General features: G+C 69.0%; 58 protein-coding genes and 2 pseudogenes (2 of these 60 only partly in view). 32 read left to right on the forward strand and 28 right to left on the reverse strand.

The features are described 5' to 3' along the window. The 6 genes from kdpF to DT073_RS03170 all read right to left on the reverse strand — a co-directional run. On the reverse strand, window positions 1-6 hold the 5' portion of the coding sequence (kdpF, locus tag DT073_RS03145; protein WP_124292073.1) for a K(+)-transporting ATPase subunit F. Its footprint begins 84 nt before the window's first position; only the first 6 of its 90 coding nucleotides appear in the window; the start codon lies at window positions 4-6; the stop codon falls past the left edge of the window. Between the two features lie 334 nt (window positions 7-340). Next, on the reverse strand, window positions 341-1,720 hold the full coding sequence (locus tag DT073_RS03150; RefSeq protein WP_124292074.1) for an MFS transporter: 1,380 nt from the start codon (window positions 1,718-1,720) through the stop codon (window positions 341-343). A gap of 216 nt (window positions 1,721-1,936) precedes the next feature. Further along, entirely contained in the window at window positions 1,937-4,036 is a 2,100-nt protein-coding gene (locus tag DT073_RS03155; RefSeq protein ID WP_124292075.1) for an APC family permease, read from the reverse strand. A 67-nt stretch (window positions 4,037-4,103) separates the two neighbouring features. Then, window positions 4,104-5,345, reverse strand: a complete 1,242-nt coding sequence (locus tag DT073_RS03160) for an amidohydrolase (RefSeq protein WP_124292076.1) — start codon at window positions 5,343-5,345, stop codon at window positions 4,104-4,106. 64 nt (window positions 5,346-5,409) lie between these two features. Beyond that, window positions 5,410-6,426: a LacI family DNA-binding transcriptional regulator gene (locus tag DT073_RS03165; protein WP_124292077.1), complete on the reverse strand. Its 1,017-nt coding sequence runs from the start codon at window positions 6,424-6,426 to the stop codon at window positions 5,410-5,412. A 38-nt stretch (window positions 6,427-6,464) separates the two neighbouring features. After that, complete coding sequence (locus DT073_RS03170) at window positions 6,465-8,147, reverse strand: glycoside hydrolase family 13 protein (protein ID WP_124292078.1); 1,683 nt, start codon at window positions 8,145-8,147, stop codon at window positions 6,465-6,467. 66 nt (window positions 8,148-8,213) lie between these two features. Here DT073_RS03170 and DT073_RS03175 point away from each other — a divergent pair, with 66 nt between their 5' ends. The 3 genes from DT073_RS03175 (at window position 8,214) to DT073_RS03185 (ending at window position 9,994) form a co-directional block, all read left to right on the forward strand. After that, window positions 8,214-8,747: an adenine phosphoribosyltransferase gene (locus DT073_RS03175; RefSeq protein WP_124292079.1), complete on the forward strand. Its 534-nt coding sequence runs from the start codon at window positions 8,214-8,216 to the stop codon at window positions 8,745-8,747. A gap of 64 nt (window positions 8,748-8,811) precedes the next feature. Continuing rightward, window positions 8,812-9,615 (forward strand): MerR family transcriptional regulator, encoded by an 804-nt coding sequence (locus DT073_RS03180; RefSeq protein ID WP_124292080.1) that lies wholly within the window; start codon window positions 8,812-8,814, stop codon window positions 9,613-9,615. Window positions 9,616-9,775: 160 nt separating this feature from the next. Beyond that, the gene (locus tag DT073_RS03185; RefSeq protein ID WP_124292081.1) at window positions 9,776-9,994 is read left to right on the forward strand and encodes an SCO4848 family membrane protein; all 219 of its coding nucleotides are present in this window, start codon (window positions 9,776-9,778) and stop codon (window positions 9,992-9,994) included. Window positions 9,995-10,016: 22 nt separating this feature from the next. Here DT073_RS03185 and hpxO read toward each other — a convergent pair whose 3' ends face one another. The 3 genes from hpxO to uraD are packed head-to-tail and all read right to left on the reverse strand — an operon-like array spanning window position 10,017 to window position 12,105. Then, window positions 10,017-11,201: an FAD-dependent urate hydroxylase HpxO gene (gene hpxO, locus DT073_RS03190; RefSeq protein ID WP_240638708.1), complete on the reverse strand. Its 1,185-nt coding sequence runs from the start codon at window positions 11,199-11,201 to the stop codon at window positions 10,017-10,019. Window positions 11,202-11,213: 12 nt separating this feature from the next. Further along, window positions 11,214-11,549 (reverse strand): hydroxyisourate hydrolase, encoded by a 336-nt coding sequence (gene uraH, locus DT073_RS03195; protein ID WP_124292083.1) that lies wholly within the window; start codon window positions 11,547-11,549, stop codon window positions 11,214-11,216. A gap of 4 nt (window positions 11,550-11,553) precedes the next feature. Next, window positions 11,554-12,105, reverse strand: coding sequence for a 2-oxo-4-hydroxy-4-carboxy-5-ureidoimidazoline decarboxylase (uraD, locus tag DT073_RS03200; RefSeq protein ID WP_240638709.1), 552 nt, complete (start codon window positions 12,103-12,105; stop codon window positions 11,554-11,556). Window positions 12,106-12,240: 135 nt separating this feature from the next. On the opposite strand from uraD, the gene allB reads away from it, so the two are divergent. The 5 genes and pseudogenes from allB (at window position 12,241) to DT073_RS03220 (ending at window position 18,546) form a co-directional block, all read left to right on the forward strand. Continuing rightward, complete coding sequence (allB, locus tag DT073_RS03205; protein ID WP_124292084.1) at window positions 12,241-13,617, forward strand: allantoinase AllB; 1,377 nt, start codon at window positions 12,241-12,243, stop codon at window positions 13,615-13,617. A gap of 35 nt (window positions 13,618-13,652) precedes the next feature. Beyond that, window positions 13,653-14,729: pseudogene (locus DT073_RS16025) on the forward strand (acetamidase/formamidase family protein); the annotation flags it as partial. Further along, window positions 14,718-16,004, forward strand: coding sequence for an amidase family protein (locus DT073_RS03210; protein ID WP_276310453.1), 1,287 nt, complete (start codon window positions 14,718-14,720; stop codon window positions 16,002-16,004). The pseudogene DT073_RS16025 and the gene DT073_RS03210, both read left to right, overlap by 12 nt. Window positions 16,005-16,048: 44 nt before the next feature. Further along, window positions 16,049-17,302, forward strand: coding sequence for a pyridoxal-phosphate-dependent aminotransferase family protein (locus DT073_RS03215; protein WP_124292085.1), 1,254 nt, complete (start codon window positions 16,049-16,051; stop codon window positions 17,300-17,302). Then, entirely contained in the window at window positions 17,284-18,546 is a 1,263-nt protein-coding gene (locus DT073_RS03220) for an allantoate amidohydrolase (protein WP_240638710.1), read from the forward strand. The genes DT073_RS03215 and DT073_RS03220 overlap by 19 nt, the downstream gene beginning before the upstream one ends. A gap of 277 nt (window positions 18,547-18,823) precedes the next feature. Here the strand turns inward: DT073_RS03220 and DT073_RS03225 are convergent, their stop codons facing one another. After that, window positions 18,824-19,225, reverse strand: coding sequence for a hypothetical protein (locus DT073_RS03225; protein WP_240638711.1), 402 nt, complete (start codon window positions 19,223-19,225; stop codon window positions 18,824-18,826). Between the two features lie 94 nt (window positions 19,226-19,319). Between DT073_RS03225 and DT073_RS03230 the strand changes: the two genes are divergently transcribed. From DT073_RS03230 to DT073_RS03240, 3 genes are all read left to right on the forward strand, one after another. Then, window positions 19,320-19,922 carry a class I SAM-dependent methyltransferase gene (locus tag DT073_RS03230; protein WP_240638712.1) on the forward strand — a complete coding sequence of 201 codons (603 nt, stop codon included), beginning with the start codon at window positions 19,320-19,322 and terminating at the stop codon, window positions 19,920-19,922. Between the two features lie 117 nt (window positions 19,923-20,039). Next, the gene (locus DT073_RS03235) at window positions 20,040-20,504 is read left to right on the forward strand and encodes a hypothetical protein (protein WP_124292086.1); all 465 of its coding nucleotides are present in this window, start codon (window positions 20,040-20,042) and stop codon (window positions 20,502-20,504) included. Window positions 20,505-21,584: 1,080 nt separating this feature from the next. Continuing rightward, complete coding sequence (locus DT073_RS03240) at window positions 21,585-22,838, forward strand: hypothetical protein (RefSeq protein ID WP_124292087.1); 1,254 nt, start codon at window positions 21,585-21,587, stop codon at window positions 22,836-22,838. A gap of 112 nt (window positions 22,839-22,950) precedes the next feature. On the opposite strand, the gene DT073_RS03245 is transcribed toward DT073_RS03240, so the two are convergent. The 3 genes from DT073_RS03245 to DT073_RS03255 form a co-directional block, all read right to left on the reverse strand. Then, entirely contained in the window at window positions 22,951-23,658 is a 708-nt protein-coding gene (locus DT073_RS03245) for a hypothetical protein (RefSeq protein ID WP_124292088.1), read from the reverse strand. A gap of 17 nt (window positions 23,659-23,675) precedes the next feature. Then, window positions 23,676-23,861 (reverse strand): hypothetical protein, encoded by a 186-nt coding sequence (locus DT073_RS03250; RefSeq protein ID WP_124292089.1) that lies wholly within the window; start codon window positions 23,859-23,861, stop codon window positions 23,676-23,678. Window positions 23,862-24,090: 229 nt separating this feature from the next. Next, window positions 24,091-25,677 carry an exonuclease domain-containing protein gene (locus DT073_RS03255; RefSeq protein WP_124292090.1) on the reverse strand — a complete coding sequence of 529 codons (1,587 nt, stop codon included), beginning with the start codon at window positions 25,675-25,677 and terminating at the stop codon, window positions 24,091-24,093. A gap of 645 nt (window positions 25,678-26,322) precedes the next feature. Here DT073_RS03255 and DT073_RS03260 point away from each other — a divergent pair. Beyond that, a pseudogene (locus DT073_RS03260) lies at window positions 26,323-26,764 on the forward strand (recombinase family protein); the annotation flags it as partial. 34 nt (window positions 26,765-26,798) lie between these two features. On the opposite strand, the gene DT073_RS03265 reads toward DT073_RS03260, so the two are convergent. From DT073_RS03265 to DT073_RS03275, 3 genes are all read right to left on the reverse strand, one after another. Next, entirely contained in the window at window positions 26,799-27,215 is a 417-nt protein-coding gene (locus DT073_RS03265; RefSeq protein ID WP_124292091.1) for an MmcQ/YjbR family DNA-binding protein, read from the reverse strand. 91 nt (window positions 27,216-27,306) lie between these two features. Next, the gene (locus tag DT073_RS03270) at window positions 27,307-28,473 is read right to left on the reverse strand and encodes an RNA polymerase sigma factor (RefSeq protein WP_240638713.1); all 1,167 of its coding nucleotides are present in this window, start codon (window positions 28,471-28,473) and stop codon (window positions 27,307-27,309) included. Next, window positions 28,470-28,877, reverse strand: a complete 408-nt coding sequence (locus DT073_RS03275) for a YciI family protein (RefSeq protein WP_124292092.1) — start codon at window positions 28,875-28,877, stop codon at window positions 28,470-28,472. Before DT073_RS03275 ends, DT073_RS03270 begins: the two co-directional genes overlap by 4 nt. Before the next feature lie 169 nt (window positions 28,878-29,046). On the opposite strand from DT073_RS03275, the gene DT073_RS03280 reads away from it, so the two are divergent. Genes DT073_RS03280 through DT073_RS03290 form a run of 3 tightly spaced genes read left to right on the forward strand, consistent with a single transcriptional unit; the run spans window position 29,047 to window position 31,897 of the window. Beyond that, entirely contained in the window at window positions 29,047-30,489 is a 1,443-nt protein-coding gene (locus DT073_RS03280; RefSeq protein ID WP_124292093.1) for a ferredoxin reductase family protein, read from the forward strand. A 20-nt stretch (window positions 30,490-30,509) separates the two neighbouring features. After that, window positions 30,510-31,082, forward strand: coding sequence for an FMN-binding protein (locus DT073_RS03285; protein ID WP_124292094.1), 573 nt, complete (start codon window positions 30,510-30,512; stop codon window positions 31,080-31,082). Further along, on the forward strand, window positions 31,082-31,897 hold the full coding sequence (locus DT073_RS03290) for an FAD:protein FMN transferase (protein ID WP_124292095.1): 816 nt from the start codon (window positions 31,082-31,084) through the stop codon (window positions 31,895-31,897). The genes DT073_RS03285 and DT073_RS03290 overlap by 1 nt, the downstream gene beginning before the upstream one ends. A gap of 4 nt (window positions 31,898-31,901) precedes the next feature. On the opposite strand, the gene DT073_RS03295 is transcribed toward DT073_RS03290, so the two are convergent. Together DT073_RS03295 and DT073_RS03300 are read right to left on the reverse strand one after the other, a co-directional pair. Then, window positions 31,902-32,876, reverse strand: coding sequence for a sensor histidine kinase (locus tag DT073_RS03295; protein ID WP_124292096.1), 975 nt, complete (start codon window positions 32,874-32,876; stop codon window positions 31,902-31,904). Further along, entirely contained in the window at window positions 32,873-33,553 is a 681-nt protein-coding gene (locus DT073_RS03300; protein WP_124292097.1) for a response regulator transcription factor, read from the reverse strand. The genes DT073_RS03295 and DT073_RS03300 overlap by 4 nt, the downstream gene beginning before the upstream one ends. A 487-nt stretch (window positions 33,554-34,040) precedes the next feature. On the opposite strand from DT073_RS03300, the gene DT073_RS15795 reads away from it, so the two are divergent. Both DT073_RS15795 and DT073_RS03305 read left to right on the forward strand, forming a co-directional pair. Then, a complete protein-coding gene (locus DT073_RS15795) occupies window positions 34,041-34,217 on the forward strand; it encodes a hypothetical protein (protein ID WP_164478134.1) in 177 nt (58 codons plus the stop codon). Window positions 34,218-34,241: 24 nt separating this feature from the next. Next, entirely contained in the window at window positions 34,242-34,829 is a 588-nt protein-coding gene (locus tag DT073_RS03305) for a 1-acyl-sn-glycerol-3-phosphate acyltransferase (protein WP_124292098.1), read from the forward strand. Between the two features lie 64 nt (window positions 34,830-34,893). Here DT073_RS03305 and DT073_RS03310 read toward each other — a convergent pair whose 3' ends face one another. Then, window positions 34,894-35,673, reverse strand: coding sequence for an alpha/beta fold hydrolase (locus tag DT073_RS03310; RefSeq protein WP_124292099.1), 780 nt, complete (start codon window positions 35,671-35,673; stop codon window positions 34,894-34,896). 178 nt (window positions 35,674-35,851) lie between these two features. Between DT073_RS03310 and DT073_RS03315 the strand changes: the two genes are divergently transcribed. Next, window positions 35,852-36,544: an alpha/beta hydrolase gene (locus DT073_RS03315; RefSeq protein WP_124292100.1), complete on the forward strand. Its 693-nt coding sequence runs from the start codon at window positions 35,852-35,854 to the stop codon at window positions 36,542-36,544. Window positions 36,545-36,742: 198 nt separating this feature from the next. Further along, window positions 36,743-37,123, forward strand: a complete 381-nt coding sequence (locus DT073_RS03320; protein WP_164478135.1) for a nitroreductase family deazaflavin-dependent oxidoreductase — start codon at window positions 36,743-36,745, stop codon at window positions 37,121-37,123. A gap of 199 nt (window positions 37,124-37,322) precedes the next feature. Here DT073_RS03320 and DT073_RS03325 read toward each other — a convergent pair whose 3' ends face one another. Together DT073_RS03325 and soxR are read right to left on the reverse strand one after the other, a co-directional pair. Next, entirely contained in the window at window positions 37,323-37,739 is a 417-nt protein-coding gene (locus tag DT073_RS03325) for a VOC family protein (RefSeq protein ID WP_124292102.1), read from the reverse strand. Between the two features lie 102 nt (window positions 37,740-37,841). Further along, window positions 37,842-38,342, reverse strand: a complete 501-nt coding sequence (gene soxR, locus DT073_RS03330; RefSeq protein ID WP_205783004.1) for a redox-sensitive transcriptional activator SoxR — start codon at window positions 38,340-38,342, stop codon at window positions 37,842-37,844. 349 nt (window positions 38,343-38,691) lie between these two features. Between soxR and DT073_RS03335 the strand changes: the two genes are divergently transcribed. Together DT073_RS03335 and DT073_RS03340 are read left to right on the forward strand one after the other, a co-directional pair. Continuing rightward, on the forward strand, window positions 38,692-39,135 hold the full coding sequence (locus DT073_RS03335) for a hypothetical protein (RefSeq protein ID WP_124292104.1): 444 nt from the start codon (window positions 38,692-38,694) through the stop codon (window positions 39,133-39,135). A 77-nt stretch (window positions 39,136-39,212) separates the two neighbouring features. Continuing rightward, window positions 39,213-39,491 carry a hypothetical protein gene (locus DT073_RS03340; RefSeq protein ID WP_124292105.1) on the forward strand — a complete coding sequence of 93 codons (279 nt, stop codon included), beginning with the start codon at window positions 39,213-39,215 and terminating at the stop codon, window positions 39,489-39,491. Window positions 39,492-39,708: 217 nt separating this feature from the next. Here the strand turns inward: DT073_RS03340 and DT073_RS03345 are convergent, their stop codons facing one another. The 3 genes from DT073_RS03345 to DT073_RS03355 are packed head-to-tail and all read right to left on the reverse strand — an operon-like array spanning window position 39,709 to window position 41,786. Beyond that, window positions 39,709-40,236 carry a hypothetical protein gene (locus DT073_RS03345; RefSeq protein WP_124292106.1) on the reverse strand — a complete coding sequence of 176 codons (528 nt, stop codon included), beginning with the start codon at window positions 40,234-40,236 and terminating at the stop codon, window positions 39,709-39,711. Window positions 40,237-40,293: 57 nt separating this feature from the next. After that, window positions 40,294-40,863, reverse strand: coding sequence for a DapH/DapD/GlmU-related protein (locus DT073_RS03350; protein WP_124292107.1), 570 nt, complete (start codon window positions 40,861-40,863; stop codon window positions 40,294-40,296). A 38-nt stretch (window positions 40,864-40,901) separates the two neighbouring features. Continuing rightward, entirely contained in the window at window positions 40,902-41,786 is an 885-nt protein-coding gene (locus DT073_RS03355; protein WP_124292108.1) for a helix-turn-helix domain-containing protein, read from the reverse strand. A gap of 157 nt (window positions 41,787-41,943) precedes the next feature. On the opposite strand from DT073_RS03355, the gene DT073_RS03360 reads away from it, so the two are divergent. The 9 genes from DT073_RS03360 to DT073_RS03400 all read left to right on the forward strand — a co-directional run bounded on the left by DT073_RS03360 (window position 41,944) and on the right by DT073_RS03400 (window position 48,464). Beyond that, entirely contained in the window at window positions 41,944-42,969 is a 1,026-nt protein-coding gene (locus DT073_RS03360; protein ID WP_124292109.1) for a zinc-dependent alcohol dehydrogenase family protein, read from the forward strand. Window positions 42,970-43,001: 32 nt separating this feature from the next. Continuing rightward, window positions 43,002-43,397: a (R)-mandelonitrile lyase gene (locus DT073_RS03365; RefSeq protein WP_124292110.1), complete on the forward strand. Its 396-nt coding sequence runs from the start codon at window positions 43,002-43,004 to the stop codon at window positions 43,395-43,397. Between the two features lie 132 nt (window positions 43,398-43,529). Then, on the forward strand, window positions 43,530-43,991 hold the full coding sequence (locus tag DT073_RS03370) for an RNA-binding protein (RefSeq protein WP_124292111.1): 462 nt from the start codon (window positions 43,530-43,532) through the stop codon (window positions 43,989-43,991). Window positions 43,992-44,176: 185 nt separating this feature from the next. Then, window positions 44,177-45,166: an intradiol ring-cleavage dioxygenase gene (locus tag DT073_RS03375; RefSeq protein WP_124292112.1), complete on the forward strand. Its 990-nt coding sequence runs from the start codon at window positions 44,177-44,179 to the stop codon at window positions 45,164-45,166. A 28-nt stretch (window positions 45,167-45,194) separates the two neighbouring features. Beyond that, complete coding sequence (gene tatA / locus DT073_RS03380) at window positions 45,195-45,455, forward strand: twin-arginine translocase TatA/TatE family subunit (RefSeq protein WP_124292113.1); 261 nt, start codon at window positions 45,195-45,197, stop codon at window positions 45,453-45,455. Continuing rightward, window positions 45,452-46,246 carry a twin-arginine translocase subunit TatC gene (tatC, locus tag DT073_RS03385; RefSeq protein ID WP_124292114.1) on the forward strand — a complete coding sequence of 265 codons (795 nt, stop codon included), beginning with the start codon at window positions 45,452-45,454 and terminating at the stop codon, window positions 46,244-46,246. Before tatA ends, tatC begins: the two co-directional genes overlap by 4 nt. Window positions 46,247-46,269: 23 nt before the next feature. Further along, window positions 46,270-46,824, forward strand: coding sequence for a twin-arginine translocase TatA/TatE family subunit (locus tag DT073_RS03390; RefSeq protein WP_164478136.1), 555 nt, complete (start codon window positions 46,270-46,272; stop codon window positions 46,822-46,824). Between the two features lie 198 nt (window positions 46,825-47,022). After that, the gene (locus DT073_RS03395; RefSeq protein WP_124292116.1) at window positions 47,023-47,406 is read left to right on the forward strand and encodes a YciI family protein; all 384 of its coding nucleotides are present in this window, start codon (window positions 47,023-47,025) and stop codon (window positions 47,404-47,406) included. Further along, window positions 47,403-48,464, forward strand: a complete 1,062-nt coding sequence (locus DT073_RS03400; protein ID WP_124292117.1) for an RNA polymerase sigma factor — start codon at window positions 47,403-47,405, stop codon at window positions 48,462-48,464. The genes DT073_RS03395 and DT073_RS03400 overlap by 4 nt, the downstream gene beginning before the upstream one ends. 255 nt (window positions 48,465-48,719) lie before the next feature. Here DT073_RS03400 and DT073_RS03405 read toward each other — a convergent pair whose 3' ends face one another. From DT073_RS03405 to DT073_RS03420, 4 genes are read right to left on the reverse strand one after another with little or no spacing between them, the layout of a single operon-like run. After that, window positions 48,720-49,520 (reverse strand): ABC transporter permease, encoded by an 801-nt coding sequence (locus tag DT073_RS03405; RefSeq protein WP_124292118.1) that lies wholly within the window; start codon window positions 49,518-49,520, stop codon window positions 48,720-48,722. After that, a complete protein-coding gene (locus DT073_RS03410; protein ID WP_240638714.1) occupies window positions 49,517-50,326 on the reverse strand; it encodes an ABC transporter permease in 810 nt (269 codons plus the stop codon). The genes DT073_RS03405 and DT073_RS03410 overlap by 4 nt, the downstream gene beginning before the upstream one ends. Next, window positions 50,326-51,183, reverse strand: coding sequence for an ABC transporter ATP-binding protein (locus DT073_RS03415; RefSeq protein ID WP_124292119.1), 858 nt, complete (start codon window positions 51,181-51,183; stop codon window positions 50,326-50,328). The genes DT073_RS03410 and DT073_RS03415 overlap by 1 nt, the downstream gene beginning before the upstream one ends. A gap of 18 nt (window positions 51,184-51,201) precedes the next feature. Continuing rightward, window positions 51,202-52,323 (reverse strand): ABC transporter substrate-binding protein, encoded by a 1,122-nt coding sequence (locus DT073_RS03420; RefSeq protein WP_124292120.1) that lies wholly within the window; start codon window positions 52,321-52,323, stop codon window positions 51,202-51,204. Window positions 52,324-52,536: 213 nt separating this feature from the next. Here DT073_RS03420 and DT073_RS03425 point away from each other — a divergent pair, with 213 nt between their 5' ends. Then, on the forward strand, window positions 52,537-54,039 hold the full coding sequence (locus DT073_RS03425; RefSeq protein ID WP_205783005.1) for a xanthine dehydrogenase small subunit: 1,503 nt from the start codon (window positions 52,537-52,539) through the stop codon (window positions 54,037-54,039). Then, window positions 54,036-55,451, forward strand: the 5' portion of a protein-coding gene (gene xdhB / locus DT073_RS03430; protein WP_124292121.1) for a xanthine dehydrogenase molybdopterin binding subunit. It continues 924 nt past the right edge of the window; 1,416 of the gene's 2,340 nt are visible here — the first part of the coding sequence; the start codon lies at window positions 54,036-54,038; its stop codon lies beyond the right edge, outside the window. Before DT073_RS03425 ends, xdhB begins: the two co-directional genes overlap by 4 nt.

Genomic DNA, 55,451 nt, shown 5'->3' on the forward strand with positions numbered 1-55,451 from the left:
GGTCACAGCCGCTCCACCCCCTTCACGGCGAGGCCGACGAGGGCGAACAGGGCGAGGGTCGCCAGCAGATAGATGAGATCGAGCACGAGATGCGATGCAACACCCCCGGATGCCGGTGCTCCGGCATCCTCACGGAATCCCTACGGCCCCGCGGCTGCTCCTCACGGGTTGCTCACGGTCGCGTTGCGGGTCTCGCGCGCCTCGCTCCCCTCCCCTCTTCTCTCTCCTCGCGCCTCTCCCCTTTCCTCTCTCCCGACACGAGGATCATCGGCCCGGGCGCGTACGTTCTGCCGCGAAACGTCCGCGTCTCGGCCGATTGCGCTCGCGCCGCGCGGTCAGGTCACGGTCGCCACAGCCGACTGCGGCCGGCCATGACCCACGCGACGACCAGGAGCACGGCGAATGCCGCCGCGAGCCCTGCGACCCACCCCGTCCCCATTCCGATGACGACCGCACCGATGCCGGCGAGCAGCGTGGTGCCTGTCGCGGTGCCGACGTCCTCCCCGACCCCGAGGACCACTCCGCCGTGCGCGCGATTTGTGCCGTCGAAGCCCCGGAATCGTTCGAACGCCAGCGTCATCACCTTCGGATAGACCACACCCATCGCCATCCCGATCAGTGCCGAGACCAGGCCCAGCCCGATCGCCCCGATCGCCACGCTTTTCGTGAGGCCCACGGCGAACATCGCCACTCCGAGGGCTGCGAGGGGGAAGGCGACGGCGGCCAACAGGTACGAGCCTCTCGCTGACACGCGCGCCCCCAGGCCGCCAGCACTGAACAGCGCCCACGCGAGGGGACCGATCGACACCAGCACCGTCCCGATGACTCCGGAGGCGTCGAGATACGTCGCCGAAAGGAGCGGGACGAGCGCGTTGATGCCGAAATAGCTCCCACAGACGAGCGCCAGAATCCATCCGCCCGCCTGGGCCTGACGCTCGCCCGGGACGGTCAGCCGACGGGCGCGACGGAAGGGCACGGCGGGAGTCAGGGCGAGGGCCGCCACAGCGATCGCGACGCCGAGCGGTGTCTCCGATGCGATTCCGAATTGGGCGACGAGCACGCCGGCGGCGATCGACAGGAACGCCCATGGTGCGCGAATCTTCGCCGGATCAGGGGGTCGTTGCCATCCGACGACCCGCAGGTATCGGGACATCAGGGCTCGCGCGATCACGATGAGCACGGCCGGCCAGGCCATCGATGCCCGCCAGCCGACGGTGACGAGGAGGACGCCGTTGACCGCAGGGCCGGCAAGGGCGGGTGCCACCCACATGAGCGCGTAGAGACCGAACGCGCGCTCGCGCTCCTTCGCGTCGGGAAAGACGTCGGAGAGCACACCCATCCCGAGCCCGCCCATGATGCCGGCCGCGACGCCTCGCACTGCGAGGCCCGCGATGAGTACCTCCATCGACGGGGCGCCGGCGGAGAGGGCCACGCCGACGATGAGCATGGCCGTGGAGATCCCCAGCTGTGCCTGCGCGCCGATACGGCCGTAGAGGTAGGCACCGAACGCCATGAACGCGATGCTGACCACACCGGTGATGGTGACGGCCGGTCCGTACAGCGCGAGTCCGTCCAATTCGGCCGCTGCTACGGGGAGGACGGCGGCGTAGCTCAGGCCGGTCACGCTCGCCGCGAACTCGGCCAGCAGAAGCGCGGCCAGCAGCCGACCCCGCGGCCCTCGGAACAGAAGGCGGAGTGCGGGGCGATCGGCGGCGGTCATCGCCGACAGCCTAGACAGTCCGGTCCGCTCAGGGTCCGGCCGCAACGATCATTGCGCTGAGACGAGGACGATCGGCCCGGGCGCGTACGTTCCGCCACGAAACGTCCGCGTCTCGGCCGATCGTGCGCGCGCCGGCAGAGGGGCCCGAAGCACGCGCGCCGGCCGAGGGCGCGAAGGCGCCGAAGGGGGAGAAGAGGGGATGCCGCGGGGCGCGCGTCACTCGTCGGGGCGGGCCTCCAGGCTCGACCGTTCGGCGATCGGGGGGGCCTCGATGGCCGGGTCGAACGGCCGGCCGGCGCGGTCCTGGCCGGGAAGGGGGCGCGAGCGGCGCCCGTAGATGAGCTCGGACGAGTCGAGCAGCCACGGCACGAGGGTGATCGTCACGCCGTGGATGAGCATCAGCTGCTGGGCGATGCGGCGCGCGCGGCGGTTGTGGAGGAAGGTCTCCCACCAGTGCCCGACGATGTACTGCGGCAGGTACACCGTCACCACGGCGGACCCGTGCTTCTGCCGGTACTGACGGATGAACTCCGCGACGGGCTGGGCGTAGTAGCGGTACGGCGACTCGAGGATCACGAGGGGCACCGGCATCCGCTGGTCCTGCCAGGCCTGCTGCAGGGCGTCGGCGTCTTCGTTCGTCACCGCCACGTGCAGGGCGATCGTCTTGTCGTGCTTGGCGGCGAGGGCGTAGTCGAGGGCCTTGGCGACCGGCTTCTGGAGCTTGCTGACGAGGATGAGGGCGATGTCGCCCGACGACCCGTATCGCACGGGCTCGTCGATGCGGATCTCGTGGTCGACGTCGCGGTAGTAGCGATTCACCCCGATCATGAGGACCGCGAGTACGGGGATGGCGAGGAAGACCAGCCACGCCCCGTAGATGAACTTCGTGGCCGTGACGATGATCAGCACGGCCACCGTCATCGCCGCTCCGGTCGAGTTGATCGCGAGACCGGTCAGCACCGAACGGCGCTCCGCAGCCGCCCGCGGATCGCGCCGCGCCTCGACGCGCGTGGTCTGGCGCAGCTCTCGTCGCCAGTGCCGCACCATGCCGATCTGACCGAGGGAGAACGACACGAAGACGCCGATGATGTACAGCTGGATGAGCGTCGTGAGGTTCGCCTGGTACACGATCAGGACCACGATGGCCGCGAGTCCGAGGATGATCATGCCGTTGGAGAACACCAGGCGGTCGCCTCGCGTGTTGAGCGCCTTCGGCGCGTAGCCGTCGCGGGCGAGCACCGAACCGAGCAGCGGGAAGCCGTTGAACGCCGTGTTGGCGGCGAGCAGCAGCACGCAGGCGGTCGCCGCCTGCACGATGAAGAACGGGATCGAGCCCATGCCGAAGGTGGCCGCGGCGATCTGGGCCATGAGGCTCGGCTGCGGAGTGGTCTCGCACGCGAAGCCGACGAGGTTGCACGGGTCTTCGGCGTAGTGGATGCCCGAGATGAGCCCCACCGCGGTGAGTCCCGAGAAGAGCACGATCGCCACGCCGCCCATCAGCACGAGCGTCCACTGGGCGTTCTTCACCTTCGGGCGACGGAAGGCCGGCACGCCGTTGGAGACGGCTTCGACACCGGTGAGGGCGGAGCATCCGCTCGAGAACGCACGCAGAATGAGGAGGATGGTCGCGGCCTGCGTCAGCTCCTCGGCCTGGACGGCGTACTCGGCGCTCGAGGCGATCGGCGGATCGCCGAGTGCGGTGCGGATGAGGGCGACGACCACCATCACGCCGACCGAGCCGATGAAGACGTAGGTGGGGATCGCGAAGGCGAACGAGGCCTCGCGGACGCCGCGGAGGTTCACGAGGACGAGCAGGATGACGAATCCGACCGCGAACTCGATGCGGAAGGGTGCGAGCTCGGGGATCGCCGAGATGATGTTGTCGACGCCCGAGGCGATCGACACGGCCACGGTCAGCACGTAGTCGACGAGGAGCGCCGAGGCGACGACCACGCCCGGCACCTCGCCGAGGTTCGTGTGCGCCACCTCGTAGTCGCCGCCGCCCGAGGGGTAGGCCTTGATCAGCTGGCGGTAGCTCAGCACAACGACGACGAGCAGCACGACGACGGCGACCGCGACGCCGGGGCTGAAGGCGAGGAACGCCGTGCCCCCGATGAGCAGGATCATCAGAAGCTCCTGCGGCGCGTACGCCACCGAGCTCAGCGCATCGGAGGCGAAGATCGGCAGCGCGCGGCGCTTGGGCAGCAGCTGATCGTCGAGCTTCTCGGAGGTGAGGGGGTCTCCCAGCAGGAGGCGTTTCGCGCGAGGGGATTCCTCCACCGGCTCGCGACCATCAGTCGTCACGGCCGATGACATTACGCCTGTCTCGGCGAGTGCGCATCATGGCGCGACGGAATCGCCGTGTTGTCGGGACGCCGCCGGATCAGCGCGTGGCGAGGAACTCCCGCGCTGCGGTGACGAGGTTCGCCACGCCGTTGTCGAGGGTGGGCTGCAGGAGCGGAGCGAAGAACGGCGAATGGTTGGTGGGGATGTTGCGTTCGATGCTCCCGGATGCCGCGGCCTCGGCGTACACCTGAGGGTCGACCCCTCCCCAGAACCAGAACACCAGCGGCACTCCTGCTTCGCGGGCGAACCAGGAGACATCCTCGCTGCCGGTGAACATGCCGGGGTCGACGACCTTGTCGTCGCCGAAGGCGCGGGTGAACGCCGCGCTCAGGCGCGCTGTCGCCTCGTCGTCGTTGATCGTCGGCGGGAGGCTGTGGTCGACCTTGATGATCGGCTCTTCCTCGGCACCCGAGGCCTGCGCCTCGGCCCGGACGATGCGCTCGACCTTCTCGAGCACGCGGGCGCGGGCCTCGTCGTCGGGGTAGCGGAGGCTGAGCTCGAGCACGGCCTCGGCGGGGATGATGTTGTTCTTCAGGCCGGCGTGGATCGACCCGACGGTGACCACGGCGACATCGCGCGGGTCGGTCTCGCGTGAGACGACGGTCTGGAGACGCATCACGGTGGCCGCGGCCATCACGACGGGGTCGATCGTGGCCTGCGGCCGCGACCCGTGACCGCCTCGCCCGAGGAGCGTGACGCGCAGTCCGTCGGATGCTGCCATCTGCGTGCCCGGGCGCACGCCGATCGTGCCTGCCGGAAGGGGGGTGACGTGCTGGCCGAGCACGATGTCGGGGCGGGGGAAGCGGTCGAGCACGCCGTCGGCGATCATCGCCTGCGACCCTGCGCCGTACTCCTCAGCGGGCTGGAAGACCGCCACCACAGTGCCCCGCCACTCGTCGGTCGTCGCGACCAGGCGCTCGAGCGCACCGAGGAGAGCGGTGACGTGCATGTCGTGGCCGCACGCGTGCATGACCGGCACGTCGAGGCCCTGCGGGTCGACGCCCCGCGCGGTGCTGGCGTACGCGAGGCCGGTGCGCTCCTCGACGGGGAGGCCGTCCATGTCGGCGCGCAGCCACACGACCGGGCCGCGCTCGCCGGCGGCGGCGTTGTCGTCGTTGCGGATCACCGCGGCGAGGCCGGTGCGGCCGATGCCCTCTTCGAACTCGATCCCGAGCTCCGTCAGACGCTGCGCGATGACGCCGGCGGTGCGGGTCTCTTGGAACGACAGCTCGGGATGACGGTGGAGGTCGGTGTAGATCGCGTCGAGGTCGAGGGCCATACCGCCGAGCCTAACCTGCGCACACCGGGCGGCTCCGGGCCGACCGGTCTGCCGTGCGCGGTGGTCAGCCCGCCGCGCGGGCGGTGGAGCCGCGCACGACCAGCTCGTACGGCAGGCGCCGCGACGGGCGCTCCTCGACGGGCGCGACCGCATCGATCTCGGCGAGGATCGCGTCGGCCGCCCGCTCGCCCTGACCGAGCGGGAACTGGTCGACGGTGGAGAGCCGGAAGAACTCGCCGAGCTCGTGCCCGTCGATGCCGATGATCGAGAGGTCCGCCGGCACCCGGTAGCCGAGCTCTCGCGCGGCGAGCAGCGCACCGATCGCCATCTCGTCGGAGGCGGCGAAGATCGCTGTCGGGCGCTCGCCGGGGCGGCCGAGCAGCTGCTTGGCGGCGCGGAAGCCGCCCTCGATCGTGAAGTCGGCGGGCTCGTACAGGGCCGGCCGCGCGGGGAACCCGGCGTCGGCCAGCGCCTGCTCGAAGCCCTGCCGCCGCTGGGTCGGCACGTGGAAGTCGACGTCGAACTCGGGGCTCGCGCCGATGTGGGCAATGTCGCGATGGCCGAGCGCGAGGAGGTGCTCGGTGGCGAGCCTGGCCACGGCGACGTCATCCATCGTCAGGGTGTCCAGCCGCGGGCTCGGCCCACCGATCGCGATGACCGGCAGGTCGAGCTGGCGCAGCCGCTCGAGCTCGTCCTCGCTGAGCTCGAGCGAGATCGCGATGACCCCGTCCACCCGCTGGCGGCGCAGGAACGTCTCGAAGATCGCGTGCCGTTCGGCGGCGTCGTTGGTGAGGCTGTACAGCGTGATGTCGTATCCACGGCGCATGAGCGAGGTCGAGATGCCGCTCAGCACCGTGCTGAAGAACCAGCGGTCGAGGAACGGCACGAGCACCCCGATGTTGCGTCGGCGGCCCGAGGCCAGGCTCGATGCCGACGCCGACACGACGTAGCCGAGGCTCTTCGCGGCATCCTCGACCCTCGTCTTCGCCGTCGCCGAGACATGACCGCGGCCGCTCAGCGCGCGGGAGACCGTGGCGGTGGACACGCCGGCCAGGCGTGCCACCTCATCGATGCTGACCACGTCGCCCCCTCGCTCGTCGTCCCGTGCGCCGGCGCTGCTCAGGCCTCGGTGAGCCAGACCGCCGTGTCGACCGGCAGCGTGCGACCGTCGACCGGGCCGCTCGCGACCAGGATGTCACCCTCCGGCAGCTCCACCGGCGCGGCGCCGAGGTTGGCGATGACCCGCACCGAGCCGTTGCGGAACGCCACCACGTCGTCGCCGAACCCGTCGATCCACTCCAGGGCGCCGGCACCCAGCTGGTGGGTGCGGCGCTCGGCGAGAAGGCTCCGGTACAGCGACAGCGTCGAGGAGCCGTCGGCGCGCTGGACGTCACGGGCCACGCCCGCCCAGTCGGTCGGCTGCGGCAGCCACGCCTCGCCGGTCGTGCTGAAGCCGAACGCGGGCGCGTCGCTCTGCCACGGCAGCGGCACGCGGCAGCCGTCGCGGCCGTAGCGCTCGCCGCCGGTGCGGAACCAGGTGGGGTCCTGGCGGGCGTCATCGGGCAGGTCGACGACCTCGGGGAGGCCGAGCTCCTCGCCCTGGAAGAGGTACGACGAACCCGGGAGGGCCAGCATGACGGTCGTCGCGGCGCGGGCGCGGCGCAGTCCGACATCCGGAATCGGCTTGCCGGGGGAGTCGGGACCGATGCCGTGCCCCTGCGGGTTCTCGGCCGTCAGTGCGAGGCGCGACGCGTGACGCACGACGTCGTGGTTGGAGAGCACCCAGGTGCTCGGCGCACCGACCCCCGGGAAGGCGCGAAGCGACTCGGTGATGACCTCGCGCAGCTCTGCGGCGTTCCACGGCGTCGACAGGTACGGGAAGTTGAAGGCCTGGTGCATCTCGTCTTCGCGCACCCAGAGCGCCGTCTTGTCGGCGGTGGGCAGCCACGCCTCAGCGGCGAGGACGCGGTCGCCCTCGTACTCCGCCAGCAGGGCGTTCCAGTCGCGGTAGACGTCGTGCACGCCCTCCTGACCCCAGTAGGGCACGTCCACCTCGCCGCCGCCCATCGAGTCGGCGGTGGACGGCGGGGTGTAGTCGGGAAGGCCCTCCGCCTTGACCAGGCCGTGCGCGACGTCGACGCGGAAGCCGTCGACACCACGGTCGAGCCAGAAGCGGAGGATGCGACGGAACTCTTCGCGCACCTCTTCGTTGGTCCAGTCGAAGTCGGGCTGCGAGGTGTCGAACAGGTGCAGGTACCACTGTCCGGGGGTGCCATCGGCCTCGGTCACGCGGGTCCAGGCCGGACCGCCGAAGACCGACTCCCAGTTGTTCGGGGGCACGTCGCCGTCGATGCCACGGCCCTCACGGAAGATGTAGCGCGCACGCTCGGGGCTGCCGGGCGCGGCGGCGAGAGCCTGCTGGAACCACTCGTGCTGATCGGAGGAGTGGTTGGGAACGAGGTCGACGATGACCCGGATGCCGCGGGCGTGCGCCCCCTCGAGCATGTCGTCGAAGTCGGCGAGCGTGCCGAAGAGCGGGTCGACGTCGCAGTAGTCGGCGACGTCGTACCCGGCGTCCTTCTGGGGGCTGCGCATGAAGGGCGACAGCCAGATCGCGTCGACGCCGAGCTCGGCGAGATCGTCGAGGTGGGCGGTGACGCCGGGAAGGTCGCCGATGCCGTCACCGGAGGTGTCGGCGAACGAACGCGGGTAGATCTGGTAGATGACGGCGGTGCGCCACCACTCGGAACCGGGGGTGGAGGAGCGGTCTGCGGGGGATGTGACCGTTTCGGGCGAAGTCATGCGCTCACAATACTGCAAGCGCTTACATTTTCCTGAGTATGTTGCGCGCGAGACTAAGGTGGCGGGGTGACCGCCTCCGGCCCCCTCGCCCGCGCCGAATCGTTGATCACCGTCATCCCCGACTACCCGTCGCCGGGCATCCAGTTCCGCGACATCACCCCGCTCCTCGCAGACGCCGCCGCGCTCCGCGCGGTGACCGAGGCGCTCATCGCCCCCTTTGCGGGCAGCTTCGACATGGTCGCCGGCGTCGAGGCGCGCGGGTTCCTCCTCGCCGCCGCCGCGGCGATCGCCGCTGACACCGGCGTCGTCCCGGTGCGCAAGGCCGGAAAGCTCCCGCGGCCCGCGGCAGCGGTCGACTACGCGCTCGAATACGGCCAGGCCACAATCGAGGTGCACGACGACCTGCCGCGCGGCGCGCGCGTTCTGCTCGTCGACGACGTGCTGGCCACCGGCGGCACCCTCGCCGCGGCGCACGGCCTGTTCGCCGCGGTCGGGGCCGAGGTCACCGGCACCGCGGTGCTGCTCGAGCTCGAGGCGCTGGGCGGCCGCGCGGTGCTCAGCCGTGTCGAACCCGACATCCACACCGTCTTCCGCGCCTGACGGCACGAATCCTGACCCTGGCGCTTGACCCTGACACGGTGTCAGGCTCTGTCGTGGAATCACCATGTTGAGTATCGGAGAATTCGCCCGGCTGGCCGGAGTGTCGGTCCGGATGCTGCGTCACTACGACCACCTCGGTCTGCTCGTCCCCGAGCGCGTCGACCCCTGGAGCGGCTACCGCTCGTACGGGGCCGCACAGCTCGAGCGCGCCAACCGCATCGTCGCCCTGAAGGACCTGGGGTTCACCCTGGATCAGGTCGGACGGATGCTGGACGGCGGCCTCTCGCAGGAGGACATCGCGCTCCTCCTCAGCGAGCGGCGCGAGGAGCTGCGGTCGCAGATCGCCGCAGACCGGCATCGGCTCGCCGCCGTCGAGGCGCGTCTCCGCGTCATCCAGAAGGAGATTCCCATGACGGAATACATCGAAACCGCCCTGCCCGAACTGCACGTGGTGCAGCAGACCGCGCGCATCGAGGAGATGTCGCAGATCGAGGCCGAGATCGGCTACATGTTCACGCGCGTGAACGAGGCCATCGCTGCGGCGGGCGCGGCGCACACCGGGCCCGGGGTGGCGATCTACACCACCGACGGCGACGGCATGATCGCCGCTGCGGCGGAGCAGATCGGCGATGCCGCGACCCCGCCGGGGCTCGAGCGGGCGACCGTGCCCGCGGCATCCCGCGCCCTCACCGGGCGGTACGAGGCCGACGACCTGTTGGGGATCCAGCGCGCGTGGCAGGACCTCGTCGCCGAGGGTGAGCGCCGAGGGCTGTCGGTCGCGGGACCGGCCCGCGAGGTGTACCTCGAAACGCCGATGGACCCGGGCGGCACCCGCTGGGTCGTCGATCTGCAGCAGCCGGTCGCCTGACCCGGGGCGGGCCGCGCCCGCCCCGGCGAGACCCACCATCCCCGCCGAAACCCACCGCCTCACCGTGGGTCTCGGCGGCGGAGGTGGGTCTCGGCGACAGGTGGGCGCGGAGACGGACCCGGCGGATCCGATCGGCGCTTCGGGGTCGTACGATCGAGCGGTGCTGGTGCTTGCTGCGATCGTCCTCTTCGTCAACGCGCTCTTCAACGCCGTCGTGTGGCCGAGGTTCTACCCACGCATCGCGAACGACCCCCGCGCCCGCGGCACCGACGGGCGCCGCACGGCGTTCTACCGCGTGCACGTCGTGCTGATCACGCTCGCCCTGGTGCTGGCGGCCGTAAGCGTCGCGACGGGCATCGCCCTGCTCGTCACCGCCTGACCAGCAGGTCCGACCCGAGCAGCTACAGCAGCCCCACCCCGAGGTTGATCGGGCTGCCCTCGATGTTGCCGATGATCCCCCGGATGATCGCGGTGCCGTCGGTGCCGCGCAGGCTCTCGTACCAGGCGGCGGTGATCGACGGGTCGTAGCCGTGGGTCTCTTCCCCGCGCTTGCGCGCCCGCAGCACGAGCTCTCCCGCACGCTCGGTGCGCATCTTCTCGTAGCGGCGGAGCGAGTCCTCGACCCCCACGGTGTGCGTGGTGAGGCTGATCGCCAGCGCGAAGCTGTCTTCGAGCGCCGAGCACGCGCCCTGGCCGATGTCGGGCGCGGTGTTGTGGGCCGCGTCGCCGAGGATCGCCACGCGCCCGCGCGTCCACGTATGCAGCGGGTCGATGTCCCAGATCTCCACCCGGTTCAAAGACTCCGCAGGACGGATGCCGCTGATCAGCCGCCGCACCTCGGGCGACCAGTGCCCGAAGGCGGCCTCGAGAGGCGCGACGCCATCCTCCCGCTCGTACGGGAGCCCCGCCGGCTGCGGGATGTCGAACCAGAAGTAGAACCGGTCGTCGGCGACAGGCATCACCGCGGCGCGCTTGCCCTCGGCGACCCAGGTCGTCCACTGATCGAGCGGCGCGATCGCGGGAGAAGCCGCCACCAGCCCGTTGAAGTTCGTGTAGCCGGAGTACTGCCGCTCGACGCGGAAGCCGCCCTCATCGGCCCGGGTGATCCAGTCGCGGGTGAGGGAGCGCGCCCCGTCGGCGCCGATGAGCAGGTCGGCGGTGTCGGTGGAACCGTCGGCGAAGACCGCGATCACCTTCTCGCCCTCCTCGCGAATCCCGACGAGCTCGTGCCCGAGGTGGATCCGGTCGAGCCCGAAGGTGTCCATGAGCAGCGCCTGCAGCTCGGCGCGCGAGACGGGGTAGGGCCGCTGCCCGGTGTGCGCGGTCACCGGTGCGAGGCTGAAGCGGCACAGCTGATCGCCGGTGTGCCCGTCGCGGTAGGCCATGTGATCCATCCGGCCGCCGAGGCGCGCGACCTCTTCGCCGAGGCCCAGCCAGTTGAGCACCTTCACGCCGTTCGACCACAGCGAGAGGGCGGCGCCGACCGGTCGGTTCTGTCGCATCCGGTCGTAGATCACCACGTCGTGCCCGTGCCGGGCGAGCGCGATCCCCGCGCTCGTGCCTCCGATACCGGCTCCGATGATCACGACCTTCACGTTTCAGCTCCCGCGGTAGGTGGAATAGGAGAAGGGGCTCAGCAGCAGCGGCACGTGCAGGTGCGTGTCGTCGGTGACGCGGAACGTGACCGTCACCGACGGGTAGAAGGTGTCGACGCCCAGACCGGCGTAGTACGCCCCGGTGGCGAAGCTCAGCACGTGCGTGCCGTGGTCGAGGAACTCGGGCCCGAGGCTGAGACGCCCGTCGAGGTCGGTCTCGCCCGACGCGATCTGCACGATGCGCGGTTCGTCGCCCATCTTCGACAGGACGACGGCGACCCCGCTCGCGGGGAAGCCGGTGGAGGCATCGAGGACGTGGGTGGTGAGCTGGCTGGTCATGGCATCATCCTGACGCCACCCGCTCGGCCGACACGCTCTCGCGCAGCCGCAGCAGAGCGATCTCTGCCAGCTGGCCCGCTGCCTCGGCGACCTCCGACTCGGGGGTGTTCGCCAGGCGCCGCTCGAGCTCGGCGAGCATCTCGTCGGCCGAGCGCCCGCGGGCCCGGATGAGGAACACGCGCCCGAACCGGGCCTCGTACCGGGTGTTGCCGGCCGCGATCCGCTGGGCGACGTCGGAGGCGGCATCCGTCATCGCGGCCTGCTCCCGGCGCGACGCGGTCGCGGAAGGGTCGTCGCCCTCGCGGCGCTCGCCGATCCGGGGATGCTGCGCCAGCGCCTGGTCGAGATCGGCGGCGTCCCAGGTCGCGGCCTCGGCCGCTGCCGTCTCTTCCAACGCCTCGCGTGTAGGGTATGGGCGCCCCGCGAGCACCGCAGTCACCCACCGCGGGATCGCCGCCCACAGGCTCACCAGATCGCGCGCGTCGCCCTCGTCGAGGGCGTTGAAGTCGCCGATGCGCATGACGGTCCTCCCGCGGGGGTGCTGCTGGAGGCTCACGCTACGAAGCGCGCCGACACGTTTCGGTTTCCCTCGTGTAAACATCGCGTTGCCGCGCCGCCGTTCACACCGACGAAACGCGACGGGGGGAGGATGGGGCGTCCGCCGCGCGGCGGACCCGACGAAGGAGCGCCGATGGCCGACCCCCGAAGCGCCGGCAGCGGTGTCATCCGCGCCGCGCGCGCGTGGGTGAATGGCCGCTTCCGCCGCGCCGACGTCGAGTACGTCGACGGCGTCATAACCCGGGTCGACGATCCGTCGGGACCCGCGCGTGGCGCCCACATCGTCCCGGATGACGCGGTGCTGCTGCCGGGCCTCGTCGATTCGCACGTGCACGTCAACGAACCCGGTCGCACCGAGTGGGAGGGATTCCGCTCGGCGACCCTCGCCGCCGCGGCCGGCGGGGTGACGACGATCGTCGACATGCCCCTGAATTCGCTCCCGCCCACGACCACGGCGGCCGCGCTCGCCGTGAAGCAGGCCGCGGCCGCGCCGTCGGCCTACATCGACGTCGGGTTCTGGGGTGGGGCGGTGCCCGAGAACCTCGGTGCCCTCGAACCGCTGCACGACGAGGGCGTGTACGGGTTCAAGTGCTTCCTCTCTCCCTCGGGCGTCCCCGAGTTCGGTCACCTCGACCGTGCCCAGCTCGCCGCGGCGATGGACGAGATCGCCGCACTCGGCTCGCGGCTCATCGTCCACGCCGAAGACCCCGCGCACCTCCACGCCGACGGCGCGCTCGGCCGCGACTACACCGCGTTCCTCGCCTCGCGGCCCGCCGTGAGCGAGGCGTCGGCGATCGAGACGGTCATCGCCGAGGCCCGGCGCTCGGGAGCGCGCGCCCACATCTTGCACCTGAGCGACGCCGGGTCGCTCCCGGCGATCGGGCGAGCCAAGGCCGAGGGGGGCGCCCTCACGGTCGAGACCTGCCCGCACTACCTCACGATCGCGGCGGAGGAGATCCCCGCCGGGTCGCCCGAGTTCAAGTGCTGCCCGCCGATCCGGGATGCCGCGAACCGCGACCGGCTGTGGGAGGGGATCGTCGACGGCACGATTGACGCGATCGTCAGCGACCACTCGCCCTCCACGCTCGACCTCAAGCGCACCGGTGGCGGCGACTTCGGCCTCGCGTGGGGCGGGATCTCGGGTCTGCAGGTCGGGCTCTCGGCGGTGTGGACAGAGGCGCGCCGGCGCGGCATCCCGTTGGAGACCCTCCTGCCGCTCTTCACGACGGGGCCTGCGCGCGTCGCCGGCCTCTCGGCCGGGGTCATCGAGCCGGGCGCCCCGGCGCACCTGACCGTCTTCGGCGCCGACGACCCGTATCCGATCAGAGCCGCAGAGCTGCTGCACAAGAACCCCATCACGGCGTACGAGAACCGTGTGTTGCGCGGCCGCATCCGACGGACATGGCTGCACGGCCGGTCGGTGTTCGACGTGACCGAGGGAGGGCCGGGCGAGGCGCCGCAGTTCCGTGGGGCGCCCGGCGGTCGCCTCCTGTCGCGGGAGGTCGCCTGATGGTGTGGGATGAGCGCGTGCGGTGGGATGAAGACATGCTCGCGGTGACCGAGATCCTGCAGCCGGGCGTCGGCGCGATCCCCGGTGACCACTACCTGCGCGCGACGCCCGAGACGGTGCTGTGGGGGCGCCTCCCGTGCGAAACGGATGCCCCGGTGCTGCGCATCCGCTCGGGGGAGTCGGTGACGATCGACACCGTCAGTCACGAGGGCATCCTCGAAGATCACGGCAAGGACCCGCTGGGGTACTTCACCGACCAGGGCGTCGCGCCCGAGGCCGTGCTCGACGACGCGATCGCGATCGCCGCGCAGCTCTCACGCGACCCCGCGACCGACGGTCCTCACGTGGTGACCGGACCGGTCTTCGTCGAGGGCGCGAGCCCCGGTGACGTGCTGCGCATCACCGTGGAGAAGCTCGCGCCGCGCGTGCCGTATGGCGTGATCTCCAACCGGCACGGCAAGGGAGCGCTCATCGGCGAGCTCCCCCGCGGGGACGGGCACGTCAGCGTGTTCACGCCTGTCGAGAAGCGCGCGGGCCGGCTGGTGGGTCTGCTGCCGATCGTCGACGGCGGCGACCGGGTGGTGTCGTTCCCCCTCGCGCCGTTCCTCGGCACGATGGGGGTCGCCGTCACCGGACCCGAGCGCCCCCACTCGGTGCCGCCCGGATCGCACGGCGGCAACATCGACATCAACCTCCTCGTCGAGGGGACGGCGCTGTACCTCCCCGTCCAGGTCGAGGGCGCGCTCGCCTACGTCGGCGATCCGCACTTCGCGCAGGGCGATGGCGAGGTCGCGCTGACGGCGCTCGAGGCGTCGCTGCGCGCGACGCTCCGCTTCGACGTGATCCCGCGCGCGCAGGCGCTGGTCGAGTTCGGCGAGCTGGGCGGCCCTCTCGTGCGCACGCCCGACTACCTCGTGCCGACGGGTCTCGACCCCGACCTGAACGAGGCGATGCGCCGCTGCGTGCGCGCGGCGCTGACCCTCATCGAGGCGCGGTACGGCATGACCGAGCACCTCGCCTACGCGTACCTCAGTGCTGCGACCGATTTCGACATCTCGCAGGTGGTCGACATCGTGTGCGGCGTGCACGCCCGCATCCGGGTGTCGGATTTCGAAGGACGGACGGATGCCGCCGGCCCGGCGTCGCGCGAGGTCGCCGCTTCCGACCCCTTCGACCGCACCGTATGGCGCACCGTCGGCGACCCGCTGTGGCAGGGTGCGTGGGAGGGACCGCTCGTGGGTCTCACCGTCGCGGTGAAAGACCTCTTCGCCATCGCGGGGTACCGGATCGGTGCGGGCAACCCCGCCTTCCTCGACGAGGCCCGGCCCGAGAAGACCACCGCTCCCGCGGTCGCCGACCTTCTCCGGGGCGGAGCGTCGCTCCGCGGCATCGCGCGCACCGACGAGTTCGCGTACAGCATCGCCGGCGACAACGCCCACTACGGCACCCCGCCGAACCCCGCCGCTCCCGGTGGACTGCCCGGCGGCTCGTCGAGCGGACCCGCCGCCGCCGTCGCCCTCGGCCACGCTGAGGTGGGCCTCGCCACCGACACCGCCGGGTCGATCCGTGTGCCCGCGTCGTACCAGGGCCTGTGGGGGCTCCGCACCACGCACGGCCTCGTCCCGCGGCAGGGCCTGGTGCCCCTCGCGCAGTCGTTCGACACGGTCGGGTGGCTCGCGCGCGACGGAGACACCCTGCAGCGGGTGGCCGACTGGTGCCTGAGCTACGACTCGTCGGCATCGACCGAGAACGTCTTCGGCGCCTCCGACGACGACCTGCCGTGGCGCTTCGTCGTGCCGTCCGAGGTGCTCGCGGCCGCCGATCCCGAGACCCGTGCGGCCTTCGAGGAGCTGCTCGCGCGGCTGTCGCGGACGGATGCCGCAGACGTCGCGACCGTCTCGATCGGCGACCTCGACGACTACCTCGTCCCCTTCCGCACCGTGCAGGGCGCCGAGGCATGGCGCAATCACGGCGAGTGGGTCGAGAGGCATCCGGGCGCGCTCGGGCCGGCTGGCGCGGAGCGCTTCCGCGTGGCATCCGGAATCACCCCCGGAGAAGAGGATGACGCCCGCCGCGCCCTCGCCCCCCTGGCCGCACGCCTGCAGGCGCTCACAACCGAGGCGGTGCTGCTCATGCCGACGGTGCCCGGGCCCGCGCCGCAGCGCACGGCCGCCGGTGCCGACATCGACGCGGCGCGCACCGCGACCCTGCGCATGACGACACCCGCGGCTGTGGCGGGCCTGCCGTCGCTGTCGGCGCCGCTCCTCCGGGTGGCCGCCGTGGGAGGGGCGCCGGCGCCTGTCGGCGTGTGCGTCACCTCGCGCGCCGGCACCGACGTCGCCCTCGTCCGCCTCGCCCGTCGCCTCGCCGAGGCGGTGGGCGGATGACCGCTCAGACCACGACTCCCTCGCCCACTGACTCAGGACGCGCCATGACCCACCTCCCCGGCCCCATCGCCCCGCCCCCGCGCCTGCTCATGGGCCCCGGCCCGATCTCGGCGTACCCCAGCGTGCTGACGGCGATGTCGGCGCCGCTCGTCGGACAGTACGACCCCTTCATGACGGCGACGATGGCCGAGACGCAGGAGCTGTACCGGCAGGTGTGGCGCACCCGCAACGAGGCGACGGTGCTCGTCGACGGCACGTCGCGGGCGGGCATCGAAGCGGTGCTCGTCTCGCTCATCCGCCCAGGCGACCGCGTGCTCGTGCCGATCTTCGGTCGGTTCGGGCACCTGCTCGCCGAGATCGCCGAGCGCGCGCTCGCCGAGGTGCACACGATCGGCACCGAGTGGGGGCAGGTGTTCCCCGACGCCGTGATCGAAGAGGCCGTCGTGCGGGTGCGCCCCACCCTGCTCGCGCTCGTGCAGGGCGACACCTCCACGACGATGAACCAGCCGCTCGCCGGGGTCGGCGAGATCTGCGCCCGCCACGGGGTGCTGTTCTACACCGACGCCACCGCGTCGCTCGGCGGCAATCCGTTCGAGGCCGACGGGTGGGGACTGGATGCCGCGACCGCAGGCCTGCAGAAGTGCCTCGGCGGCCCCTCGGGGTCGGCGCCGGTGACGCTGTCCGACCGCGCGGTGGAGATCATCCGGTCGCGGAAGCGCATCGAGGCCGGCATTCGCGAGGAGGGCGACGAGGCGGCATCCGATTTCATTCGCTCGAACTACTTCGATCTCGGCATGATCCTCGACTACTGGGGCCCGCGGCGGCTCAATCACCACACCGAGGCGACCTCGATGCTCTACGGCGCGCGCGAGTGCGCGCGGCTGCTGCTCGAAGAGGGCGCCGACAACGTGCTCGCGCGGCACGAGCGCGCGGGCGCGGCGATGCTCGCCGGCGTGCAGGGGCTCGGGCTCGTCGTGTTCGGAGATGTGGCGCACAAGATGACGAACGTGGTCGCCGTCGAGATCCCCGAGGGCGTGGTCGGCGATGCGGTGCGGAGCGACCTGCTCGAGGACTTCGGCATCGAGATCGGCACGTCGTTCGGGCCGCTCCACGGACGCGTGTGGCGGATCGGCACGATGGGGTACAACGCTCGCGAGGACGCGGTGCTCACCACCCTAGCCGCGCTCGAGGCGGTGCTGCGACGCCACGGGGTCGCCGTGCCCGCCGGGGGCGGGGTCGAAGCGGCGACCGATGTGTTCCGCGGTGCGGGGGATGCGGTGTGGACCGCGCACGCGTGACGCGTGCGGGCGTGATGACGCCGGCAGAGCGCGTGATGGCGCGCTGCGATGAGCTCGCCCGCATCAGCAGTGCCGAGGGCGGCATCGAGCGGGTGTACCTCTCGCCCGAGCACGCGCGGGCGAATCGGCTGGTGGCGGAGTGGATGCGCGAAGCCGGTATGACCACGAGACAGGATGCCGCGGGCAACCTCGTCGGGCGGGCCGGGCCGGCGGCGGGGGAGGCGCCGGCGCTCGTGCTCGGCTCGCACCTCGACACCGTGCCCGGCGCGGGCCGGTACGACGGGATCGCCGGGGTGCTCATGGCCATCGAGGTGGTGCGCGCGCTGCGCGCGAAGGCGCTCCCCTTCGCGCTCGAGGTCGTCGCCTTCTGGGATGAGGAGGGCACGCGCTTCGGCCGCGCGCTGCTCGGCTCGTCGGCGGCCGCGGGCGCGTGGGACCCGGGGTGGTGGGAGCTGACGGATGCCGCGGGCGCGACCCTGCGCGAAGCGTTCCTCGACTTCGGTCTCGACCCCGGGCGCATCGGCGACGCCGCGCGTGCTCCGGATGACCTCGTCGGATATCTCGAGGCGCACATCGAGCAGGGACCCGAGCTCGACGAGGGCGACGAGCCGCTCGCTGTGGTGTCGTCGATCGCCTCGGCGCGGCGGTTTCGGCTCGACATCGCCGGCGAGGCCCGGCATGCCGGCGGCACTCCCTACGACCGGCGGCGTGACGCGTTGCTCGGGGCGGCCGAGATCGCGCTCGCCGTCGAGCGGGTGTGCCGCGCCGAGCACCACATCGTCGGCACGGTCGGCGAGCTGCAGATCCACCCCGGGGCGATCAACGTGGTGCCGGGCGACGCGCACCTGTCGCTCGACCTCCGCGGCGAGTTCGACGGCGACCGCGACCGGGTGTGGAAGGTGATCCAGGACGAGGTCGCCGCGGTCACGGCGCGCCGGGGCCTGACGTGGTCGGCGCGGGAGGTGCACGAGGCATCGGCAGTGTTCTGCGACCCGCTGCTGCAGAATGTCGTCGGCGAGGGGATCCAGTCGGTGTCGCCGGCGCGCGCGGGCGAGGCGCCGACCCTGTTCAGTCGTGCGGGCCACGACGGGATGGCCTTCGCCGCGGTGACGGCGATCGGCATGCTCTTCCTCCGCAACCCCGACGGCATCAGCCATCACCCCGACGAGGCGGTGTCGGCGGCGGACGTCGACCTCGGCATCCGTGCGCTGACCGCGGCCGTGCGTGCTCGCGCGGCAGCCTGATCGGCCCGCGGTCAGCGACTCATCCCAATCTCCATGGGCTGTCGCGGAGGAGGCACCATCGTCGAGCACTTCAGCGGGCGGGTCATACGCAGACTGGTGGCTCACCCGGTATGCCAACGCCCTAGACGTCGAGGTTCCCTCACCCGGCGACTTCACCCGCGCGGCAGCATGCTCCGCAAACGCGCAGACACCTGATGCCACCGCGCCCGTTCGAGGACCGGCTTTCGGACGCTGGCCGAGCGAGGCGAGACCCGGATTCGCCCCGTTGCGATCTCCGCTAGGGCACGAAGGTGCTGCTGTTTATTCCAAGTTCGAACAAGTCGCCACCCCAGAGGATCTGAGCGACGACGATCCCCACCCCGGAAGCGACGATCACCGCGACGATCGCCAAGGCGATGCCGCGCTTGCCATAACTCCACCATCCCAGTACCGACAGCAAAATGAGCCCGGTCAGGTGGGCAAGGACGAGCGGCACGCCCCCGACGGCCTCCGCGAAACCCGCCATTGTCGTGCCGGCGGATAGCGCCTTGGGCTGTTCCGCCTGCGCTTCGAACTGAGCGAATCCGTACCAGACCCACGCGACAGCCGACGCGATCACGCCAAGCGACGCCAGAATCCAAAAGCCCGTCCGCGTGCCACGTGAGCCGCGATCAGACTTCACCACTGCGACGGCACTCACGAGGGCAGCCTACTCAGTACGCGCCTGCCAGACCCGAGCGCTCGCGGACCAGCGTAGGGACGAATGCGGACCGCCGCCCGGATAGTGTCGAGCCGTGTCTGACGTGGTGAGCGCATACTCCCGTAGAGCAGCCGAGTACAGCGAGCTACTCGGTTCGATGACGGCGATGCACCACGCGGACGTGCATCTGATCACCTCCTGGGCGAGCCAATGCGACGGGACCGTGCTCGACGCCGGCTGCGGGCCCGGCCACTGGACAGGGCATCTCGCAGCGGCAGGGGTCGACGCCCGCGGCATCGATCAGGTCCCATCCTTCATCGATCACGCCCGCACGGTTCATCCCGGGACGCCGTTCGAGGTAGGCGACATCGACGCGATGCCGTACCCGAACGCCGAGTTCGGAGGAGTGCTCGCGTGGTACTCCCTCATCCACCACGATCCCGACGACATTTCCCGGCCGTTGGCGGAGTTCGCGCGAGTCCTTCGCCGCGGCGGCAGCTTGCTGGTCGGATGCTTCCTTGGAGGGACGATCGAAGGATTCGATCATGCCGTCGTCAGGGCATTCCGCTGGCCCTCCGAAGCCCTACACGGCCGCCTCATCGACGCGGGTTTCGAGATCCTCGAAACGCACACGCGAACTGGATCACCTGCCTCGTCACCGAAGCCGCACGCTGCGATCATCGCGCGCCGGCACTAGTGCCCATCAAGGATTCTCAAACGATCCAAGCCACCTCACAAGATAGCTTGACATGTGTGTTTATAGTGCGGCACGGTGTCATCAACATACCTTGTAAGATACCTTGGAGCTGACCACATGATCCCAATCACTGTCCATGTCCGCGAGAACCGCGTGGAGGAGTTCTATGTCCGATTCGCCGAGTTCATCGCTGACACACCCGACGTCACCGCCCCACTAATCCTCCCGTCGGGCACGGTCCCCGCCTGGGTCCAGACCGACGAGGCGGGTGCACTTGCGTCCAGGCTCATGAGCGAGATATCGGGGCCCGGAAACTTCGTATTGCGCCATCTCATCGACGGGGCTCGGAAGGGGACCGTCTATCTCAGCCCCGACGAGCTCGCGAAAATGACGCAACATCCCAAAGGCAAGTCCGGCGTCGCAGGCATCCTCGGTGGGGTAGGCAAGGCGATCCGCCGTGCTGATCTACCGATGTACCGGACGCCCAACGGCGGCACTTGGCACTACGTCTGGGACTGGGATGGCGTTCACTACTCGATGACCCCAGAGGTGGCCCGGCTTCTTCGCGCTGCGCGTGTGTAACGTGCGCCGTTCGAATTCCGCCCCGCTTTCGGGCGTGGAGGACCCCATTGCGTGCGGAGAGATTGGCAAAATCCGCGCCCCCGTCTGTATTGAACCGGGGCGAAGGTTCGTTCCACTAGCCGATGTTCCGCGAGACACGTGCTTGCGCGATTCAGTTATCCAGCTGAGGAAACGTGCCCGACGCCATGCCAACTGCCTTCAAATCTCTGAAGAGCCACCGTGCCGCGATCTGACTCGCGGGTCGGCGATGGTGTAACAAAGTCCGCGACAGAATTCGTCACGCCATAACGCGCGAACGGGGTCAGACGGCTGCCTGCGGACCAGGTCTCGCGCATCATGGACTCGACCCAGCTCTTCGAGGAATCGTCTGGGGAGAGCGTCATCAGGGCTCGTCCGTTCTGGGAAAGGTAGCCATTGCGCTCGGCTGCAAGTTCTCTCAACCGCTCCAGTGGCACTCGAGCCGTGACAATACCCGGAGCGCGGGCACCAAAAGACGTCCCTGAGCAGTGCGACAGATCGCCCACGACACCGAAATCTCCGTCCGCGCCAGTGCCCATCGACCATGCGAATCGGCTGAACAGTGAAGCGACAGCTTCGTCGTACGCGACGCAGCCGTGATCGTACGCTTCGGCATAGAACGACTGCAGTTGGACGTCCGAGTAGAGCCCCCAGACCCACCCGCCTGAAGAGCGGGGTCGACGTCGGCCGCCGAAATGCGCGTCGCGGGAACGAGATTCCTGTCCGCTTGCGCACCGCGCGCTGAACCTTGAAGCGCAGGCGAAAGGAACGAGTGAGAGCAAATACTTCGGCCCACGGTCGTGATCCGCTATCGAGGGAAGTGGCGCGCGGTGAAATCGAAGGCTCCAGCGCTCTCCGGCACGCCGATACTCGGCGGGTGCTGAGTCGCTAGGGTGCGGTCTGCCCTTGGGCTCGGATGCTGCTCGGCCCCGCATCGCCGACGACTTACCCTCGCCCGCCAAGGCTACGCTGTCGTTCAGTGCCCACAAAGGGATCCTCGACGTGGCTGGCGAGGCGGGATATGTCCGGAGCCGCATGGGCGCCGGCCCGTAGCCTGTGACGATGGGCGAGGACCTAACGCTGATCATCGAGACCGAAGACGGCGTTGTTCGGCGGAACATCGCCCCTGCCGTGCCTCTTCAGGACGGCGTCGAGCGCGGAATCGCCGCCGAAAGCGCAATCCGATTTGCGGCGGCGTTGTGGGGTATGCCCGACTTCATCTTTGAACCAGCGCACGAAACTAGTGGGAGCGGCGTGCGGGAAGTCGGTGACGGGATCCTCATTACGAGCGGCACCGCGGTCATGATTCAGTCGAAGAGCAGACATCGGCCGGGCGGGACTGCGGAACGCGAATCGAACTGGCTGACGAAGAACATTGTCAAGGGTTTGAAGCAGGGCGAGGGCTCGATTCGCTTCCTTACGGCGAGACCAATCGCCATGGAGAATCGCAGACGCAGGAGGGTAAACATCGACGGCGCGGCTCTCACATGGGTGTCGGTCGTTGTCATCGACCATGATGACGTCCCGGCCGGGTACACGCCTCCCGACCTCCCCAACAATGCGGTCGTAATGCTGCGGCGAGACTGGGAGTTTCTGTTTGACCAGCTACGTTCGGCCCGTTCGGTCGCGGGCTACCTCCGCCGTGTCGTCGGCGAGAACATTGAGCTGGGTACCGAACCCGTGCGTTACCACGAGCTGGCGCTCGCAGACTTAGGGGTTGAGCCGCCCGCCGCTCCAGAGTGGGCCACGAGCGCCTCGATCACGGTGTCGGTGCCTCAGGCGCCGCTTGAGCCAGCGGGATCTTTGGAAACGAAGGCGCACTTCCTGTTGCGGATCATTCAAGAGGACATCGCTCTCTCGCGGGCGCCCGCCGACGACGAGCTGACGCGCATCGACGTGCTCTCACGGCTTGACAGCATTCCAGTGGCTTCCCGAACCGAGCTCGGCGAGCGGCTTCAGTCATACATGTCGGAAGCGAAGCATTGGTCGAAGGAAACTCTGATCACTTCTGCACGAATCTACCTTCCAGTGGAGCCAGGCGAGTTCGAGTCCCCGATCGTCTTCATGGTGGCGTCCAGGTTGAATGACCTTGCGCACATGGTGTTCCGAGCACGTTTCGAGCTGCTGCATTACGACTACTACACGGTGAGCAGTCTCACCGAGCTCATGACTGTTGGTGTTCTCCTTACCCCCGGAACTAAGTCGGGACGCGCGTGGGACACTACGATGCTCGCTGCGAAAGGCGACATGGATCTCGATCCTGCCTACGTCGAGTTCATTCGGGCTCAGCTTGATCGGACCCTGCGCTCCAGATGAGGACGCTGCACCGCTTGCTGGTGGATCGCGGCTGCATTCGACGGTCAGGCTTTCGGGCCGCGCGCGGATAGGGATCCGCGTTGCCCTTATTGAGGAGCGCGACCATGCCGCGCTACCAGCGGTGGAGCACCCCGTTACCCTCAGACCGATCTAACGAGGGTGGATTGACCGTCCAGCCGTATTGCCGGAGTACCTCGGCAGCCTCGTCTTGCAAATCGCGCACGGTCGACCGAAGCTGCATCCGTCGCCACCTCGCCCGACCGGCCTTTATTGCCGCCTCCCAGCCCGGCTTGCTATCGATGCCGAACTCACGCACAAGAAACTCGAGCACATCCTCTAGACAGGGTCGGAAACGCTCTCCGCCCACCGGGAAGTGAAGCGATGACATGTCGTGCGGTTTTCGAACTACGTCGCCGCGAACCGCGTGCGCTCGGCCGAGCAAGTGCGAGAGCGATCCCCGATCGGCGTGAATATGCCAATGAGCGAGCGGCGCGCTCTCCGAAATCTCTGCATCGAACTCCTGCCTGACGAGGGGCGTTCGATCGAGTGTCGAGTGAACGGCGATCTTTGACCGCCAGGTCTTCAGGAACCTGCCCGAGCTGTCGAGCCCGAGGTAGTTCTGTACTCCGAGAGTCGCGAGCTTTTGACCGTCGACATACATCGGGATGTGCTGCTTTGCTGGCTCGTCACCAGCTGGTCGAACCACATATCGACCCCCGTGCGAGATCGACACGATCTGGAAGGTGCCGGGGAGTACTCCAGCGAGCGTGTCCTGAACCTCCTGCGCGAATGCGGCCGCGCGCTGATCCAGGTCGTCCAATGGCGTCTCGTGAGCGGTCAGCTGTCGGCACCGAGGAGGAAAGATATCTCCTCGAGCTCCTCCTTGGCTTCCCATTCCTCGCTCGAGAGGCTGCGTGTCGCGCGGACAGCCTCGAACTCCTCTTCGCTGAGCTCGATGCGATGCAGAATGTCAGCGCGACGAGCGAGCAGCTCCTCACGGGTCACGTCAATCACGGGTGCCATGGCAACCTCCAGCGCTCTCGGAACTCACAGTAGACCACCGAGGTCAGACATCGCCTCAGCGGCGACGACTCGTCGGGTCCGGATGCGTTTGGCGACAACCATTCCGCTATGCGCGACCGCCGTTCAGAATCCCGAGCGCGCGCTGAACCACCACTAACACTCACCGACCGGCTAAAGATCGGTGGGGGTTGAATAAACGTCGGCGGACGGAAGGACGACTCACGCAACCTCACTCGCGAGGATGGCAAGTACAGCCGAAGCCGACGTCGGACAGGCGGTCCGCGGAGATCTTGCCGCAGGCGCGGCACTTGACGTGGTGCGGGTCGCCGCCGTAAGACGGCGCGGTGAGAGGGCCGAGATACTCGAATCCGTGAGCCTCAGCATGGGCAAGTGCCGACGAGTAACTGACAGGCGTCAGATCCCCCCAGTCCCCCTGCATTTGGCGGGCGTCGGCTGCCCACTTCCGCCAATAGCAGGCACGGCAAGTCCCCTCATCCCAGGCGTTCTTGTCAAGTGTGTAACTGAAGCGGTAATGAGCCTGAACACCGCATACGAGGCATTCCGTCAACTGCCAGTCGTCAGGATGGGTGAATGTTTCGAGGGGGCGCAGGCCACCGATGCGCTGAATCTCTTCGACGTGCGAGTGACACCAGGTTGCCTTGGTCCGCGTCCTGAACGCAGCTGTGCTGACGCAGCCGTCGACGGAGCATGTTTGATCGGTTGGAACTGGAGTCCGGCGCAGCGGCCGTGGCAGTCTGGCTGCTGGATCTGGCTTCGGTGCGGGCGCGACGGATGCTGTCGATGAACTCCGGTCGATCAGGTTCATCTGTGTTGCCGCGTGCTGTGCGCCATCGTTGAGCAAAACCTCGGCGCCATCGAGCCGGTTGCCATCGAGGCAGCGAAGGAAGTCGTCCTCCGTCATGACCTCGATCTCTTGGCCGCTGTCCTGCAGTTCGAAGGCTTTCCGCGTCTTACCGGTGATGTTCGAGCCTGGGCGCAGAACGGCCGGGTTGATGTCCCCCACGACCAGCACGTTCGTTCGCTTGGTGGTGCTTTGTTCCGGAATCGCGCCGACCTTGGCGCACTCCTGGCGGGCGGTGTCCCGCGTCATCGACATTAGAGTGCCCGTGAACACTACGACGCGGCCGTAGAGGTATCCGCTGGGATCGGCGTCCGCATTCACTTCGATCGGGGTGAAGTTGCGCCCACCGTGGCCGCCCGCGCCGGTCGCGACGCTGCCTCGGTAGATGCCACGGCCCATCCGGCCGATGCCAACGCCGAGTGAGTCAGCCAGCTTCAGCAGGTCCACCACTTGCTGTTTCGCGGCGAGTCGCCTGGTTACCTCCACGACCGCGGTCGCGTCGGCGAGAGCGTCGTGGTGGTCGGCGAACGCGATTCCCATTGTCTCGGCGAGGAACGGCAGCCGGTAGGTAGGGAGTGCCAGCGCGCGACGAGCCATAACCAAGGTGCAAAGGAATCGAACCTCGGGCCACTCGATGTTGTCGAGTGCGCAGGCATACCGCATCACACCAAGGTCGAATCCCGCATTGTGAGCGACGAGCACGTCGTCGCCGATGAAGTCCACGATGGCGGGCAAGATGTCTTTCCACCGCGGGGCGTCCGCGACCATCTCTGGGGTGATCCCGTGGATGGCCGTGTTCCAACCGTCGAACCAGTCAGCGCCCTCCGGCGGACGGATCAGCCAATGCACTCGCTCGATGACTTGCCCATCTCGCACACGCACCAGTCCGACCGAGCACGGCGAGCCACGAAAGGAATTGGCGGTCTCAAAATCGATAGCCGTGAAGTCAAGCATTCCTCACGCCACCCGAGTTACTGTCCGATGCTTCGTCGTCACCGCTGCCCCCTTCACACGCGCCCGAAACTCAGGCCGACCGGAGCCGATTCTGCCGCACCAGCGACCCAGCCGCTGATGAGACACGTCAACTTCGGGGGTGCTGGCCGGAATCTCTTCCGCATGACTTGTGAAAGCCGCACGCTGACGTCCCCTCGTGTGCATCGCCCGATGAGCGATCCCTATGTTGCAGTGCTCATAACGGGACCGCGAGCGGGAAGATCCGTGCTGCGGGTAGCTCGGTCAGGAAGACTAGCGACCGATCCCCCGAGGTAGCCTTCCGCTGTGGAAGACGGCGACGACAAAACCTTTGAGGTCCAAGGACGTTGGAAGGAAGAGGTCGTGTACTGGGAGGGTTCCCGCGGCTACCTTTTCGACGCCGGATGGGGAGCTAGTCCTCTCGTGCTCTACGTACCGTCGGAAGAAGAGTGGGACTCCGTCACCGCCGACTGGATGATCGGGCGTCGTGCAGAGATCGTCGCGCGGCTGGTCGAGCACTCTGGCCATGTCGTCCGTGAAGGTCCATACTCCGGCCCCGCCGGACGAACGCTAAGTAGGTAGCGATCCCGAGCGAGCATCGCCACGCCAGGTGGCACCCTCGGCGGCATGAATGAAAGACAGATTGGCTATGCCAGGGTTTCCACCGCCGACCAGTACCTCACCTCGCAGCGCGACGCACTGTTGCGCCTCGGGGTCCTCGACTCGAACATCTACGTCGATCACGGACTGACCGGCACCAACCGGGCCAGACCGGGACTGCGCGAGGCACTCGCAGCCGTGCGAGCCGGCGACACCTTTGTGGTCACCAAGCTCGACCGGCTCGCGCGATCGGTGAAAGACGCCCGCGACATCGCTGACGAACTGACCACGAAAGGGCGTTGCGCTCAACCTCGGCGGAAGCAGATACGACCCCACCGATCAAGTGGGACGGCTGCTGTTCAATGTGCTCGCGATGGTCGCCGAGTTCAAGCGCGAGGTGATCAGCATGCGCACAAAAGAAGGGATGGCGGTGGCCCGCGCCAAGGGCCACCTGAAAGGCAAGGAACCCGCGCCGCCCCGATCCTGAGCCTGCGGCTCGCTCATCAGACCTCGGGCTCGGTGGCCGCTGCGCCATCAGCAACGGCATCCAACTCGTCGCGAAGATACCTCGGAGCCTGAACGCGCCAGGCGTCGGTCACGAGCTCGGCGAGATGGCCCGCCGTGATCGCGGCCAGCCGGAAAGCCACTTTCGGCTCGCTCCAGGGTGTGGTCGTCCGCAGGAACACGTCGGGCTCCATCTGGACCAGAGCGAATCCGTCCATCCGGTCCGCGACCTTGACGGCGACGACGAGCTCGGTTGCGAGAATCGCTCGAATGTCGTCGGGGATGCTGGGCCACGGGTGGCACTCCCACGCATACGGCTTCCTCCGGACAAACCAGGCGATGCCACCCGTCGTCGTGCGCTCCTCGCTGCCGGGCAGGCTGTCGGCGATCCTCCGCACGTCGTCGAGGGTGGCCACGGCGCGAGCCTACGCCGACCCCGCGACATCCACGCCCCTCTCGGCTAGCAGACGACTGCTCCAACGCGAGCCGCTCAGGCGTCGGTCAACCTCATCGTCTGGACGGTCTGCCCACCACTCCGAGACGGAGCCGATCGGCCTGGCGCAGCAGATACTGCTGCTCGAGGACGCTGGTCGCTCGGCGCGCCGCCTCTGCATACTCGGATGCCGCGACATCCGCCTCTCCGGCCCGTTCGTGCATATAGGCGAGCGCCGCGTGGAACCTCGGCACCTGGGCATCCACCGCGGCGAGCGCCTTGAGGCCTGCCTGCGGACCATCCGCCTCACCGATGGCGACCGCGCGACCGAGTCGGATGACCGGCGAGTCACCGAGACGGACGAGCTCGTCGTACCACTCGACGATCTGCACCCAGTCGGTCTCCGACGCGCTTGACGCATCCGCGTGGAGCGCGGCGATCGCGGCCTGCGCCTGGTACTGGCCCAGGAGGTCCCGCGCCAGCGCCCCCTGCAGAATGTCGACGCCTTCCGCGATCGATTTGGTGTCCCACAGGGCGCGGTTCTGCTCCGCCAGCGGAATGAGCCGGCCGCCGACCACTCGTGCGGGCCGCCGCGCATGGTGGAGAAGCATGAGTGCGAGGAGGCCGCCGACCTCGGGGTGGTCGGTGAGCACGGCGAGCTGACGCGTCAGGCGGATCGCTTCGAGGGAGAGGTCCACCTCGCCGGAGTAGCCCTCGTTGAACAGAAGGTAGAGGACGCGCAGCACTCGCGAGAGGTCACCGGGTTGGTCCAGCGGGATGCCACCGAGTCGCTGTTTCGCGCGACTGATCCGCTGCGCCATCGTCGCCTCTGGGACGAGAAAGGCGTCGGCGATCTGGCGGGTCGTCAGCCCCGCGACCGCGCGCAGCGTGAGGGCGATCGAGGATGTCGCGGTCAGCACCGGATTCGCGCACAGGAAGTACATCGCGAGCGTGTCCTCGCGCTGTGGAACCGGCCCCGCCTCCGGCTCGTCGGCGTGGCGCTGCTCACGCGCCGCGCGGGCCGTATCGCTGCGCACCTGGTCGAGGAACGCCCGCCACGCGACAGCGACCAGCCAGGCCCGGATGTCTCGAACCTCGTCGAGGTCCGGACGCTCCAGCGCTCGCACCAGGGCAGTCTGGACGGCATCCTCGGCCGACGCGAAATCAGCGCCGCGCCGGACGAGGATGCCGGTGACCTCGGGGATCGCTCGACGCAGAGAGGTGGTATCCGTGATCATCATCCGGCGTCTGCCGGGGGCGCGCCCATCACCTCGCGAAGCTCGAGCCACTCACCAAGCGGCGTGCCGCCCGCCCACGGGGCCGCGGACAGCTCCGAGGCGAGCTCGAGCGCGCGATCGTAAGAGTCCACTTCGATCAGCATCCAGCCCGCGATGAGATCCTTCGTCTCGGCGAAGGGGCCGTCGACGACCGGCGGGCGTCCCTCGCCGTCGAAGCGCACCCACGAGCCGTCCATCGACAGTGCCTCAGAGGAGACGAGTTCGCCGGACGCGAGGAGTCGCTGCTCCATGTCCTTCATGTACTGGACGTGCGCGTTCCACTCGTCCGGCGTGAGCTGGTCCATCGGAACCTGGTTCACCGCAGGGCGACCACCGCGGTAGTGCTTGAGCATCAGGTACTTCGGCATGTCAGCCTTCCGTTCGTGCGGCCCATTCTGGCCGCTTCATGAGTGAGACGGAACGGAGGCCGCGTTCTCGACATCCGCGGGCGGAGCGCTCGCCCAGCGTTGCCTATGAGCTCGCTGTGATGTGCCGATTCTTAGTGGCTCCTCAGAACCCGCTCTTCACGATGTGCCCATGACCACTCTCGCCCCGCGAACGCGCACGACCCCGGCATCTTCCGAGTCCGCTCCTGCGGCGCCGGTTTTGCCGCTCGCCCAGCGTCGCACGCGGCGAGCCGTCTGGCATGCCGCAGCGACCGCGGTCATCTGGCTCACGAGCCTGTTCGTCGTCGCGCTCTGGGTCGTCGGCGGCGGCGTGACGGCCACCCTGGGGTTCAACGCCGACACCCTGACGACGCTCGGCCGGCTGACAGGCCTCGTCGGTGCGAACCTGCTGCTCTACCAGGTGCTGCTGATGGCGCGGATCCCGCTGTTCGAGAGGGGCTTCGGTCGCGAGGCGATCACGCGCATGCACCGCTTCGTCGGATTCTGGTCGTTCTGGCTCATGGGAGCCCACATCGCCCTCCTCGTCCTGGGGTACGCCGCGACCGCCGCCGTGAACCCGTTCGTGCAGCTCTGGGAGTTCGTCTGGGAGTACCCCGCCATGCTGCTCGCCACGGCCGGGACGCTCCTGATCCTGCTCGTCGTCGTCACCTCGATCCGCCGTGCGCGGAAGAAGCTGCGCTACGAGTCCTGGCACCTGCTGCACCTCTATGCGTACCTGGGCGTCTTCCTCGCGCTGCCGCACCAGCTGTGGACGGGCGCCGACTTCCTGTCCTCGCCCGCGGCGACGGTCTACTGGTGGGCACTCTGGGCCGTGGCGGCGGCATCCGTCCTCGTTTTCCGGGTCGCCATCCCACTGGTTCGGTCCGCGCGCCACGGTGTGCGGGTGCACGCGGTCGAACCCGATGGTGGCAACGGCGTGACCGTCCACATGACGGGCCGCGACCTGCACCGCCTCGGCGCACGGGGAGGCCAGTTCTTCGTGTGGCGGTTCATGGACGGCGCCGGCTGGACGCGCGGCAACCCCTTCTCTCTGTCGGGCGCGCCCGACGGAGAGTCGCTGCGGATCTCGGCGCGCATCGCCGGTGACGGCACTCAGCGCCTCACGCGCCTGCGCCCCGGCACGCGGGTGCTCATCGAGGGCCCCTACGGCCACATGACCGGCGACGCGCGGAAAGGGTCGAAGCTGCTCATGATCGGCGCCGGCGCCGGAGTGGCGCCGCTCGTGTCGCTCCTGGAGGAGCAGGCATACCGTCCCGGTGACGCGATCCTGCTGACCCGTGACCACACCGAGCGCGACGCGCTCCGCCAGAGCGCGATCGCGCGACTTGTCGCCGAACGAGGTGTGCGTCACGCCGGGCTGTCCGGTCCCCGCAATCCCGGCGCATCGTCGTGGCTGGATGCCGGCCACGCCGCGTGGCGGGGACCGGACCTCATCCGCTACCTCGCCCCCGACATCCTGGCCTACGACGTGTACGTGTGCGGTCCCGTCCCGTGGATGAGCGCCGTCATCCGGGACCTCAAGCGGGCCGGAGTCCCGGGCGACCGCATCCATTCCGAAGCTTTCACCATCTGAGCCCGACCCAGGAGCACACCATGAAGAAGATCGTCTACGCCGTCCTGGTCACCCTGAGCGGTCTGGTCATGCTGCTCAGCTACCGCACCTCACTTGAGGCAGTGCAGCCGCTCGCCGTGGCGGACACGACCGCCTCAACCGGCACAACCGTCGCCCCGAGTACCGGCACGCAGAGCTCGGACGACGAGTCGACCGAGTCCGGCGACGACGAGTCGACCGAGGAGGGCGCGTCGTCCACGAGTGGATCCACCTCGAGCTCGTCCGGCTCGTCCTCGTCCTCATCCTCCGGGTCGACGGCCACCGCGAGCGGCCTGACCGACGGGACGTACACCGGCGGCGCGGCGAACACGCGCTACGGCGCCGTGCAGGTTCAGATCACCGTGTCCGGAGGCGTGATCACCGACGTGCAGGTGCCGCAGTACCCGAACAGCAACCGCGAGGACCAGCGGATCAATGGCCGAGCGCTGCCGACCCTGGTCGCCGAGACGACGCAGGCCCAGAGCGCACAGATCGACATGGTGTCGGGTGCGACCTACACCAGCCAGGGCTACATCGCTTCGCTGCAGAGCGCGATCGACCAGGCGGGCGCCTGATGATCGCGACCGGATCCGCGGCCCTCACCCGTACGGTGCGCGTGGCGGAGATCATGGGGATGCCGATCAGCATCCACGCGCTGAGCGCGGGCGTCGCCGACACGCAGATCGAGCAGGCTGTCGCGGCGTGCTTCGGCGAGCTTTGCGAGATCGACCGGGTGTTCTCGACGTACCGCGCCGACTCCGACATCAACCGCATCGCCCGCGGGGAGCTCGCTCTACGGGAGGCCGACCCCCGTGTCTCCGAAGTGGAGGCGGCGTGCCGGGCGGCGGCGGTCGAGACCGGCGGCCTGTTCTCGGCCACCTGGAGCGGCACGTTCGATCCGACCGGGTTCGTGAAGGGATGGGCCGTCGAGAACGCCGCCCGTCGTCACCTCCAACCGCTCCTCGGCGCGGTCGACGCGGTCGGCATCAACGCCGGCGGAGATATGCAGCTGTTCGCCGCCGACCGCTCGGCATGGATCTGGAACGTGGGGATCGCCGACCCCCGGAATCCGGGCCAGGTCATCGCGACGCTACCGGTCCGCACCGGGGCCGTCGCGACCTCCGGATCGGCCGAGCGCGGCGCGCACATCATCGACCCGCGGACCGGTGCCCCCGCACGCGGCGTCCTCAGCGCGACGGTGGCCGATGCGAGTCTCGCCCGTGCCGACCTCTGGGCCACGACCGCGGTGATCGCCGGCTTCGACGACCGCGCGTGGATTCCCCGCGCAGGCACGCGGACCGGCATCCTGATCGCCGCCGACGGCCGCGTCACCCGTTGGCTCGACGGCACTCCGGTCGACGTGGTCCCGCCCGGAACGCTGCTGGGCTGACCCGTCAGGAGGCGAGGGGTAGCCGCAGCAGGAAAGTGGTCCCGGCATCCGAGGTGCTCTCCACCTCGATGCTGCCCCCCGCTCGCACCGCGACATCGCGGACGAGCGACAATCCGAGACCGAAGCTGCGCCGACGGCCGCTCTCGGCCGACCGCGAGAACCGCTCGAACACGTCTGCCGGTGAGATCCCGCGGATGCCGGAGCCCCGGTCGACGACCCGGATCGCCGCTGTCCCACCCTCCCGTGCGGCGCGCACCCTCACCTCCGCCCCGCTCGGCGAATGCTGGACCGCATTGTCCAGCAGCGCCACGAGCACTCGCGCGAGCGTCACCGGCGGCAGGGTGACCGTGAGCGGTCCTGCCGGTTCGGACCGCAGCGACACCCCCGCCTCGAAGGCCAGGGGCTGCACCGACTGGATTGCGCTCGCGACGGCGTCATCGACGGATGCCGCGGCCCGGGCGCTCGCGCCGCCCTCGGCCGCGAGCAGCAGGTCGCTCAGCACATCGTTCATCATCGCGGCATCCGTCCGCAGCTCCTGGAGCGTCTCGTCGATGGGCTCCCCCCGCTCATGCCGCCGCTGCAGGAGCTGGATGCGGCTCGTGAGCGCCGTCAGCGGAGTTCGCAGTTCGTGCGACGCATCCGCAACGAAGTTGCGCTGCATCCGGAGCGCTTCGCCGAGGGGCCGAACCGAGCGCCGTGCCGCGAACCAGGCGACGGCGGCGAGCAGGACGACGCCGATCACCCCGAGCACGATCACCGCAGGGAGGATCCGGTCCACGTCGATGACGAAGTCGTCGTCGCCGCCGGACCGCGGGAACCCTTCCTCGTGATCGCCGCCCTCCGGACGCCGATTGAGCACGATGACGGCGAGGAGCAGGCCGACCCCGCCGGCGATGATCAGCGCAGAGGTGAGGGCGACGGTCAGTCCGATCGAGACCGCGGCTCGCCGCACTCGGGCGCGGTCGTCCTGCGCGGTCACGAGGGGTGCCCCGCCCGGTAGCCGCGCGCGCGGACGGTCTCGATCATGTCGCGGGTCGACTTCCGCCGGACATAGTGCACGTACGTATCCACCGAGCTCGTCGTCTCGCCCTCGCGGAAGACCGAGCGCAGGATCTCCTCCCGCGAGAACACGTGCTCGGGGCTCGCACTGAGGAGTTCCAAGAGTGCACTTTCGGTGGCGGTCAGGGCGATGCGATACCCGCCGGGGTCGTACAGCGCCTGCGACGCGGGCGTGAACGTCCACTCACCCAGACGCCGCCGCCCGGCATCCGCGTCGAAGCCCCGCCGCAGGGAGCGCAGCCGCGCAAGCAGCTCCTCGTAGTCGAAGGGCTTCACGAGGTAGTCGTTCGCTCCTCCGTCCAGCCCGCTCACGCGGTCATCCACCGAGCCGAGTGCGGTCAGCATCAGGATCGGCGTCGTGATGCGTGCCGTCCGCACGGCGCGGATGAACTCCACCCCGTCCATACCCGGCAAGCGCCGGTCGACGACCATGACGTCGTAACGTCCGTTCAGTGCGAGCCGCAGTCCCGCCTCGCCCGTGGTCGCGTGATCGACCCGGTACGCCTCGGAGAGCACTTCGATCGTCATCGTGGCGATGCGCGCGTCGTCTTCGACGTACAGCAGCGCGCCACGGGTGGCATCCGTGTCCGAGCTCATCACACCTCCCCGTCGGGCTGGCTCCGAGACTACGGCCCGAGCCGATGCACCGCCTGTGACGGCCCGTCAGGTGAGTGCACCGGTCGTTCCGGCCCCGCTAGAGTCGCGTCGACGAAGAGGAGAAATCTGAGTGAGCAAGGCGCCGGACGCAGCATCGTCCTGGGATTCGCAGGGGTGCGCGGTCTGTCGTCGCCAGTGGGAGACGGCCGAGCGACCGCGCTTTCTCGCGGAGAACGTCGGGGATCGTAGCGAGCTGTACTGCTGCGCGGTATGCGGGGCCCTGTGGTTGATGACGGAACGCGCGGCCGTCGTCGTGCAGCCCGAGGCCATCCGATCCACCTACCCCGGGGTCTTCGAGTCAGCCGGAGGGCACCCGGCGAGTGGCGGGGCCGAACCCGACCCCGCGCGTGCGGCCGCTTCGGCTGCAGACTCGTCTCGACCAGATGCGCCAGCGAGGGACGACGGAGTTCAGTATTGGCGGCACTCCGTGGCATCCACAGATCACTACTTCCGGCTGGTGAACGGTCGTGACTTCATCCTCCGGGGCGATCAGTGGGTGCCGTATGACGCCTACAAGTCCGGGCCGAGCTGGTGGCGACTGACGGGTGAGCCCGACGCTGACGTCATCACTCGCGGAGACCTGCCGCCCGACGCGCCGAGGTGACTGTCGGGGCGTTAGGGTTGCCGGATGCTCCGTCTCATCGCCCGCATCTATTGGGCGTTCAGCAGATGGACTCTCGTCACCGAGCCCGCACCCGCCCGGCCCACCGTGGTCCTGGGGGCACCGCATACCTCCAACTGGGACTTCGTGCTCATGCTGGGGATCGCATGGCGCCTGAAGATGCGCTTCCGCTGGTTGGGGAAAGAGAGCCTCTTCCGTGGCTGGCGGGGCCCGATCATGCGTGCGATCGGCGGCATCCCCGTCGACCGGTCGAACCCCGCTGGCGTGGTCGACGCGCTCGTCAGCCGCATTCGGAACGGTGACGTGTTCGGCCTCGTCGTGACGCCGGAAGGAACCCGGGGTGGCGTCGCCCACTGGAAATCGGGCTTCTACCGAATCGCCCGCGAGGCGGGCCTCCCGGTCACGCTCGGCTACGTCGACCGCACCACCATGACCACCGGGCTCGGGCCGACACTTTCGCTCACCGGTAACGTCGGCGCGGACATGGACGCCATCCGCGCGTTCTACGCGGACAAGTCGGGCATGCGTCCGGCTCTGCGCGTCGAGCCGCGGCTGCGCGAGGAGGACGATCCTCGCCCGGCCGCATCCGCGTAGCCGAAGCACACGTCGATCGCTGAGCCCACGCCGAACCGGCTTCGCGTCGTCGCTCAGCCGCAGCTCAGACGGTGCTGTCGAGCACCAGGCGGGTCGTTTCCGCTGGCTGGTCCCAGTGTGGGAAGTGACCGCAGTTCTCGAACCAGTGCAGCGTGGCATCCGGGAACAACTCCGTCGCGCGCGCTGCCTCGCTCGGAACGGTGACTCTGTCCTTCCGCCCCCATCCGATCACCATCCTGCCCTTGAGTGAACCGGCCGGCGCGCCTGCCTGGCGAGGCCCGTGAATGAGGGCGTCGAGAGCGGGATCGAGGCTGCGTGATGTCTTGAATCCCCGGAGCTCGTGCAGCACCAGATCCTGCGGCAGCTTCCAGGGATGAGCGGAGAACTGCAACAGCAGGGCTGTACGGCCCACGCGGTTGCCCGTGAGGAAGGGAAGCGCCGGTTGTATCCGGCGCACCAGAGCGACAGAGGCCTTGATACTCGCCCCGAAGATCGCAGCCTGGCGGTCGTTCCAGAACCCACCAGGCGCCAGTGCGACGGTCGTGCCCGCATGCCCGCGACGCGCCATCTCCATCGCCATCCGTGCGCCCATGGAGCTGCCGACCACATCGATATCACCCAACTCCGCGTCGCGGACGAAGGCTTCGACAGCATCGGTCAGCGTGGCTATCGTGGTTTCCCCGCTCAGCGGCTCGGACTTTCCGCACCCAGGGAGGTCGACGGCGATCACCTCGCGTTCGGCTGCCAGTGCCGGGATGATCGGGGCCCAGTTGCCGCTACTGGAACCGAGCCCATGAACCAGGAGCAGTGGTTTGCCGGAGCCTTGCCGGGTCGAGTGCAGCATGGGTCCAACGTAAGGTGGCGGGGTGCGCCCGCCGGGGCCGTTGCCAAAAGGGCACCGAGGGCATACGCATCCTCTTTCGATCTCACGCAGGCGATGCGCGCGCAGCGGTCTGGGCAGGGACCGATCCGGAGTCGGCCAGCTCTGCACCGGGAGGATCGTCGGCCATTAGCATCGATCGATGAGTAAGAATGCGGTCATCATGCATGGCACGGGCGGCAATCCGGACGTGCTCTGGTACCCGTGGCTGGATCGGCAGCTGACCGCGCGCGGCTATCAGGTGGAACGCCCGTACTACCCGAGTCTGAACGTCGAGCCGATCTCCACGTTCCTGCCGAAGGTGCTCGACGGTCGTCTGTTCGACGCGGACACCGTGCTGGTGGGCCACTCCGGCGGCGCCGCACTTCTACTCGCAGTGCTGGAACACCTGCAGGCTCCGGTGGCCCAAACGATCCTGGTCGCGGGCTACGCGACCAGACCCAACGACTCCGACGAGCCGGTGCTGCAGGATGTCTACGACTGGGACCGGATCCGCGCCAACGGCGGAGAGATGTACTTCATCAACTCGATCACCGACCCGTACGGGTGCGATGCCACGCAAGGTCGGCTGATGTTCGACAACCTCGGCGGCACCCAGATCGTGCGCGACGAAGGCCACTTCGGCGACTTCAACCAGCCCTACGACACCTTCGAACTCATCGATCGGCTGATCGTGCCGATGCAGTCCGAGCGCAACGACGCTGAGCCGCACATACCTTCCGCCGGAGAAGCGGTCGTTCCTGAGATCGAGGTCGACGAGAACGCCGCGCCGCGACCCGAGGAAGAGGTCGCCGACGTCGCCCGCGCGGACGTGCAGTCTCGACCAGGTGGCTGAGCGATCTCGGCCGGGCGATGTGAAGGCCGGTGAACAGCCCTGCGGGCTCACCTGCCCCCGGTGACGCGGAGGTCGGCGCCGGAGGTGAATGCGGCGGCCGGGTCGGCCTAGCCAAAGATTCGCGGCGCCAAGCTCTGCGCGCGGAGAGTTTCACCGATCGCTTGGAATGTCTGCAGCAGCGAGATTGCTTCAACAGGTGTGAACAACGACGTCATCGAGGCCCTGCACCGAAGTCAGATCATCGACCTGACGACGACCGGTCGCCGTAGCGGTCTGCCGCGCCGCATCGAGATCTTCCTTCACTACGAGGACGGCGTGCTGTTCATCACCGGGATGCCCCGTCGAGACCGCACCAGGGACTGGATACGCAATATCACCGCAGACCCCCATGTCATCGTGCACCTGAAGCAGGGAATCGAGGTCGACATTCCTGCCAGGGCACGCGTGATCACCGATCCACACGAAGCACGGCCGCTCATCGAGGCCGCCGCACGACGCTGGCGCAGAGACGATGTCGAGGAAATGATCGCGCACAGCCCGCTCATCGTGCTGACTGTCGCTCCTTCGCCCCCCGCCTGACGGAGCTCCACGCCGCTTGACGCGATCTTCGTCGCTTCGCTGGCGCTGAACGCGCACATCGCGGCCTCGGCGGCACCCCCGTGCGTCCAGGCTCGCTCACGCTGACGTCCCATCGGTGGACGCCGGAAAGAAACGTCAGTCACGGTGTCACGCCCGCACGTCTCGCCCCTGCTTCGCGCACTGCCCGCTGAAGGATCGGTCAGACGGTGCGCACCGTCTCTTGATCGGTCGGTTCAGGGTTGTACACGAATTCGACGCGGATGCCGTTGTCATCCTCGACGAACGACGCGAAGTAGCGGTCGCTGAAGCGGGGGTAGGGCTTCGGGTCGCGGACGACGGCCCAACCGGCCTCGGTAGCGATGGCGTGCAGGCGCTCCACGTCTTCTCGCGAGGCGACGGCCAACGCGAGGTGCTGCCATCCGACTGCGCCGTGGCGATGCGCTCCAGGTTCGCGGGCGAGGCGGACGATGAACTCGGTCTCGCCGTCTTTGTACCAGGAGGCCCCATCCCGGGCGTCGGTGCGGTCGAGCCCGAGCGCGGTGAAGATCGGATCGAATCGAGCGATCGCGCGCGGGACATCGTTGACACTCACGCTGAGGTGGTCGAAGAGGGGCATGCCGGCAGTCTGCCGCAAGGTGCGCCACGGCCGTGTCGGTAGAGGAATCGCTGCGCTTCGCGAGCCGCGCTTCGATGCGAGCACGGAGGCCGGGCCCGGATCTCACTCACGGGTGTCCGCATCGGGGTCGCCGTCACCGGACGGGGCGGGGTCGATCAGACGGCGTGGGCCGGGGCCTTCCCGACCGAGCCGGTCGTCCGGGTTGAAGAGCGTGCATCGGTCGATGGACAGACAGCCGCAGCCGATGCATCCAGTGAAGTCGTCGCGAAGCTGCTGCAGTTCCCGGATTCGCTCGTCGAGCAGGCGTCGCCACCGGTCGGAGATGTGTTGCCAGTCGTCGCGGGTGGGTGTGCGTCCGCCGGGCAGCGAATTCAATGCCTCGGCAACATCCTTGAGCGGAATGCCGACGTTGCGCGCGATCCTGATGAACGCGACACGCCGCAACATCTCGCGACGGTAGCGGCGCTGATTTCCGGAAGTGCGATCGCTGCTGATGAGGCCCTGGCGCTCGAAGAAATGCAGGGCGGACACGGAGACGCCGGCGCGTCGCGCCAGCTCGCCCACCGTCAGGCTCGCCTTCGGGGATGCCACGTGCTCGTTCACTTGACCTCAACAATACTTCAGGTTTTAGCGTCGGGACATGACCGATAACGAACCGACTCCTTACCTCGTCGTGCCGGACGTAACGGTGCTACGCGCGCAGCAGATGATGGCCGCACCGATTCGGCCTTCTCGACTCGGTCGACGCTTCCGGTTCGCCATGGTGGGAGTGGCGACAGCGGTCAAGGTTCTGCGCCGACGATTGCATGAGCGGGGCGCTGGGAATGATCGAGAAGCCCTCGCATCAGCGCCTCGATCGCGATCGCGGGGTCGAGTTGCTCGGCAGGAGCGAGAAGGCGCAGCACGAGGGCTCCTCCCGTGGCCGAGTGATTGAGACCGGTAGATTGCGGCTGTGGAAATTCAGCGTGGCTATGACCTCGTGGAGCGTATGCGGCAGCTGGGCGCGGAGGATCCGGAGGAGTGGGCCTCATCCGAGCTCGAGGAGGACATCGCTCAAGAGGCGCGCTGGCTGGCCATTCGACAGATCCGCGAGGCGATCACTTGGACCCCGGAAGGTATCCGTCGCATCCCTGAGGTCACATCCCTCCTAGAGGCTGGCGCCGATGAACAGCTGATTCTTGCGGCTGTCCGTGAGGTTGCCCGCGAAGCGGCGTTCACCGTCCTAAATGTGATCGACTCCACCGGGGACCCCGATGCACCGGAGGACTCACCGGGATGGATGCTCCTGGAGGCGCGTGTAGATCCCGAGGGTGAGCCGTATCTGACCGGCCGCGACGTCGGCGCTCTGCACGAGAGTCTTGGCTTCCCCGCCGAGGACGGCGTCTACCGCGACTGACACTCGAGTGCCCATCCGCTCTCGAGCCTTCGTTCTGCATCGAAGCCCGAACCGCGACCGTCTGTATCGTGGGCGGCATGCGTCGAATGCCGGTCGGCCTCGTGATCGCCGCAATCATCGCGGGAGTGCTCGTGCTCGGTGGCGTCATCTTGTACATCGCGGGGAGCTCTGCTGGCACAGCGTCATTCGGGTGGTTCGCCTACCAGCCGATTTCCGGCGCGGCCTTCTTCCCCAGCTCGCTCGTGGTGTTGACGCCGCTCACCGCGACCGGAGCCGCGATCGCGATCGCGGGTCTCATCGGGTTCGGCGTCATCGCGGGATTCATCGTGGGCCGACGACACCCGACCGGCCGCTAGCAGATCCTTTCAGCGCAGCCACCGAGCGAGTGAAGTCAGCTCGGGCACAAGCCTTTCGACCTGCTCGCTACCTCCGCATCGAGTCGGGCTGCACTGGGCCTACCTCTGTTCGGCAATCGCGTCTGAGGCGAGCAGGTATCGCGCTGTCCTGGAAGCCCCTTCGCACGCGTGCGTCGACTGGAAGCGATCGGCCTGCCTCGAGCGTCGCGCGCCGAGGCTACCCCCGCCCGGGTACCTTCGCCTTCACGATCGGGATCGGCCACTGCGTGACATCCAGTTCAACCAACGCCTGCTGGTAGTCGGTGATCTCGGCCGTAGGCACGCGCCCCACGACACGGCCAAGCCAGGGGTTGTTCGCGAGACCGGGTAGCGCGGCGACCCGTGCGTCCGACTCCGGCGGGCCGCCGTAGGCGAGATCAGCCTCGCCCGAGTCGAAGGCTCGAGGTTCGCGGATCCGGTCTCGATCCGGGCCGAAGAACTCGACGCTGAACGGCCCCTCACCCGCGTACCAGCCGTACGCGTCCACCCGCCGAAGGCGGGTCATCGACGCATGCTCGACAGTGATGCGGCGGTTCTCGTCGACGAGCTCGGCAACCCAGGGCAGGTCGGCGATGTGCTCGGCGCTCGGGAGAAGAAGGACGGGTTCGCGATCCCACATCAGCCGTGAGCGGCGTGACACCGCGAACTCCGTGTCGCGAACCGTCGCGAGGAGGTGTGACCCCCACATGCCTGCGCGCGTGTCCATATCCACAACCCTGACACAGCCATCAGCTCGTTGACGCGTGCACTGTGGCGCGGGCGTTCAGCCTGCGACGGCGCGAACGGCTCGTGCGGGGGAGCCGACGACGACGGTGTCGGCGGGGACGTCTTTGGTGACGACGGCTGCGGCGGCGACCACGGCGTTGTCGCCGATCGTGACGCCGGGCAGGATGGTCGCGTTGGCGCCAATCCAGACGTTGCGTCCGATGCGGATCGGTGCGGGGTGGAGGTCTGCGCGACGGGATGGTTCCAGGTCATGGTTGAGGGTGGCGAGGACGGTGTTGTGGCCGATGAGGCAGTCGTCGCCGATCGTGATGCCGCCCTGATCCTGGAACTTGCACCCGGAGTTGATGAAGACCCGCTTGCCGATGGTGATGTTCTTGCCGAAGTCGGCGTGGAACGGCGGGAAGACGGTGACGGACTCGTCGACAGCCCCACCGACCAGCTCGGCGATCAATTCTCGAACCCGTGCGGGCGGGTGGTACCCGCCGTTGAGCTCGCCCGTGACCCGGAGCGCGTCCTGGCTGGTCTCGTGCATGACGTGGTGCAAGGGCGAGTTCCCGGTGATCGTGTGTCCGGCGTTGAGCGCGTCGAGCAGTTCGGTGAGTGTCATGTGTTGCTCCGGGAGGATGCGGTGGAACGCGGTACGCGCTAGGCGGGCGTGGCTGTGTTGTCGGCGGGGTGCTGGGCAGCCCATGACGCGAGCAGTCGGAGCCGTTCCGCTGAGGGTGATCCGGGCTCGGCGGTATAGACCATGAGAATGAGTCCGGGTTCGGCGGTGATGGCGAGTTCTTCGTAGGACACGATGAGTTCGCCGACGACGGGGTGGTGGAAGCGCTTGGTGCCGGTGCCGTGGGTGCGTACGTCGTGTGCGCCCGAGAGGGTGCGGAACGTGTCGCTCCGGGTGCACAGCTCGCCGACGAGGTCTTGCAGCCCGCGGTCGTGGGGGTCGCGTCCGGCCTCGGCGCGCATGATGGCGACGCACATCTGGGCGAAGAGGTCCCAGTCGGGGTAGAACGTGCGGGATGCCGGGTCGAGGAACTGGAACCTGGCGAGGTTCGGTGTCCTGCCGCCATCGCCGATGACGGGTGAGTAGAACGCGCGGCCGAGACTGTTGGTGGCCAGGAGATCCTGGCGCGAGTCGCGGACGAACGCGATGCCATCGGTGATGGCCTCGAGCGCCCATCGCAGGCTCGGTCGAGACGCGGACTGCTTCGGGGCCTTGCGCCGGTGACGGCCGGAGAGCGGGATGCCGTCCGCCGCCCTCGCGAGGTCGACGAGGTGTGCACGCTCGGTGTCGTCTAGCTGCAGCGCCCGGCTGATCGCGTCGAGGACGGACGCCGAAGCACCGGCTATGTCGCCGCGTTCCAGCTTCGCGTAGTACTCCACGCTCACTCCGGCGATCATCGCCACCTCGGTGCGGCGCAGTCCCGGCACCTTCCGAATGCCGATGCCCGCTGGCAGGCCGGCCGCTTCGGGGGTGACGCGCGCACGGCGGGTGGTGAGGAACTCCCGCACCTCGGCCCTGTTGTCCATGTCGTCGAGCGTAAGTCGCCCGGCGCGAGGTGTGGGGTGCACTGTCCGTACACCTTTCACCAGGCACTCCCCGTCGCGGCCGACATCGCGTTCCCTGAGATGGTGCCTGGCGGCGGGACCTGCCGGCACCCCAAGATTCCTCAGTCAGGAGAACGTGATGCGTGGAGTGATGTTGTACGGCCCGAAGGATGTGCGGGTCGAAGAGCGCGAGATGCCGGAGATCGAGCGGGCGACGGATGCCGTCATCCGCGTCACGGCGACCTGCATCTGCGGCTCCGACCTATGGCCGTATCGGGGACTCGAGCCGCTGCACCAGACCCCGCAGCCCATGGGGCACGAATACATCGGGATCGTCGAAAAGATCGGCCACGAGGTGAAGAACGTCAAGCCCGGTGATTACGTCGTCGGTTCGTTCGTCGCCTCAGACAACACGTGCGAGATCTGCCGCGCCGGCTATCAGTCGCGCTGCGTGCACCAAGTGATGATGGGGGCGATCGGCACGCAGGCCGATTACGCGCTCATCCCGCTCGCCGACGGCACCCTCGTACCCACGCCGGGCGAGCCGAGCGCCGAGCTGGTGCCGTCCCTGCTGGCGGCATCCGATGTGCTCGGCACAGGATGGTTCGCCGCCGTCGCCGCTCAAGCGGGCCCAGGCAAAACGATCGCCGTCGTCGGCGACGGCGCGGTCGGCCTCCTCGGCGTCCTGGCCGCGAGGCAGCTGGGAGCGGAGCGGGTCATCGCGATGTCACGGCACACCGACCGGCAGGCGCTGGCGCACCTGTTCGGCGCGACCGACATCGTCGAGGAACGAGGCGACCAAGGCGTCACGAAGATCAGGGAACTTACGAACGGTCTCGGCGCGCACGGCGTCATCGAGGCGGTCGGCACCCAGGAGGCGATGGAACAGGCGATCCGCGCCACCCGTCCCGGCGGACATGTCGGCTTCGTCGGCGTCTCGCACGACGTGTCGCTCGACGGGCTCGAGCTGTTCTTCTCCAGCGTGAACCTCCACGGAGGCCCGGCCCCCGTACGGCGCTTCTTGCCGGAGCTCATCCAGCTGATCTGGGCTGGGCAGATCACCCCCGGCGATGTCTTCGACCTGACGCTGCCGATCGAGCAGGCCGCGGACGGGTACGCAGCGATGGACGAACGCCGCGCGACCAAGGTGCTGCTCACCCTCTGACTGCACGACCACGACCGACGGAAGGAGCCATCATGCACGTCACCCGCCCCGCGACCGCCAACAACCCGCCCGAGTGGTTCACCGGAGAGGTCTGGCTCGACCCTGTCGCCGCGCCATCGGCTCCGGGACAACTGGCGAACGCCGCCATCGTCCGATTCGCGCCCAGCGCCCGCACCGCGTGGCACTCGCATCCGGGAGGCCAGACGCTTCACATCCTCGAAGGAGTCGCCTTGGTGCAGGCGCGGGGCGGCGCCGTCAGCGAGGTGTCCGCAGGAAACACCGTTCTATGCCCTCCCGGCGAGGAGCACTGGCACGGAGCCGCACCCCACAGCTTCATGAGCCACCTCGCCGTCTGGGACACCCTGCCCGGACAACCCAGCGCGATCTGGGGTGATCACGTCACCGACAGCGAGTACGCCGCTCGGTAACCAACCGCTCGACAGGAGCGCAGCAAGTCCCTGCGGCTGGCGCAGTTACGGGCTTGGCTTCCATACGGTGCGCGATCGAGGTTTGGCTCCGGGCCAGAGGTCGAGGAGTACGTCACACAGCAGACGCGTGCGATGATCGCGACCATGTCCGCAACACCAAGAGGCCTGAAGGCGTGGAAGCTTGCGGCGATCGCAGCGGCCGTGATCGCTGCCGGACTTGTCCTTGTCGGCGGCTGGTGGCTTGGCCGAACCTTATTCGATTCGCAGTGGACGCTCACCCTCGACTACTTGATGGAGAGCGAGCCTGACGCTGCCGATCCGACCACTGACCCTCAGAACGTCACCTCCTCGGTCTGCGGGGGACCAATCCCGTGCGTTGAGGCCTGGGACACGGCCGAGGCGCTCTACGTCCGGTTCGAATCCCGAGCGGCAGCCGAGGAGCACGAGAGCACAGTTTCTGACGGGTTCCGGTCGAACTACATCGTCATGGACTTCACCGGCAAGACAAGCGTGACCAAGAGCCAGCAGTTGTGGGCGATGCAGCATCTGGCCGGCACGTGGCAGGACTACGAAGGCGATTTCCCAGACCGCTGACAGCGTCGTTCGCCGTCGGGTCGATCGCCGCGAGGGTTAGCAGCAAGGTTGCCCGACCGCCATCCCCTTCTTCGTTGCGCACGCAGACGATCGCCTGGCCACATAGGAAGAGCAAAGGTACGTCCAACGTCGCGCTAATCCGGGCCCTCCAGTGTTGCTGCAACACAACGACAGAGGAGGACGCCGTGAGCAATACCCCCGAACCTGACGACTCCCCGCAGGGCCCGACCTACGAGGGGCGTGTTCTGCCGCGTCCGGAGGACGAGGTCGTCGACCAGGGCGCCGGATTCGATGTTGCGACCATGGTCAGCCGTCGACGGGTGTTGACCCTGGTCGGACTCGGCGTCGGCGCGGCCACGCTTGCGGCATGCGCGGCGACCACTGATTCACCCACCAGCGCGACGTCGACCGCCACGACAGACTCCACGGCGACCGAGGCGACCGACTCGACGACCACGACGACGGCGGCAGGCGAGATCCCCGAGGAGACCAACGGCCCCTATCCGGCGGACGGCTCGAACGGCGTGAACGTGCTCGAGGAGTCGGGCATCGTCCGCAGCGACATCCGGTCCAGTCTCGACGGCGGCACCACCGCCGAAGGCGTGCCCCTGACCTTCACGTTCTCGGTGACCGACATCGCCGGCGGCGACGTGCCGTTCGAGGGTGCCGCGGTCTACGTGTGGCACTGCGACGCGCAGGGGCTGTACTCGATGTACTCCGAGGGGGTCGAGGACGAGACGTTCCTCCGCGGCATCCAGGTCGTCGACGCCCGCGGCGAGGCCACGTTCCAGACGATCGTGCCGGGCTGCTACGCCGGCCGCTGGACGCACATCCACTTCGAGGTGTACCCCGACATCGCATCAGCGACCGATGTCGCGAACGTCATCGCCACATCCCAGGTGGCGTTCCCCGAGGAGATGCTCAACGCCGTCTACCAACTCGACGCCTACTCCGGCTCGGCCCAGAACCTGGCGCAGATCGGAGGCCTTGCGAACGACAACGTCTTCAGCGACGGCACCGAGCTGCAGATGGGGACGTTCAGCGGCGACACCTCGTCCGGCTATGTCGGCACCCTCGCCGTCGGAGTGGACACCGACACCGCCCCCGGCGTCAGCGCCGGCGCCGGTGGGGCCGGTGGCGGTCAGCCGCCGTCCGGCGGGGGCCCTGGCAACTGACCACTGGACACATGAGAAAGGAACACCCATGCTTCAGAACCTCACGGGCTGGCACGCCCTCGTCATCCTCGCCGTCATCGTGCTGATCTTCGGAGCAGCGAAACTCCCGGCGCTCGCACGAAGCGTCGGTCAGTCGATGCGGATCCTGAAAGACGAAGTCCGCGAAAACGCCGACGATACCCCCACCCAGCCGGGCGTCGCGTCGGTTGCGGCATCGGTTCCGATCGACCCGTCGCGCGCTCCCGCCGTACCGACGACGGCAGGCGCCGGAGGAGTGCGCCCGTCATGACCGCCGCGACCGTCGCCCGAGGCGACATGCCCCTCGGATCGCATGTGCGCGAAGCCCGTCGGCGTGCCGTCCGGGCGGCGGTGGCGCTCACGATCGGCGTGATCGCCGGATTCATCTTCTCGGACCAGGTCATCGAGGTGCTCCGCGCCCCGATCGAGGTCCTCGCCGAGTCGCGCGACGCGAGCCTCAACTACGACTCTGTGACCGGAGCGTTCGAGCTCAAGGTGAAGATCGCCCTGTTCGCAGGAGTCGTGCTGTCGAGCCCGGTCTGGATCTTCGAGCTCTTCGGATTCGTCTCGCCCGGCCTCACACGCCGTGAACGTCGGCTCACGGTCGGGTTCTCCTTCGCCGCGCTCGCGCTGTTCGCCACCGGAAGCGTGACGGGGTTCATCCTGTTCCCGCACATGGTGGAGCTGCTGGCGAGCTTCGCGTCGGCCGAAGACAGCACCATGCTCAGCGCCGCGTACTACGTCGACTTCGTGATGAAGATCGTCGTGGCCACCGGCATCGCCTTCACCCTGCCGGTGTTCATGGTGCTGCTCAACGCGCTCGGACTGGTGTCAGCCCGCACGCTCCTGCGCAGCTGGCGGCTCATCGTGGTCGCGATCGTCGTCTTCAGCGCCCTGGTCACCCCCTCGGCCGATGTGCTCTCGATGTTCCTCATCGCCGTGCCGATGGCGGCGCTCTTCGCCGGCGCGCTCCTCATCACTCATCTTCACGACCGCCGCGCGACCCGCCGCGCGAGCGCCGCTGGCCTTCCCGACCCCGTCGCCGCGCCCGCGGGTGTCTGAGGCGCCCGACCCAAGGAGACCCCGTGTTCGGCCTGACCTTCGAGAAGCTCTTCGTCGTCGCCGTTCTCGCCGCGCTGATCATCGGACCGCACCGCTTGCCGCACCTCGCCCGCAGGGCGGGAGAGATAGTGAGAGGACTGCGCGCCTTCGTCGAGAGCACGCGCACCCAGGCGGAGAGCGACCTGGGGGTTTCCCTCGACCGTGCTCGCTGGGAGACCATGGATCTTCGCCAATACGACCCCCGGCGGATCATGCGCGAAGCTCTCGAGGGTGCCCCGCCGCGCAGGACCGGCGCGGAGCTTTCGGCGCAGACGGCCGTCGACCCCGTCTTCCCCAGCGTCGACCACGAGCCGGACGCCAGCCCGGATGTCGACGCCGCGTCGCCTGCCGCGCCGCGGCTGGCCCGCCCGAGCGCGACCGGGCGCGGACGGAAGTACGTCGTCTCAGGCTCGGCGGCGCATCCCCGCCGCATCCTGGTTCCGGCATCAACAGAGGAGGATGCCGCGCCTGCGCCGGCCGCCGGGATGACCGGAAGCGCGGAGGAGACGGGTTCGGAGGTCGCGCGCGCGGTCACCTGACGGAAGCGACAGGCTCCCCACATCCACACCGACCCCCGCTGTCGAAACCGACCGCGGCGCAGCGGGTTTCGACGGTGCAGGTCGGTCTCGGGGGTGGAGGCCGACGGGTAGGTGATTCCGCACGGAGGAGTGTCGATCGGCGACGCGTTCGATCGTCACCCCAGTGACGCCGACTCCGGCGCACGAAAGGATGACATCATGCGATACGCACTGCTCTTGCACTACCCCGAGATGACCGCGGACGAACTCGGCGCCGAGGCACTGGCCGAAGGGATGCGAGCCTTCGACGACTACGCGAAAGCTCTCGATGCGGCGGGTGTTCTCATCAGTGCCGAGGTGCTGCAGCCGTCCAGCCTCACCACGACAGTCACGGCAGCGAACGGTGCACTCCAGGTGCAGGACGGCCCCTTCGCCGACACGAAGGAACAGTTGGGCGGCACCTTCGTCATCCAGGTCGACAACCTCGATGACGCCATCGCCTGGGCGGGTCGCGCGCCGTCCGCGCAGTACGGCTCTGTCGAGGTGCGCCCGTCGGGCACCTATTTCGCCGACGGTGCGTGGCAGGCGTTCGACTACCGATGACCGCGGAGAGTGACGCCAGGGCCGTCGCTGAGCGCACGGCGCGGGTGTCATACGGACGCGTCCTGGCGGTGGTGGCGTCGAACACACGCGACGTCGCCCTCGCCGAGGACGCCCTGGCCGATGCTTTCGAGCGAGCCTTGCGGCTCTGGCCCCGCGACGGCGTCCCTGCGAATCCGGAAGGGTGGGTGATCACCGTGGCGCGAAACCGACTGCGCGACGCGCTCGGCTCTGCGGCTCGGCGAACCTCTGCTGATCTCGACGACGGCCTGGTGGCGCGCCTCGCCCACCCGGCGTCTGCCGATGCCCTCGACGAGCTGGAGCGGCTCGAGGGCATCCCCGACCGCCGACTGGAACTGCTCTTCGCGTGTGCGCATCCGGCGATCGATCCCGCCGCACGCACGCCCCTCATGCTGCAGACGGTGCTGGGGTTCGAGGCGTCGCAGATCGCCGCCGCCTTCGCGGTTCCGAGCGCGACGATGGCCCAGCGACTCGTGCGGGCGAAGCGTCGCATCCGCGGTGCCGGCATTCCGTTCCGCATCCCGCGCCGCGACGACATGCCCGCGCGTCTGCCCGCAGTGCTCGAAGCGATCTACGGCGCATATGCGATCGACTGGCTGAATCAGGGCGACGAGCCGCGCGAGTCGCTCGCCGACGAGGCACGGTGGCTCGCGGTGCTCACCGCCGCGCTGCTGGGCGACGAACCTGAGGCGTGGGGTCTCGCCGCGCTGCTGACGTTCGCCCAGTCTCGCGCGGCGGCCCGCATCGGCGATCCCTGGCCGCCGCTCGACGAGCAGGACACCGCGCTGTGGGATCGCGCACTGATCGCCGAGGGCGACGCACTCCTGCAGCGGGCGTCCGACCTCGGCCGCCCGCTGGGGCGCTTCCAGCTCGAAGCGGCCATTCAGGCGGTGCACTGCAACCGAGCCCGCACCGGAGAACTCGAGGTCGATACCCTCGTGTGGCTCTACCGCGGACTCGTTGCCATCGCCCCCACCGATGGGGCACGCGCGGCCCTCGCCGCCGCCGAAGCACGGGCGGCGCCGCCTTCTCCTCAGTGAGACCGACCGAGACCGGGTCGCGGGCGACCTTGCTGACTGCGCCCTAACGCCAGGCTCCCGTGCGTCGAGCAGAGCGGAGCTCGGATGCCGGCCGACGGCGACGCCGAAGTGCGGCCCGAGTTCCAGCTCTGATCCAGCGGCGCGCCCTCCGCGCGTCGAAACCCACCCGCGCCGTCGAAACCGACCGCGGCACGGTGGGTTTCGGCAGCGGAGGTCGGTTTCGCGAGGCGGCGACGCTGCGCGCCGCCCCGAGCGTCAGCGCGACCCCGTCGGCATCCCCATCCGAGCGAGCACGAGGTCCTCGATCACCTGCACCACGTTGTAGAGCACGAGCGTGATGACGGTGATGAGCGCGACCGAGGCCCACAGCTCGTCGAAGCGCGCCGAGGCGCTGAACTTCTGGATCATCCCGCCGATGCCCTGACCCGTCGAGAGCCACTCGGCCAGCAGCGCTCCGGTCACCGCACCCGGCACCGACACCCGCGCCGCCGCGAACAGCGACGGGAGGGCTCCCGGCACGTTGACCTTCCGCAGCTGCGTCGCCCGCCCGCCGCCGTAGACGTGGACGAGGTCGAGGCTCTCCTTCGACGCGCGGCTCAGCCCGAACAGCACCGACGCGAGCGCGGGGAAGAGCACCACGATCGAGCCGATGACCGCCACCGAGGCAGGGGTTCCGCGCCCGGTGATGAGGATGATCACGGGCGCGATCGCCACGAGCGGCACGCTCCGCAGCAGCAGCGCGAGGGGCATGACCCCCATCTCGACCGAGCGCGACAGCGAGAACGCGATGGCGAGGACGACGGCGACGAGCATGCCGACGACGAAGCCCAGTGCGGCGTCGGAGAGGGTCTGCGCGAGGAGCGGTGCCATCTCGGCACGGTGAAGCGCAGCATCCTCATCGGTGAACAGGAACTGCCACACGTCCACCGGACCCTTGGCGACGTACGGCGAGATCCCCGTGAGATTCACCACCGCCCACCACAGCGCGACGACGATGGCGAGGGTGAGGAGGGCGTTGAGAAGCGAGCGCCCGACGGCCCGCGCGGCGCCGGTCATGCCACCACCGCCTTGCCCGAGACCCACGGCGTGACCGCGCGGGCGAGCAGTCCGACGACGGCGTAGCCGACGAGCGCGACGATCGCCGACAGCAGGAACACCGCCCACACGCGCGCGGAGTCGAGATCGCCCTGCAGACGGATGAGGGTGATGCCGACGCCGCGGTCGGTGGCGCCCATGTACTCACCGAGGATCGCGCCGAGGAAGGCGGAGGGCACCGCGATCTGCAGGGCGTTCAGGATGGCGGGAAGGGCGGCGATCAGCCGGACCTTGCGCAGCTGCATCCAGCGCGATCCGCCGTAGACGCGTACGACGTCGAGGCTCGAGCGGTCGGACGAGCGGAACCCGAGGAGCGCGCCGACGACGGTGGTGAAGAACACCGCGAGGGCGGCGAGGAAGATCGCCGTCGCACTGGGGTCGCCCGCGCGGCGCGCGCCGCCGAGCACGACGATCGCGATGCCGCCGACGGCGACCACCGGCAGGCAGTAGCTCACGACCGCGATCTGCACCACGACGGTCTCGATCTGGGGGAGGAGCAGCACGGTCGAGGCGACGAGGAGCGCCAGCCCGTTGCCCCAGGCGTACCCGATGAGCGCCTCGGTGATCGTCACCTCGAAGACGCCGATGTAGGGGGCCAGGCCGTCGGTCCAGATGGTCTGGAACACCACGAACGGCGAGGGCACGGGGGTGAAGGTCGTACCGGCCGGCGGCTGGAAGACGGTCGCCGAGAACAGCCACCACGCGGCGAGGAGCCCGGCGGCACCGATCAGCCCGGCGAGCCAGCCGGGGATGCGGCGGACGCGCATCAGGCTTCCGCCGCGGCGCGCCCGTCGGCCCCGAACAGCAGTTCCGATGCGCGGTCGACGAGGGCGTGGAACTCGGGCGTGCGCTGCAGGTCGGGCGTGCGCGGATGCGGCAGGTCGACGTCGATGATCTCCTTGATCCGCCCGGGACGCGGCGACATCACCGCGACGCGGTCGGAGAGGAAGATCGCCTCGGAGATCCCGTGGGTGACGAGGAGGGTCGTCGCGGGCTTCTCGGTCCAGATGCGCAGCAGCTCGAGGTTGAGGTTCTGGCGGGTCATGTCGTCGAGCGCGCCGAAGGGCTCGTCGAGGAGCAGCACCGAGGGTTTGAGCGCAAGGGCGCGGGCGATCGACACTCGCTGGCGCATGCCGCCGGAGAGCTGGGCGGGTTTGGCCTTCTCGAACCCGGTGAGGCCGACGAGGGCGATGAGCTCGTCGATGTAGGCCCTGTCGGCGCGGCGACCGGCCACTTCGAAGACGAGTCGGATGTTGGCGTAGACGCTCCGCCACGGAAGAAGCGCGTGGTCCTGGAAGGCGATGCCGAGCTCGCTGTCGCGGCGCAGCTGCGCGGGCGTCTTGCCGTCGACGCGGACGTCGCCGGTCGTGGGCGTCTCGAGGTCGGCGAGGATGCGCAGGATCGTCGACTTGCCGCATCCGGAGGGGCCGAGAAGCGCCAGGAACGAGCCCTTCTCGGTGTGCAGGTGCGTGTCCTGCAGGGCGGTCACGGTGCGGCCGCGACCGGTGTTGAAGGTCTTAGTCAGACCGTCGATGCTGATGCCGGTACCGCCGGCCGGCGCCGCCGACGGGGTGACCCCCGCCGACGGCGCCGCCGTGGCATCCGATGTTGTTGTGTCGGTCATGATGGTGCGTCGCTCGGGCTACGGGAGGTAGTCGATGAGCTCGGGGTTCTCCTCGTAGATCTCGTCGATGATCGTGGTGTCGAACAGGTCGTCGACCGACACCTCCCAGCCGGCCGCGGCGAGCGAGGCCACGGTCTGCTCCTTGAGGGCGTCGGAGATGGTGAACAGGCCGTTCGCCTCGGTCTCCTCGGTGGAGATGAGGAGGTTCTGCGCCTCGATGCCGAGCGCGGTCTTCTCAGGGTCGAGCGCCCCGAAGACGGCCTCGAGCCCCTCCGACGACTCCGCGGCAGCCGCGTTGTAGTACTTCTCGACGAGGGTGACCGTGTCATCGACCGGCTGCTGGAAGACCTCGGTCCAGCCCTTGATCTCGGCGGTCAGGAACGCCTTCAGCAGATCGGCGTTCTCGGCGAGGTACTGGTCGGTGACGGTGAACGTCTCGGCGACGTAGGGCACCCCGTTCTCGGCGTAGGCGAGGTTGGTGACCTCGTAGCCGGCGAGCTCGACGGTCAGGGCCTCGTTGGTGAGGTAGGCCATGAAGCCGTCGACGTCGCCGTTCATCAGCGGGGTCGGGTCGAAGTCGACCGGGACGACGTTCACGTCGGCGGGGTCGATGTCGTTGGCGTTGAGGAGGGCGGCGAACACCGACGCGTTGGAGTCCTGCACGCCGATCGTCTTGCCGACGAGGTCTTCGGGGGTGGTGATGTTGCCGCCGTCGGCGAGGGAGAGGATCGTGAACGGGTTCTTCTGGAAGGTCGCGCCGATGATCTTCAGCGGCGCCTCCTCCTCGGCGATCGCCGCGCCCACCGATGCGGCGTCGCTGAGCGCGACCTGCACGGTGCCGGAGAGGAGCTTGGCGACACCGGTGTCGGGACCTGAGATGCCGATCACCTCGTCGAAGCCGGCCTCGTCGTAGTAGCCGTTCTCGTAGGCGTAGAACTCGCCGGCGAACTCCTCGTTCTTGATCCACGAGTACTGAACGCTGATCTCGCCGAACGAGGCCTCTTCTCCGGGCTCGCCGCCGGCGGCCGCGGTGGTGGTGGAGCCGGAGGCGCATCCGGTGAGGACGAGGGCGGAGGCGAGGAACGCGGCGGCGCCGGCGGCGATACGGCCGCGGCGGCCCAGTGTGCTGTGTGTTGCCATCGGGTGTTGGCTCTTTCTTGTGCAGGTGGAGCTCAGGGATGTGATCAGGCGACGGTAAGGCGCCGACATTTCGCCCGAGTCCGCGGGGTGTTTCGGACGTGTGACGGATGCGGCGGGTGGGCGCGGAGCGAGGAGTCCGCTCGGCTCGTGCGGCCCGTACAATCGCGAAGATGGAGCGCGCTCGTGGCTGAAGACCGTGTGGATGCAGGACCGGTGGCTGCGGTCACTGACAACGAGGTCACCGTCAACGGTGCGCTCCGCTCGCTCGACGGCGTGCCGGTGCACACCAACGCCCTCGACTGGCTTCGCTCGTGCGGACTGACGGGCAGCAAAGAGGGGTGCGCCGAGGGCGAGTGCGGCGCGTGCGCGATGCTCGTCGTGACGCCGGCTGCGGATGCCGCTGGCGCGGCGTGGACCGCGGTGAACTCGTGCCTCGTGCCCGCCCAGGCGCTCCGCGGTCAGGAGATCGTGACCGCCGAGGGCCTCGGCACTCCGGAGGAGCTGCACCCGGTGCAGGAGGCGATGGCGGTGGGCGGCGGGTCGCAGTGCGGCTACTGCACACCCGGCTTCGTCTGCAGCATGGCCGGGGAGTACTACCGGCGCGATCGCGCGCCGAAGGGCGACGAGGGCACCCTCGCGGGTGGGGAGCGCACCTTCGCGGGTGGGGAGGGCACCCTCGCGGGGGTGGGGGGGAACGGATTCGACCTGCACGCGCTGAGCGGCAACCTCTGTCGCTGCACCGGCTACCGACCTATTCGCGACGCGGCATACGAGCTCGGGATGCCGGAGGGCGACGATCCGCTGGCGGCGCGTCTGCGGCATCCGGCCCCGGACCCCGTCCCCACTGACGTCACCGTCGACGGCGCCCGGTTCGTCCGCCCGGCGACCCTCGATGAGGCGGTCGCCCTCCTCGCGAGCGAACCCGAGGCGCGCCTGGTCGCGGGCGCGACCGACTGGGGCGTCGACGTGAACCTCCGCGGGCTGCGCGCCCCGCTCGTCGTCGCGATCGACCGGCTCCCCGAATTGCGCGCGTTCCGCGCCGACGACGCCGAGATCGAGCTCGGTGCGGCGCTCACCCTCACCGAGGTCGCCGCCCTCGGCAATCGCGTGCCGCTCCTCTCCGAGCTGCTGCCGCAGTTCGCCTCACCGCTCATCCGCAACCGGGCGACCCTCGGCGGCAACCTCGGCACCGGTTCGCCGATCGGCGACGCGCTGCCCGCGCTCCTCGCGCTCGGCGCGAGCGTCGCCCTCGCCTCGCGCGACGGGGAGCGAGACGTACCGCTCGAGGAATACTTCACCGGCTACCGGCAGACGGTGCGGCGCGACGACGAGATCATCCGCGCCCTGCGCTTCCCCGCACCCCGCGGCGAGCTCGCCGCGTTCCACAAGATCGCCAAGCGCCGGTTCGACGACATCTCCAGCGTCGCCGTCGCGTTCGTGCTCGACCTGCGGGGCGGCGTCGTCGCCGACGCGCGCATCGGGCTCGGCGGCGTCGCCGCCACGCCGGTGCGCGCCCGCGCCACCGAGCAGGCGCTCATCGGCCGCGACTGGAGCCTCACCACCGTGCGCGAGGTCGCCCCGGTGCTCGGCGCCGAGGGCACCCCGTTGTCCGACCACCGCGCGAGCGCGGCGTACCGCGCCGCGATGCTCGAGAACGCTCTGCGCAAGGTCTTCGCCCGGCATCCCAGGCCCACGGCCGAGGCGGTGGCCCGATGAGCGATCTCGCCCGTCGCCCCGCCGACCCGGTCGTCGGCCGCTCCGTCGCGCACGAGAGCGCGGCCCTCCACGTCACCGGCCGGGCGATGTACACCGACGACCTGGCCGTGGAGACGATGGGCGTGCTCACCGCGTGGCCGGTGCAGTCCACCCAGACGCATGCGCGCGTGACCCTCGACGTCCTGCCCGCCTACGGCGTGCCCGGCGTCGTCCGGGTGCTCACCGCCGAGGACGTGCCGGGCGTCAACGACGCCGGGGTCAAGCACGACGAGCCGCTCTTCCCCGTCGAGGCGATGTACCACGGGCACGCCCTCGCCTGGGTGCTCGGTGAGACGCCTGAGGCGGCGCGGCTCGGCGCCGCCGCCGTCGAGGTGACCTACGAGCCGCTCCCGAGCATCGTCACCCTCGAGGAGGCCATCTCGGCCGGCTCGTTCCAGGGCGCCGAGCGCGCGATCATCCGCGGCGACGCCGGTGCGGCGCTCGCGGACGCCCCCCACGTGTTCGAGGGCGTCACCTCGTTCTCAGGCCAGGAGCACTTCTACCTCGAGACCCACGCGTCCCTCGCGCGGATCGATTCCGAGGGTCAGGTCTTCGTCGAGTCGTCGACGCAGCACCCGAGCGAGACGCAGGAGATCGTCGCGCACGTGCTCGACCTGCCGTCGCATCAGGTGACCGTGCAGTCGCTGCGGATGGGCGGCGCGTTCGGCGGCAAGGAGATGCAGCCCCACGGCCTGGCGGCCATCGCCGCACTCGGGGCGAGCCTCACCCGGCGCCCGGTGCGGCTGCGTCTGAACCGCACGCAGGATCTGACAATGACCGGCAAGCGGCATCCGTTCCACATCTCCTGGCGCGTCGGATTCGACGACGACGGCCTCCTGCAGGCGCTGGAGGCCACGCTCACCTCCGACGGCGGGTGGGCGCTCGACCTGTCGGAGCCGGTGATGAGCCGCGCGCTCTGCCACGTCGACAACGCCTACTGGATTCCGAACGTCCATGTCGTCGGCCGCGTCGCCCAGACGCACAAGACCTCGCAGACGGCGTTCCGTGGATTCGGCGGTCCGCAGGGGGTGTTCCTCATCGAAGACATCCTGGGGCGCACCGCCCCCGCGCTCGGCATCGAGCCCGACGAGCTCCGCAGCCGGAACTTCTACGCCCCCGGGCAGGACACGCCCTACGGGCAGGTGGTGAAAGACGCCGAGCGGATGCCGGCGATCTGGCAGACCCTCCGCACCGAAGCGGCGGTCGACGATCGACGCGCGGCGATCGCGGCGTTCAACGCCGAGCACGACGACGTCAAGCGCGCGATCGCGATGACCCCGGTGAAGTTCGGCATCTCGTTCAACTTCACCGCCTACAACCAGGCCGGCGCCCTCGTGCACGTGTACAAAGACGGCTCGGTGCTCATCAACCAC

Origin of the sequence: Microbacterium sp. ABRD28 (assembly GCF_003850245.1) — a bacterium.
Taxonomy (GTDB): domain Bacteria; phylum Actinomycetota; class Actinomycetes; order Actinomycetales; family Microbacteriaceae; genus Microbacterium.

What these genes read in the sequence shown, in the direction of transcription:
- DT073_RS03285 (WP_124292094.1), top strand. Translation starts at nt 30,510, where the DNA reads ATGAAGAAGATCGTCTACGCCGTCCTGGTCACCCTGAGCGGTCTGGTC.
- DT073_RS03290 (WP_124292095.1), top strand. Translation starts at nt 31,082, where the DNA reads ATGATCGCGACCGGATCCGCGGCCCTCACCCGTACGGTGCGCGTGGCG.
- DT073_RS03235 (WP_124292086.1), top strand. Translation starts at nt 20,040, where the DNA reads ATGATCCCAATCACTGTCCATGTCCGCGAGAACCGCGTGGAGGAGTTC.
- DT073_RS03360 (WP_124292109.1), top strand. Translation starts at nt 41,944, where the DNA reads ATGCGTGGAGTGATGTTGTACGGCCCGAAGGATGTGCGGGTCGAAGAG.
- DT073_RS03310 (WP_124292099.1), bottom strand. Translation starts at nt 35,673, where the DNA reads ATGCTGCACTCGACCCGGCAAGGCTCCGGCAAACCACTGCTCCTGGTT.
- DT073_RS03345 (WP_124292106.1), bottom strand. Translation starts at nt 40,236, where the DNA reads ATGGACACGCGCGCAGGCATGTGGGGGTCACACCTCCTCGCGACGGTT.
- DT073_RS03415 (WP_124292119.1), bottom strand. Translation starts at nt 51,183, where the DNA reads ATGACCGACACAACAACATCGGATGCCACGGCGGCGCCGTCGGCGGGG.
- DT073_RS03410 (WP_240638714.1), bottom strand. Translation starts at nt 50,326, where the DNA reads ATGCGCGTCCGCCGCATCCCCGGCTGGCTCGCCGGGCTGATCGGTGCC.
- allB (WP_124292084.1), top strand. Translation starts at nt 12,241, where the DNA reads ATGGCCGACCCCCGAAGCGCCGGCAGCGGTGTCATCCGCGCCGCGCGC.
- DT073_RS03250 (WP_124292089.1), bottom strand. Translation starts at nt 23,861, where the DNA reads ATGGCACCCGTGATTGACGTGACCCGTGAGGAGCTGCTCGCTCGTCGC.
- DT073_RS03315 (WP_124292100.1), top strand. Translation starts at nt 35,852, where the DNA reads ATGAGTAAGAATGCGGTCATCATGCATGGCACGGGCGGCAATCCGGAC.
- DT073_RS03240 (WP_124292087.1), top strand. Translation starts at nt 21,585, where the DNA reads ATGGGCGAGGACCTAACGCTGATCATCGAGACCGAAGACGGCGTTGTT.
- DT073_RS03400 (WP_124292117.1), top strand. Translation starts at nt 47,403, where the DNA reads ATGACCGCGGAGAGTGACGCCAGGGCCGTCGCTGAGCGCACGGCGCGG.
- DT073_RS03355 (WP_124292108.1), bottom strand. Translation starts at nt 41,786, where the DNA reads ATGGACAACAGGGCCGAGGTGCGGGAGTTCCTCACCACCCGCCGTGCG.
- DT073_RS03150 (WP_124292074.1), bottom strand. Translation starts at nt 1,720, where the DNA reads ATGACCGCCGCCGATCGCCCCGCACTCCGCCTTCTGTTCCGAGGGCCG.
- tatA (WP_124292113.1), top strand. Translation starts at nt 45,195, where the DNA reads ATGCTTCAGAACCTCACGGGCTGGCACGCCCTCGTCATCCTCGCCGTC.
- DT073_RS03170 (WP_124292078.1), bottom strand. Translation starts at nt 8,147, where the DNA reads ATGACTTCGCCCGAAACGGTCACATCCCCCGCAGACCGCTCCTCCACC.
- DT073_RS03325 (WP_124292102.1), bottom strand. Translation starts at nt 37,739, where the DNA reads ATGCCCCTCTTCGACCACCTCAGCGTGAGTGTCAACGATGTCCCGCGC.
- DT073_RS03180 (WP_124292080.1), top strand. Translation starts at nt 8,812, where the DNA reads ATGTTGAGTATCGGAGAATTCGCCCGGCTGGCCGGAGTGTCGGTCCGG.
- DT073_RS03305 (WP_124292098.1), top strand. Translation starts at nt 34,242, where the DNA reads ATGCTCCGTCTCATCGCCCGCATCTATTGGGCGTTCAGCAGATGGACT.
- DT073_RS03405 (WP_124292118.1), bottom strand. Translation starts at nt 49,520, where the DNA reads ATGACCGGCGCCGCGCGGGCCGTCGGGCGCTCGCTTCTCAACGCCCTC.
- DT073_RS03255 (WP_124292090.1), bottom strand. Translation starts at nt 25,677, where the DNA reads ATGCTTGACTTCACGGCTATCGATTTTGAGACCGCCAATTCCTTTCGT.
- DT073_RS03365 (WP_124292110.1), top strand. Translation starts at nt 43,002, where the DNA reads ATGCACGTCACCCGCCCCGCGACCGCCAACAACCCGCCCGAGTGGTTC.
- DT073_RS03270 (WP_240638713.1), bottom strand. Translation starts at nt 28,473, where the DNA reads ATGATGATCACGGATACCACCTCTCTGCGTCGAGCGATCCCCGAGGTC.
- DT073_RS03160 (WP_124292076.1), bottom strand. Translation starts at nt 5,345, where the DNA reads ATGGCCCTCGACCTCGACGCGATCTACACCGACCTCCACCGTCATCCC.
- DT073_RS03280 (WP_124292093.1), top strand. Translation starts at nt 29,047, where the DNA reads ATGACCACTCTCGCCCCGCGAACGCGCACGACCCCGGCATCTTCCGAG.
- DT073_RS03155 (WP_124292075.1), bottom strand. Translation starts at nt 4,036, where the DNA reads ATGTCATCGGCCGTGACGACTGATGGTCGCGAGCCGGTGGAGGAATCC.
- DT073_RS03350 (WP_124292107.1), bottom strand. Translation starts at nt 40,863, where the DNA reads ATGACACTCACCGAACTGCTCGACGCGCTCAACGCCGGACACACGATC.
- DT073_RS03340 (WP_124292105.1), top strand. Translation starts at nt 39,213, where the DNA reads ATGCGTCGAATGCCGGTCGGCCTCGTGATCGCCGCAATCATCGCGGGA.
- DT073_RS03300 (WP_124292097.1), bottom strand. Translation starts at nt 33,553, where the DNA reads ATGAGCTCGGACACGGATGCCACCCGTGGCGCGCTGCTGTACGTCGAA.
- DT073_RS03275 (WP_124292092.1), bottom strand. Translation starts at nt 28,877, where the DNA reads ATGCCGAAGTACCTGATGCTCAAGCACTACCGCGGTGGTCGCCCTGCG.
- DT073_RS03370 (WP_124292111.1), top strand. Translation starts at nt 43,530, where the DNA reads ATGATCGCGACCATGTCCGCAACACCAAGAGGCCTGAAGGCGTGGAAG.
- DT073_RS03215 (WP_124292085.1), top strand. Translation starts at nt 16,049, where the DNA reads ATGACCCACCTCCCCGGCCCCATCGCCCCGCCCCCGCGCCTGCTCATG.
- DT073_RS03395 (WP_124292116.1), top strand. Translation starts at nt 47,023, where the DNA reads ATGCGATACGCACTGCTCTTGCACTACCCCGAGATGACCGCGGACGAA.
- tatC (WP_124292114.1), top strand. Translation starts at nt 45,452, where the DNA reads ATGACCGCCGCGACCGTCGCCCGAGGCGACATGCCCCTCGGATCGCAT.
- DT073_RS03420 (WP_124292120.1), bottom strand. Translation starts at nt 52,323, where the DNA reads ATGGCAACACACAGCACACTGGGCCGCCGCGGCCGTATCGCCGCCGGC.
- uraH (WP_124292083.1), bottom strand. Translation starts at nt 11,549, where the DNA reads ATGACCAGCCAGCTCACCACCCACGTCCTCGATGCCTCCACCGGCTTC.